This is a genomic window from Alkalihalobacillus bogoriensis ATCC BAA-922 (genome assembly GCF_000621445.1).
GTDB lineage: Bacteria > Bacillota > Bacilli > Bacillales > Bacillaceae_F > Bacillus_AO > Bacillus_AO bogoriense.
The window spans coordinates 57,672-115,342 of sequence record NZ_JHYI01000012.1; the positions used below are offsets into that span (position 1 = coordinate 57,672).

Below are 57,671 nucleotides of genomic sequence, written 5' to 3' on the forward strand. Positions count from 1 at the left end.
CGCCACTTCAATAATAACAGCTAAGTTCCGCCCAGGTCGAACAGGAACCGTTATTTTCGGAACATCTACATCAATAATTTTCATCGTTTCTTCTTCTAACCCTAGTCGATCATATGCTTTTGTTTGGTCCCATAGCTCTAGATTGATCACAAGAACAATACGTTTAAATGGACGAATTGAACCTGCACCAAATAAGGTCATGACATTAATAATCCCTAACCCACGAATTTCTAGTAAATGTTGGATGAGTTCAGGTGAGCGACCAATTAACGTATCTTCATGTTCTTGACGAATTTCAACAGAATCATCGGCCACTAAACGATGTCCACGACGAACTAAGTCTAGTGCGGTTTCACTTTTCCCAACTCCACTTGACCCTGTAATTAAAACACCAATTCCGTAAATATCAACGAGAACACCATGAACTGCTGTCATTGGGGCAAGCTGACTTTCCAAAAAGTTTGTCAACTGCGAGCTGAGACGTGTTGTCGATGCAGGTGATCGTAAAATCGGAACACCATTTTCTTCAGACGCTTCCACTAATTCTTTCGGCACTTCTAACCCACGTGAAATAATAATACCTGGCGTATCATATGTACATAAATTTTTCATGCGGTCTAATTTTTCATGAGTATTTAGCTGTTCAAAAAATGTTAATTCTGTTCGACCAAGAAGCTGCAATCGCTTTGCAGGGTAATACGTAAAAAAACCTGCCATTTCTATTCCTGGACGTGATATATCACTTGTTGTAATCGGACGGTATACTCCTTCTTCTCCGCTAATTAATTCTAAGTTGAACTTTTCTATTAATTCATTTGCTGTTACTTTTGCCATTGAATAAACCTCCATTCATTCGTATGTTTTATTATACCTGTTTGTCCATTAAAAGAAAAAACGAATCTTCATTCGAACTCATTATAACAAATTCCACCTATAATCAATAATTAAGAAAAACGCTGAGCGTCTTTTCTTTCAGGCGAAGTGCGTATCCCTGCCCGCTTTTAACAGTGAACCCCAAGTGCTCTTCTTGGGGTGAAACGCGCAGGTGCGCAGCCTTCGCTCTTCTTGAAATAGCTTTCAAAGCTTCACTGCTATACCAAAATTTTTATACTCTCTTATCTTTTAACAAAAAAACGAGTGAGGAAACCCACCTCACTCAGTCCTTATTTGTTTCCTGCAAATCTGAAAGCATGCACTACTCCATGTCCCCCTTTATCATACTCAAAATAGATTTATCTTCCACAAGTTTCACAGAACACATTGGTGGTGTCATCAGTTCCCCACCGTCCATTAAATCAAAATCTTTTACTACAACAAAAGGCATCTTTTCCTTTCTATTAGACACTTCTCTCCGATTCTCTACTCGTTTTGTCCAATAGAACCCTATAACACACAATTCAAACGCACTCCATTAAAGAAAAACCCGGGAGCTTCTTTTCTAGAAAGCTTTCAAAGCTTCATTGTTATACCATAATTTACAAACTACCTTATATGTTAATACAAAAACCCCACAAGTCAGCTTTCCACTTGTAGGGTCATGTATACATACGTCCTAGGTTATCGTTTCACCATCGGCTCGACGATTATTTTTTGAATGAGCGCATTTAAAATGGAAATAATCACTGCCGCTAGTATCGCCATTCCAAATCCACTGATGACAAACGCATCGCCCATTACCCATGCTGTTAACGAAAGAGTAATCGCATTTATCACAAATAAAAACAACCCTAGTGTTAAAAACGTCACCGGCAATGTAAGGATGATAAGAAGTGGTCTCACAACAGCATTAAATATCGACAGCAACACACTAGCGATAATCGCTGCCATGACACCTGATAAATAAAAATTATCAAAGAAGCCAGCCACTACAATTAACACAACGGTATTTACTAGTAAATGAACAAACCAACTCATAGGAAATCAAATCCTTTACGTTACGATTAACGATGTTTCACCGTAATTGAACCTGTATTCGTTTCTCCAAATAATTTCACGCCGAATGGCTGTTGTTTATTAGACGTAAATCCTAAAGTCTTTTGGACAAAATCTTTCTTTTCTTCGGTAATTTCTAGTCTAGCTAAATCACAAGAAAAACCACCGACATTTGTTTTTAGCTTCCCCTCGATTCTTGCCTCTTCCGGAAGCATTATTGTCACTGTTCCTGTAGTCGCTTTCGCTTCGACATAACATGCTTTTTCTACTTTATCGAGGTTATAAAACACTGCCCCGTTGACCGTTTCAATATCGATATCTGTTACCGTTCCATCAACATCAATTCCACCATTGACTGTTTTCACTTCGGCTTTATCTGCTGATACAAATTTAATATCAATCGGGCCACTTACTGTTTCCGCAAACAACCGTTCACACTTTGTGTTAGAGAGTTTAATGCTTCCATTCACTACTTTTGTTTCAACCGAAGTGGCTTTTGTATCAGTCACTTTTAAGTGACCATTAAAGGAGTATAACTTAAACGTTTCATATTGTTTTTTCGGGACATAACATGTCGCTTGTAGTTTTATATTTTTTACTTTCGTATAAAAACGAAGTGTTGAACCTTCTGGATCAAAAACAGCTTCACGCAACAATATCGTTCTTGCTTCCTCTGTATCGAGGGCTTTATACACTTTTGCCTGACATTCAATTCGAACATCATTTTCTTCCCATGGAACAATCGTAATCGAACCATTTTCTACAGAAAAGTCTAGTGAATGTGCTTGTAAGCTTTTATGGTGAAAAATGTGGCTTACTTCAACGTACGTACCAAAATTAAAGTCCAAGTCAAAGTCTTTAATTTTTTGAATGGCACTTTCAATAAAACTCGTAAACAAACTCGTTCCTGACGATTGACGATACGATGTTTTTTGCTTATGAAATTCATCACTATCCCAATCTACTCTCGTTGATAATTCTCCTTTTGTCATCTTTGGCTCATCTTGTTGTGGCTGTGGCTCTGATTTTTCTTCTCCCAATGCCTGCAGTAACTTTACGCCTTCTTCCGCCGTGATTTTACCGTCTTCGACCATTTTTAAAATCATTTTTTTTCATCCATGCCACTCTCTCCCTTTCGGAACATTAAATCAATCATTAATGTATACGTGGTTATACAAAGAAAGTTACAAAAAATTTAGCCTTTTATTGTTTCTTTTTGTTGAATTTTTTCTTTCATTCTTCTTTGGTCGCGCTCTAATATCGGCGATAAATATTTTCCAGTGTACGAACCTTCCACTTTCGCGACTTCTTCCGGTGTTCCTTCGGCTACAATCATTCCACCTTTGTCGCCACCTTCTGGACCTAAGTCAACAATATGGTCGACGGTTTTAATGACATCTAAATTATGTTCAATGACAAGCACCGTATCCCCATTCTCGACGAGTCGTTGCAACACGATTAATAAACGAGCAATATCATCGACATGAAGCCCTGTCGTAGCTCATCTAATATATACAATGTTTTTCCAGTTGAGCGTTTATGAAGTTGAGAAGCTAACTTCACCCGTTGTGCTTCTCCACCTGAAAGTGTTGTTGCAGGCTGGCCTAATGTAATATACCCTAAACCGACATCCACTAACGTTTGAATTTTCCGTTGGATTTTTGGAATGTTGGCGAAAAACTCTAACCCTTCTTCAACCGTCATTGCAAGAACATCAGCAATTGTTTTTCCTTTATACGTAATATCTAACGTTTCTCGATTATATCGTTTTCCATGGCATACCTCACAAGGGACATACACATCAGGTAAAAAGTGCATTTCAATTTTAATAATGCCATCACCACGGCATGCTTCACAACGTCCACCTTTGACATTAAAGCTAAAGCGTCCCTTTTTATACCCACGAACTTTCGCTTCGTTTGTCATTGCAAAAACATCGCGAATATCATCAAACACACCTGTATAAGTAGCTGGGTTAGAGCGCGGTGTGCGCCCGATTGGAGATTGGTCAATATCGATCACTTTATCGACCTGTTCAATCCCTTCCATCTTCTTGTGTGCACCTGGCTTATCTTTACTTCTGTACAATTTTTGCGCTAGTGATTTATATAATATTTCATTGATTAATGTACTTTTACCCGACCCTGATACACCAGTAATCGCAACAAATAAACCGAGCGGAATCGACACAGACGTATTTTTTAAATTGTTTTCGGTCGCCCCTTTAATCGTAAGAAACCTATCGGATGATTGTCGTCGTTCCACTGGAAGAGGAATGAATTTTTCACCTGACAAATATTTCCCTGTTAATGAATTCGGATTTTTCATAATTTCCTCTGGTGTTCCTTGAGCGGTAATCATCCCCCCATGAACACCTGCACCTGGACCAATATCGATAATATAATCGGCTGCCAACATTGTATCCTCATCATGCTCGACAACGATAAGTGTATTTCCGATATCGCGCATATGCTTTAACGTCTCAATTAGTCTGTCATTATCACGCTGGTGAAGACCAATGGATGGTTCATCTAAAATGTACAAAACCCCCATTAACGATGACCCTATTTGAGTCGCTAAACGAATCCGTTGCGCTTCTCCTCCAGACAATGTACCTGCCGCTCGATTTAAGTTTAAATAATCAAGACCGACATTAATTAAAAAGCCGAGACGGTCATTAATTTCTTTTAATATCATACGGGCAATCGCGGCTTCTTTTGGTGTTAGCTCTAACCCTTCAAAAAACTGAAGCGCTTCTTTTATGGAAAATGCCGTTACTTCACCTAGATGCTTTCCGGCGATAAAGACAGCCAAGCTTTCTTTTTTCAATCGGTACCCTTTACATGTCGGACACGCCTTTTGGATCATATACATTTCCATTTGTTCTCGAATATAATCAGAGCTTGTTTCATGATAACGTCGTGCTACATTTGGAATGACACCCTCAAACTGAACGAGGTTTTCTCGAATTTGTCCAAACTCATTTTCATAACGGAAATATATACGGTCTGTTCCACTTCCAAATAACACTTTTTCAAGTAACTGGTTTGGAAGTTGTTCAACTGGGACATCCATATCAATACTGTAATGTTCACATACTGCTTCTAAAAGCTGTGGGTAATATTGAGAACTTGTCGGTTCCCAAGGAGCAATCGCATTCTCTCGCAAAGTTTTCGAGCGATCTGGCAAAACAAGATCAAGATCAACTTCTAATTTTGAACCGAGACCATCACAAGTTGGACATGCACCAAATGGGCTATTAAATGAAAACATCCGTGGTTCAAGCTCAGGAATCGAAAAGCCACATTGTGCACAAGCATGATGCTGGCTAAACAAAAGCTCTTCTTCACCTATAACATCAACGATGACACGGCCATCAGATAAAGAAAGTGCCGTTTCTAATGAATCGGTAATGCGTGTTTGAACTCCTTCTTTAATGACAACTCGGTCAACAACTACTTCAATATTATGCTTTTTATTTTTATCAAGAGAAATCTCTTCGGCTACTTCCCGAATTTCACCATCAACACGGATACGAACAAACCCTTGCTTTTTTAAATCTTCGAGAACCTTCACATGTTCACCTTTACGGCCCGATATGACAGGAGCTAAAATTTGCATTTTTGTACGTTCTGGATATTCTAATATCCGGTCGACCATTTGTTGAACGGTTTGTGATGAAATTTCAACCCCGTGTTTTGGACAAACAGGGCGTCCGATTCTGGCATATAAAAGCCGAAGATAATCATATATTTCTGTCACTGTACCGACTGTAGAACGTGGATTACGACTTGTTGTTTTTTGGTCAATTGAAATTGCAGGTGACAAACCTTCAATCGCATCAACATCTGGCTTGTCCATTTGCCCTAAAAACTGTCGAGCATATGCAGATAACGACTCTACGTATCGTCGTTGCCCTTCTGCATAAATCGTATCAAACGCAAGGGATGATTTACCTGACCCCGATAAGCCCGTTAGGACAACAAGCTTGTCTCGAGGAATTTTCACATCAATGTTTTTTAAATTATGGGACCTCGCTCCCTTAACGACAATGTTTTCTATCGCCATCTATTATCATCCTTCCGCTTTTAACTCTAACACTAAGTCACGAAGCTCAGCAGCCCGTTCAAAATTCAGCTCACGAGCGGCGTCTTTCATTTCTTTTTCAAGACGTTCAATTAAAGCAACACGCTCTTTTTTGCTTAACTTTGTTTGAGTTGGTGCTTTGTATTCCTCTTCTGCTTCCGCCGCATATGTCGCCTGAACAACATCTGGAATTCGTTTTTGAATCGTTTTTGGTACAATTCCGTGTTTTTCATTATATTGTTTTTGTGTCGTACGGCGACGTTCTGTCTCATCCATCGCGATTTGCATCGATTTTGTTATTTTATCACCATACATTATGACATGACCTTTCTCATTTCTCGCCGCTCGACCAATCGTTTGAATTAAGGAACGTTCTGACCGTAAAAAACCTTCTTTATCGGCATCTAAAATCGCGACAAGCGAAACTTCTGGAATGTCCAATCCTTCTCGTAACAGGTTAATCCCAACAAGAACATCAAATGTGCCTAAACGCAGCTGACGAATAATGTCTAGCCGTTCTAACGTTTTTATTTCTGAATGCATATAACGAACTTTGATCCCAATTTCCTTTAGATAATCCGTTAAGTCTTCAGACATTTTTTTCGTTAATGTCGTCACTAACACTCGTTCATTTTTCTTCGTACGCTCATTAATTTCGGCAATTAAATCATCAATTTGACCTTCACTTGGTCGTACATCAATTGTAGGATCGATTAATCCAGTTGGTCGAATAATTTGCTCAACGACTTCAGGTGTTTGCTCTAATTCAAGCGGACCTGGAGTTGCTGAGACATAAACGATTTGATTTATCTTTTCTTCAAATTCTTCATATTTTAATGGACGATTGTCTAAAGCAGAAGGCAAACGAAACCCGTGATCAACAAGTACTTGTTTTCTCGCTCTATCCCCATTGTACATTCCACGGATTTGTGGCAATGTCACATGAGATTCATCAACAACAATTAAGAAGTCATCAGGAAAAAAGTCAACTAACGTATATGGTGTTGCCCCTTCTTCTCGCAATGTTAAATGACGTGAATAGTTTTCAATTCCTGAACAAAATCCCATTTCTCGCATCATTTCTAAATCATATTTTGTTCGTTGCTCTAATCGCTGTGCTTCAAGTAATTTTCCTTTTTCGTTTAATATTTTTAATTGTTCTTCTAATTCTTTTTCAATCGCTTCAATCGCTTTTCGAAGTTTTTCTTCACGAGTAACGAAGTGGGAAGCAGGGAAAATCGCGACATGATTTCGTTCGCCCTTTATTTCTCCAGTTAGAGCATCCACTTCTGTGATTCGGTCAATTTCATCGCCAAAAAACTCGACTCGAATACATTGCTCGTCTCGTGAAACCGGGAAAATTTCAACAACATCGCCACGGACTCGAAATGTTCCCCTTGTAAAATTAATATCATTGCGATCATATTGTATATCTACTAGATTTCGGAGTAGTTCATTACGTTCTTTTTCCATTCCTGTTCGAAGTGAAACGACGAGTTCCCCGTATTCTTCCGGCGAACCTAAACCGTAAATACAAGAGACACTTGCGACAATAATGACATCTTTTCGTTCAAATAACGAACTCGTAGCAGAGTGACGTAATTTATCAATTTCATCATTAATACTCGCATCTTTTTCTATATACGTATCTGTATGTGGAACATATGCCTCTGGCTGATAATAATCATAATAACTAACAAAATATTCAACGGCATTGTTTGGAAAAAACTCTTTGAATTCACTATACAGCTGTCCCGCTAATGTCTTGTTATGGGCAATAATTAAAGTCGGTTTATTCACTTCTTTAATGACGTTTGAAATTGTGAATGTTTTTCCTGTTCCAGTTGCCCCTAGTAACGTTTGGTATTTTTTATTCTCTTTTATCCCTTGAACCAATTTTGAAATCGCTGCAGGTTGATCTCCTTGTGGTTCATAAGAAGAAACGAGGTTAAAGTCCAAATTCCATCACTCCTCGAAAAAGATTGAATCGTCATATTCTTCCATAATCAGTATTCTCATTATACCACAGGAACTATGAATTCCAAACATTTTTACGAACGTATATTCTCTTTTTTATAGTTAATTTCCATAATTTGGTTATTTATTGTCGTGCAGCTTAAGGTGTTATTGATAAGAAATAAAATAAAGCGAAAAAAGAGGGAGAGGGAGAAGAAAATAAAAAAACACTTGAATTCAAGCGTTTCCTTTATGGTTACATTCCAGGTTTTTTTCTCAATAATTTTTTTGCAGCCATCCAGCCGAAATAAAGAGACAAACAGGCAAGCGCAATGACAAAAAACGTTTGTTCATGAATACGAACTGCCACAAACATAATCATAAAGGTGACAATGAACGCCCCTATCAAACTAAAGGCTACTCTCGTAACTAAAACCATTATAATAAACGGAAGTACTAGTGCTACTATTACATCCACCATATTTTCACGTTCTCCTTCCGTTTTTATCCTAATAAAATTGATAAATCGAAAATTATTATAACAAATAAATCTCGTTTTCTAAAGGAAAACACATTTTTCCTTTTCCAATTCTTACGGTATACTGCATATAATTGTTCAATTAACTAAAAAAGTAGGGAGATACATGCAACATTCAACTATAGATCGGATCAATCCAAGAAACGAAACAGAGGTTAGTGGCCTATTATTAGAGCATTTTGCTCGTTATTATTTTTCAACACCTTATATTCATGGAGGGCGAGTATTAGATTTCGGCTGTGGAAGTGGGTATGGTAGTCAAATGATTGCGAAAATATTAAAAAAGGAAATCGAAGAAGTTGTTGCCATTGATATTGACTTGCCTTCGATTACAGAAGCGAAAGCCTATTATTATCATCCTTTAATTACTTTTTTACAGGAAGATTGTCTTAATAAGCAACTTCCCACAACGATTGGAAAGTTTAAAACCATATTATCGTTTCAAACGGTTGAATATATTCTAGATAAGACTGATAAGACGATATTTATGGAAAATGTTTATGAATTATTACAACCCGGGGGAACTCTTATTTTATCAACTTTACTTAAAACAAACGAAACAAAGGTGCTAGAAGCTTCCCCTATTCGACCTCTTAGACAACAACAGTTCATAGAGCTGTTTACTACTTTTTCACAAGTTGAATTTTATTATCAACGCGGGGTCACGATTGAAAAACACCGAGACAATACGCATTACCCGGTTGGAGTTGCTGTTTGTAGAAAATCACTATAGTCCAGGTAGCAATGACGAAGGGCATCGGACATTTATTCTGCTATTTGTATGAAAAATAAAGTATTTGAAATGCTTTCGGACACCTGTTTCGCTAATGACCACTACTTCGGCCATTTCGCTTCAAAAAAAGGGGAAAAGCGGAACAGGTGTCCATAAAGAATGAGAAAATGGAGAAAAAAAAAGGAATAACTGAACAGGTGTCCGCTAACTCCCTCTCCCTCTCTAAGCTGTAAAAAAAGAACCATAGATTACCTATGGTTCCTTAATTAGACGATAGAATCTTGAATTTCTTTCTCCTCTTTTACGAACATCACACCAATTTGATAATGTTCGCCATCGTAAATCGCTGTATTAGCAAAACGAACTTCGTTATTTTCATCTTTCACTTCTAATTTACAATAGGCAGGATTTCTTTGTAATCCTTCATAAAACTCCGAAGGGCTATTCACAGGGATACCATTAACTTTTACAATAGTCTCCCCAATTTTTAAACCTATTTTTTCAGCAGATGAGCCTGGAATCACAGCTACTATAACTACTCCTCTTTCACGAAGAGTAAAATAACTTACAGCATGTTCTTCTTTTTGTTTCAACAGTTGATAAAGAATTTCTCGACCAACAAGCGCGACAATCGTGGCGATGACAACAAGCGGGGTGTAGAAAAAGCTAGCAGTGGCTAATGCTAACACTAGCAAGCTTAACCCGATGACTCTTAATCCATATATTTTTATTTTATGATAAGGAATACCAGAGCGAATAAGGGCTGAAAACCCGATGAAAAACGGCAGGACCATAACTCCATATCCTCCGCCTTCAACTGGCGAAAGTATCGGCCAATAAAGAAAATCAGGAACCGACCCATTCGGTACGAGTACAACTAGTGGTACAAACCATAACCGTCTAGTTAAATGTGTTCCAATCCATTTGCCACGTTGTCCAATTTCTATTCGTGGAGAAGAATGTTGATACCCACGGTAACGAATAAGAAAGCCTTCTGCTAATAATAGCAAGGCAAACAAAATTGTAACATTAACAATCCACATGGATGCCGTATCTTCATTCACGAAGGGCAAAGACCATCCAAATGTTTCAATTGCTAGCAAAGTTAAAATAGACCCGGCTAAAATATAAGCTGGCGAGAGAAAGCGGACGATTGTTGTTGCCATAAAAAAAACATAAGCAAGTCCGATGATGACAATCGTTTGAACTGATAATGTTACCCCTACCCCTATAAGAAAGATAGACACACAGACACCTGCTACTATACCTGAGGCGAGTGGCTTACGTAAATCATCGATAAAATCATAGATTCGGGTATGAAAGTCACGTCGTTCTCGCTTCACTCGGCGAATTCCCATGAGAATAGCAAAAAGAAGACCGAGGTAAAACAACGGATGTATAAAAAAAACACCAAGCGCTTTTAGTGCTATAAGTATGGTTTCGATCATGACTCTCTCTTCCTTCCATCTAAACCTTCATTTGTATAAGAAAAACGCGGGAGCGTCTTTTCGTTTCAAGCTTTCAAAACTTCATTGCTATACCCAAATTTTTATGCTTTCTATCAGTAAAAAAAAGAAGTACATGAATAGTATATCACTATCCGATGTACTTCGACATGGTGAAGTTGTAATCCTGCTCTTTTTTAGTTTCCATTTACAATTAATTCAAGTGCAGTTTGCAACTGCACATCATTTTTCTCATCACGAATCATTTCAATGACTTGTTCTTGAATAGCAGAAGCAGTGTCTGCATCAATTACACCTGTTGACGGTAAATTATGACGTTCTTGGAATGCAGAAACAGCATTTGTTGTTTGTTCTCCGAAATATCCATCCGTTCGACCAGGTTCAAACCCTAACCCTTTTAACATCATTTGTGCATTTCGGATTTGCTCATTTAACATGTCAAATTCCAAATCTTCTTCAACCGTAATCGGTGGTAAATAGAAATAGTCTGGCTGTCTAACTTCTACTGTCGGGTCAATACCAACTTCGTTAATAAAGTTTCCGTCTGATGTTAACCATTTATACAAGGACAGCTTTATTTCACTTCCATCACCTAGTTTAATTGCCGATTGTACGGTTCCTTTTCCAAACGTCGTTTCCCCAACAAGGTCATAATTGCCGGCTTCTTTTAATGCACCTGCTAAAATTTCGGAAGCGGAAGCACTTCCTCCATCAATTAATCCGACGATCGGGTATTCTTTTCGTTCTTGTAAAGATGATAAATAACGGACACGTTCTCCTTCACGATTTTCGATTTGGACGATCGGTAATCGCTCAGGAATAATCAGTTTGCCTATTTCTTCGACAACATCCAAATATCCCCCTGGATTACCCCGTACATCAATAACAAGTCCGTCAATACCTTGTTCTTCAAATGCTTTTAATTCCTTTTCAAAATGCTCAGCTGTATCTTTTGAAAAGGAGGTGATTTCTAAAACACCAATCGTTTGACCTTTATGTTCAATAGTATTCGGTCTCACTGTTTCAATTGGGATTTCATCTCGTTCAATGTCAAGTGTAATCATTTGAGACACACCTGGTCTTTCAATTGTTAATTTTACAACCGTCCCTTTTTCACCGCGGATTTTTAATACTGCATCATACAATGATAATCCTTCAATTGATTCTCCATCGATTTCAACAATCCGATCATTTGGTTGGAGACCCGATCGCTCTGCTGGCGAATCTCGAAATGGAGCTACAATTGTGACATGCCCATTATTCATACTTACTTCCGCACCGATTCCGGAAAAATGGGAATCAAGTGATTCTTCAAATTGCGCTGCTGTTTCAGGGTCCATATAAACAGAGTACGGATCCTCTAACGTGCCTAACATCCCTTCAATCGCACCTTCTAAAAGGGTCTGATTATCGACACCTTCCACATACTGTTCACTTATGAGCTCAAACGCCTTTTTGAATTTTTCAGATGCTTGTTCATCTAATTCAGCGGGCAGTTCGATCGGGAACGTTCCGGCATTATCTGCTACAGCATTGTTTGGCATGGTCTCTTCCCCATTTACAAAAGACATGCCAACATACATGCCACTGGCGCCAATAAGAAATGAAAGAATTGTAGCGAATAAAGTTGTTTTTACTTTTTTCATGAATACCCACCTCTTCTTTGCAGGAAGAGGCACTACATCAACGATGCAATGCCTCCTACAACCATGTATTGTAGTATATGAGGAGCCTGTACTGAATATGAGCTTTCTTTCACAATCAGGCTTTCTTTCATTTTCATATATCTTTAATCTACTATAAAACATTCCTATAATTCAAGCGGGAACTGTTACCGATTTGAACTTTTCCTGCATCCGATTACGATTTCTTTGCCATGGGCTAACATAAGAAAAACGCGAGAACGTCTTTTCAAGCGAAGTGCGGAGTGCTGCTCGCTTTTGACAGTGAACCCCAAGTGCTCTTCTTGGGGTGAAACGCGCAGGTGCGTAGCCTTCGTTCTTCTAGAAGAAGCCTCCAAAGCTTCGTTGCTTGACCAAAATTTTTATACTCCCTCATTTGTCTGATTTTTGCGGTCAGAGCAGCCGTTATTTGTGAACATGATACGGGTTTCCGTTTTTTAGCGGCCACAGGAGCCCTTATTTACGCAAAAGCCACTCTATTCCTAGCAATATATTATGATTAACTGCTCCTGAGTCCACCAACGTTCCAAAACACTAGTAATGTTCACAGATAACGGTTTTCATGGCCGCTTACTTACGATAAAAAACAAAATCGCTAACCCGATAAACCCGACCCAAGTGTTGAATAATTCACTTGGTGTTAAAAAAAGCTAAACCTCCACTTATGTTAGAGGTTTAGCTTTCGTTACAAATTGCAACGCCTGTTCATCGGCGACAATCGTAACATTCGGATGTTTTCTTAATACGGAAGCAGGAAAGCTTTCTTGAATATCGCCTTTCATCAACTGTTCAAACGCCTTAGCCTTTTCGTTGCCTGAGATTAAAAGGACGACCTTGTCGCTTTGCATAATCGTCTCAATTCCTGCCGTAATCGCTTGAGTAGGAACATCATCTACATGTGGAAAATATCTTGCATTTGCTTTTCTCGTTGACTCTGCTAAGTCGACAACATGTGTACGGGAGTGAAACGATGTACCTGGTTCATTAAAACCGATATGACCGTTTTTGCCAATTCCTAATATTTGCAAATCAATTCCGCCGGACGATTCAATAAGCTGCTCATATCGATTGCATTCTGCTTGTAAATCTCTTGCCACACCATTTGGAATATGACAATGGTCTAGTTCGATATCGATATTTGAGAAAAATAATTTGTTCATATAATAATGGTAACTATTTTCGTTTGATGATGCCAACCCGACATATTCATCTAAATTAAATGTAGTTGCTTCAGCAAAGGAGACGATTCCTTTTTGATACGCTTGAATGAGTTTGTCATACGTCCCTTTCGGTGTCCCACCTGTTGCTAATCCTAATACACTATTTGGTTTTCGCTTGAGCTGTTCAATTACGATTTGAGTAACAGCTTCACTCATCGCTACATAATCTTTCGTTTCTACAATGTTCATTGTACCGTCTCCTTTTCATAAGCGAGTTGACCACGGCAATAGGTGAACATCACATTGAAGTCATCATCAACTACAACAAAATCGGCATCTTTCCCAATGGATAAACTTCCTTTACGGTCATAGACATTCAATTCTTTTGCCGGATTAACAGAAGTCACTTGAATCACCTCTTGCATCGAACAACCAGTATATCGTTGGAAATGACGAGCTCCTTCATTTAACTTTAATATACTTCCTGCTAACGTATTATCCTCTAACGTTGCCCGGTCATGTAACACAGTTACTTGCTGACCACCTAAGTCATATTGTCCATTTTGTAAACATTTCGCTCGAATCGAGTCTGTAATTAAAACTATGCGGTCAGCTCCCTTTTGCCGATACGCTAATTCAATCATTTCCGGACAAATATGAATTCCATCTGCAATCATTTCAACATGCAGCTCATCCAGAAGTAATGCACCCCCTACAACACCTGGCTCACGATGATGCATACCCGTCATTCCATTAAACAAATGTGTGACATGTGAGGCACCTTTTTTAACCGCAGCTACAACATCATGATATGTTCCATTTGAATGACCAATCGAGACAACAATATCATGAGCAACTAAATAGTCAATCAACTCGTCAGCTCCATTGACTTCAGGAGCTAATGTAACAAGCTTAATCTGTTGACCTGACGCCTCATTCCATTTTTGAAACATTGCAACATCTGGTTCTATAATATACTCAGATGGTTGCGCCCCTGCTTTATGAACATTTATAAATGGCCCTTCTAAATGAACACCTATCACTTCAGCATAAATAGACTCAGTTATCGATTGGTATTCCTTAACAGCTGTTAATGCGGCTGTTATATTTTCATTCGATTGAGTCATCGTTGTCGCTAAAAATGATGTTGTCCCTTCTTCAGGCAATCTTTTTGCAATCGTTTCAATCGCTTCCACTGTTCCATCCATCGTATCTGCACCAGCTGCTCCATGAATATGAACATCAATCATACCGGGAATGATGTGATACGCTTTTGGCACTTGAACTTCTTCTATGCTTTGCTCATCCTCATTAAGAGTTTGAACAGTACCCATTTCAATAATTTTTCCATTTGCCACTTTCATATATCCTTCTTCTATTGTTCTGTCTTCACCATGAATAGTACAACCTTTGATGATAAATGACTTCTGTTGCATCATACATGATTCCTCCATTCCCTTTCCTCTTAAATAACTAGCTGTCTATACCTATCTATTTTTCTTTTAGCCTTGCTTTATATTTGTTATCCATTCTTTGTTAATAAAGGTATTCTCTCTCTATACTTCATAATTAATGTATCATTATGGTTATTTTCATCATCAACATTACCACTCATAAACACAGGGGGGACTTTACCCGCTTCTCCTAACAGATCGATGACATCGGTTAAAATATTATTAACTATAAACGAGCAGAAAATTGTCGATACTGGCGCGTAAGGCACAGCAACATTTTGATGGCTCATGACCGCATCCCCAATCGGTACATGATTGTCTAATACAAGATCAACATGTTCACTTAAATGCTTTTTACTTTTATGTCTTGATGGTAATGAGCGATAGGCAGTTGAAGTTAAACCAATCACAAAGCAGCCTTTCTCTTTTGCTGTCATCGCAACATCAATGGGAACCGCATTTCGGCCTGAATTCGAAACAACGAGCATAATATCTTGGTCATTGATTTGTTCATCATTGACGATTTTGCTTCCTAAACCCTCTTGCTTCTCTAACATCGAAGAACGAACCGCTCCTTCATGAAGCATTAGCTTTTCTACTAAAATCGGATTTATCGTTGCTAACCCACCGGCACGGTAAAACATTTCTTCTGCGATCATATGCGAGTGACCACATCCAAACACATGAAGAACACCGCCATTTTCAATGGATTCCGTTATTTTCAAGGCCGCTTGTTTCATTGGTAACGCTTCTAGCTTTTTTATTTGCTCCATGCCATCCATTACTTTTTGAAAATAATTTTGCATGCTTATGTCACACCTCTCTAATCTATTCACAGGGCGAAAAATAAATATAGTTGTCTATACTTTACTCTATAAAAATGAAAGTAATAATGGTACGATAGAAATAGCCAATTTAGCGAAAGGAGTACGCTGATGATTGATAAAAATTCACCATTACCTATATATTATCAGTTAGAAAACAAAATTCGTGAAATGATTGATTCCGAAGAACTAAAGCCAGGAGATACACTCCCTTCGGAAAGAGACCTTTCAGAAAAATACGATATTAGTCGAATGACCGTTCGCCACGCCATTAACAATCTTGTTCATGAAGGCTACTTGTACCGCCAAAAAGGAAAAGGAACTTTTGTTTCCCAAAAGAAATTTGAACAAAACCTTCACGGGCTTACAAGTTTTACGGAAGATATGAAACTACGTGGCTTAAAGCCCGGAAATAAACTGTTGAATTTTAATACGATAGCTGCAAATGAACATGTGGCAAAAAAACTCGCCATTTCCCCAGGTGACCTTGTTTATAAAATCCAACGCGTCCGTCTTGCCGACGATAACCCGATCGCCATTGAAACAAATTATATTTCTACTGACTTGCTTCCTGATTTAACAACAGAAACAATGGCAACAATTTTAAGTGGTTCATTGTATGACTATGCAGAATCAAAATTAAATTTAAAAATTGAAAATGCCCAACAAATAATTGAAGCTTCGGTCGCTAACGATTTCGAAATCGAACATCTTCATCTTGAGGACGGAGATCCGATTTTATTAATTGAACGAAATTCGCAACTTTCAAATGGAACGCCATTTGAATTTGTAAAATCCGCCTATCGTGCAGACCAATATAAATTTATCATTGATATTAAACGAAATAAATAAAACCCACTTAGGAAGCAACGCAAACCGTAGCTTCCTTTTTGTTATCCTTTCACCGCACCTGCTGTTGCGCCTTTTTCAAACGTACTTTGCGCAAATAAGTAGGCAATGATGACCGGAATAACGGTAATGGCAATAGAAGCTGTCATTAAGCCATAATCAGTACCATATTGAGAACTGATGTGTGCTAACAACACTACGATTGGACGAACGTTTGAATGTTCCACTAATACGAGTGAAGCAAACAAATCATTATACGACCATAAAAAAACGAAAATCCCACATGTCGCAAACACAGGTCTTGAAATCGGAACAAAAATCTTGGTAAACATTTTCCAACGTGAGCACCCATCCATCACAGCAGCTTCTTCTAACTCTTTCGGAATTGTCGCCATATATCCTGCCACAACTAATATTGTGAACGGTAAAAATCCAGCCGTATGAGGAATAATTAGACCCCAGTACGTATTCACTAAGTCAAGTTTGATAATCATGCGATAAACAGGAACAATCGTCGCAAACGCTGGAATTAACAAGCTCATCACGAGAACAGTTTGAATTAGACCACGAAAGCGAAATTTCATTCTCGCGATAACAAACGCGGCCATTCCCCCAAATAATAAAACAAAAAACACAACAGAACCTGACATAATAAAACTGTTCAAATAACTTCGTCCAATATCAATCGTATTAAAGGCATTCACGTAATTTTCTAGTGTTGGGTCGGTCGGAAAAGAAAACGAAGAATTAACAATATCTCGTGACGGCTTCAATGAATTTAACAAAACCCATACTAATGGAAAAATTGTTGTGATGGCCCATAACGATAAACAAATATATACAAACATCCTTCCAAACTTTGATTGCGTCACATATTGCTGTTGAAGTTTTTCCCATACCGTTAGTTGATTGGTTTTAATTTCAGCCACGATTCTCACCTCTTTCCTTAATACGTAACTTCATCTTTTTTCAATAATTTATTTGTTAAAAATGCGAGGAGTAGCCCAAGCATGACTATAAGCACAGCCAATGTAGCACCATATCCAATTGCCGAATCTGTAAACGCTTTTTGATACATGTATGTTCCTAACACTTCAGACGAACGAGCTGGTCCACCTTTTGTAATAATATACACTAACTCAAACACTTTAAGAGCACCTGTAATCGCCAAAATCATACATGTTTTAATATCGCCCCATATAAGGGGAATTGTGATTTTTAATGTCCGTTGAATCCCAGTAATTCCTTCTAGTTTAGCCGCTTCATAAAAATCATCAGGTATTTTTGCGATCGCTGTAAGCAAAATGACAAAATAAAACCCTACATATTGCCAAACAGTTGGAATGGCCACCATAATAAGAGACGATTGTTCTGTTAGCCATAACACACGCTCAAAACCTAAACTCGTTAACATCGCATTTAATAATCCATTGTTGTAATTATAAATCAAAGTGAAAAGCAACCCGATAGCGGCACCTGAAATAACAACCGGGAAGAAAAAACTCGTCCGGTAAAAACGACTACCGAAACGAATCGAATCAACCATAACAGCTAATATTAATCCAAGTCCCACTTGAAAAACTACCGCATACAACATAATTTCTAATGTATTCAACGTCGCGATTCGAACAACTTCATCATTGTACATCCGAATATAGTTATCAATTCCAATAAAAGTAGAATTAAAAAATCCATCTGTTTTATAAAAACTTTGTCTTATATTTTCAAAGAAAGGATAATATAAAAAAACCGAGGTTATAAGGAGAGCTGGAAATAAAAACAATGGAATGATGAGTTTATCACTTTTCATAGTAAGCTCCTTTCCCTTCATATTTGATAAATAAAAGGGGCTTTGCCGCTAAAAAGTGCGGCAAAGCGACCGTATTGTCTTGCTCATTTTTACTTATTCTAGCGCTGCAGCTTCTTCCACTACTTTTTCACCCGTTTTATTTCCATTCACAATTTGAGCCACATTCGTTCTCATATGTGTAAATGCTTCTGGAGTAATACGAGAATCAATTGGCATCGTTAAAGACGTAGCGTTTGCTACTAACTGGTGACCCGCTAATAGTTTCGGGTGAATATCACTTACCGTTCCTGCTGCTGGTACTCCACCATTTGCTTCAGCAACTTCAATAACCGATTGTTCAGACGTTAAATGCTTTAATAACGCAATTGCTGTTTCTGCCTTGGCTGTATCTTCCATAGCATTTGTGCTTAAGTAATATCCAGAAGAAAATCCTCCTACTAAATCACCATATGTTGCATCGTTCCCGAATACAGGGAAAGGAAGAACCGTTACATTTTCACGAACATCTTCTTCAATTCCACCCCAAGCCCAAGAACCTTCAACCATCATTGCTGCTTGTTCTTGTTGGAATAAATTTTGTGCCATTGGTAAATCAATCGTTCCTGCATCAACAGGGAATGCTCCCATTTCAGCATGTTTGCCAATCATGTCTAACCCTTCTGCCCAAGATGGATCATTATCCGCTAACACTTTTGAATATCCTGGCTCACCACCAGCAGCTAAAATATAATGTTCTACTAAGTAATAAGACTCTTCATATGAACCTGCAAGAGGGACAATGTCTGTGTCTGCAAAACCTTGAATAGCAGCTTCAAAATGATCCCAAGTTGTCGGTAATTCTAAACCTTGTTCTTCAAATAATTTTTCATTAACAAACAAAGCTTCATAAAAACCTGTTAAAGGAATCGCATAAATATTTCCGTCTCCAGTTTTCATTTGTTCTAAAGCCGCTTCACTAAACGACCCTTTCCAAGCTGAATCTTCTTCTAGCAAACTATTAAGTGGTGCAACTAAGCCAGCATCAATAATTGGTTGAGCGTCAACACCTGTGAAATAAAAAGTGATATCTGGAGCGTTGTTCGATGTAAAGTCTGTATTTACTTTCGTACGGAACTCATCTCCAGCTGTCATCGATTCATTTACAATGGTGACATGTGGATTTTCTGCTTCAAACGCATCCAATTGCGCTTGTAATACATCAGTAGCTGGGTCTGTTCCCCCAAACATCGTAACGATTCGAAGCTGTACTGGATCTTTTGTAGCTTCTTTTTGCTCTTCCGTTTTTTCTGAGTCATTTGGTGTTTCCTCATCAGTATTTGTCGACTCTCCTCCACAAGCAGCTAAGAACAGAAGCAATGCCATTGACATAAGTAACAATACTACCTTTAACCCTTTTTTCTTCATTATTATCCCCCTTATCATGTCATACCTATCTCGAACTTGTCATGTTGTCTATACCAATATTATAATAGATGTAGACCTTCGTCAATACGTTTTTTGGAAAATTTATCTTATGTCATAAAAACAATGTAAGCTAATATAACAATATTTGAAAACGCTTTACTTTTTTTGAAAGGATAGCCTTACCTTTTTTTATAGTGGTATGGACATATAGAGAAAAGTCCAAGTGTGAATGTAAAAAACACCCCAAGTCGTAAATGACTTAGGGTGTTTTAAATAAGTGTTAGTTCAAATAGTTTGCTGGATTGACCGCACTGCTTGCACCACGGTATCCACCAGGATGAACTTCAAAATGCAAATGAGGACCTGTTGCTGTTCCTGTTGCTCCCATAGTTCCAATTTGTTGTCCGCGACTAACAGAATCACCGGATGACACATGGATGCTATTTAAATGAGCATATAACGTCGTTACTGATTTCCCGTTTACAACGTGAGAGATCATAACTGTGTTACCAAAGCTTCTACGATACTCAGCGACAATGACCGTACCTGCTTCTGCTGCTACAATCGGCGTACCTGTACTATTCGCAATGTCCATTCCCGCATGTAAACGTTGGCCACCATATACTGGATGAGTTCTCATCCCAAATGGTGAAGAGACTCGTCCACTTGCAGGACGTTGGAATGTCCCACTTGTAGCTGCGGGTGTTTCTCCAGTAGAACCATTATTATTGTTTGAACCACCGTTCCCACTACCACTACCACTACCACGGCTTGACAATTCTTGTTGTTGGCGTTGGCGCTCTAGTTCTGCTTGTCGTTCACGCTCTTGCCATGCAGCTAACTCTTTTTTTGCAGCTTGTTCTTGTAAGCGAAGAATTTCATCCATGCCTTCTAGTTCACCTAAATCAGCGTGTAAATCTTCTCCAAGAACAATCAATTGATTCATTTTTTTATCTTTTTCTTTTTTCTGTGCTTCTAGCTTTTCCATTAACTCTTCAAGTTGTAGAAGTTTTTCTTCTAGTTTAGCAAGCTGCTCTTCTACTAATGCTTTTGTTTCTTCTAATTGTAATTGGTCAGCAATATGAGCATCTAGAATGTTACGGTCTTGTTGAGCAATCATGGATAATGCACTAACACGATCTAAGAAGTCTCCGAAACTTTTCGAGCCTAAAATAACTTCGAGATAACTAATAGACCCTCCATTTTGGTACATCGAACGAGCACGCTCTTTTAATAGCTCGTCCCGCTCTGCAATCCGCTCTTCTAGTATTTTAATTTCTTCTTCTAATTGTTTAATATGTTCAGAAACTTCTTCAATTTCTTCATTTTTTTCTTCGATTTTTTCATTTGTATCCGCTACTTCATGGTCGAGCTTTTCAATTTCAGCTCGTACTTGTTGTTGTTCTTCTTCCACTTTTGCTAGTTCTGCTTCTTTTTGGGCAGCTTCTTTTTTCGTTTCTTCTCGTTCACTTTGAATATCCTGAATTTGCTTTTGAAGTTCACTATTGGCAAATGCGATTTGATATCCTGATGTCGGTAAAATCGTTCCTACTGCTACAGCTCCAGCTACAACAACAAGTGACAGTTTGCGCCTCATTTAAAAATCCTCCTCTTGTTACACCTTCAAAAATTTTCTAACACTCATCAAACTTCCCCAAACACCTATAAATGCACCAATGACTAGTAATAGTGCCCCAACTTGGTAAACCATTGGAAATACTGGTACTAGCTCGAAAAACATAATTTCTATTCTTTCACTAAAGTTTTCATAAATATAAGAATACCCTATTGCTATAATAATGATCGGGATTAGTGCTCCAATGGTTCCTAGCAATAATCCTTCTATAAAAAACGGCCATCTTATAAAACCGTTTGTTGCCCCAACTAGTTTCATAATTTGAATTTCTCGTTTTCTAGCAACAATCGTTAACTTTATCGTGTTTGCAATTAAAAACATCGCAGTAAACATCATGGCTATCACAAGAATTAAACCAATATTTCGGACTAAATCTGTTACCGCAAATAGACGGTCAACAACGTCTTTACCATAATTTATCGATTCAACATGAGGTAATTCAGTAATTTTATTGGCAACAGCTTCCGTTAATTGAGGTGTCGTTGCACGTACAACAAAAGCATCATTAAAAGGGTTTTCTCCTCGTAACCCTTCAAATACTTCGCCCATGTCATCCATACTTTCAATAAACTGTTCGAGACCTTCTTCTCGAGATACGTACTCAACACTGTCAACATGTTCGAGTTGCTCTAGTAAACTTTGTAATTCTTCTTGTTGCTCTTCATTTGCGGTTAAATCAACATGAACCCGAATTTCTACATCATCCTCTACTAAAGAAGCAATGTGGTTCATGTTCATAATTAATAGTAGAAAAACCCCTACAATTAGCAGTAAAATCGACACTGCACTTATGGATGCAAATGTCATCCATCCGTTTCGAATTAAATTTTTTGCTCCTTCTTTCCCATGTCGCTTGAGGGTTCTAAATTTCATAACCATAGTTCCCCCTCACTTCATCACGTACAACTCGTCCGTCTTCAATCGCAATGACTCGTCTTCGAATCGTGTTTACAATTTCTTTGTTGTGAGTCGCCATTAAAACCGTTGTGCCTCGATTGTTTATTTCTTCTAAGGTGTCCATAATTTCCCAAGATGTGTCTGGGTCAAGGTTTCCTGTAGGCTCGTCCGCAATTAAAACTGCTGGATTGTTTACAATAGCTCGAGCAATCGCCACTCGCTGTTGCTCTCCTCCTGATAGTTCACCAGGTAAAAACCGAGCTTTGTTTTTTAGTTTAACAATATCTAAAACAGCCATTACTCTTTTCTTAATGACAGCAGGGCTTTCTTCTATTACTTCTAATGCAAATGCTACATTTTCAAAAACAGTTAACTGGTGTAGTAATTTAAAATCCTGGAACACAACCCCAATTTGCCTACGTAAATATGGGATTTGCTTTTCTTTTAACGTTGTTAAGTCTGTCCCATTTATATGAATTTTCCCTTTTGTAGGTTTTTCTTCACGATACATCATTTTTATAAAAGTTGATTTCCCTGCTCCACTGGGACCAACTACATAAACAAACTCACCTTTCCCAATGGATATGTCGATTCCATTAATCGCCTTCATTCCATTCGGATATGTTTTCCAAACATCTTTCATGTCTATCACAGTATCACTTCCTATTTCCAGACATTTGCAAACAACAACAAAATGTTTACCTGTTTTATTATCGGGTATATGACCTATATAGTTTAGATTTAATTCAACATGACGAATGCAAATGTTGAGGATTCTTTGATGAACCGACAAAAGTGGCTAACGAAGTTTGTCGTACCTTGCACTTTTATTATTATAACATCATTAAATTTACAATGGCGTTGAATTTTATTACAATTTCATTTCAATTTCTGCAAATAATCCGTTCTTTTTTCACAATTCGTTGCATATAGATGTCGAAAGGGCTAATGCATTAAGGTTTCCCCTGTTTTTACAGTTTATATATAATCCAAAAAACCTACAGGAATTTTCCCGTAGGTTTCTTTTTTAGGTAAATGATACTATTGGTCAGCAATCCATGCCGCTAAGTTTTCTGCTTCTGGACCAGAGATTAACCCTTTTGGCATTGTACCTTGTCCGTGTTCAATAATGTAAAGAATTTCTTCCGCTGTGTATTTTCCGCCTGTTAACCCCGGCGTTGATCCTTGTCCTTCAAGGTTCCCACCATGACAGGAAATACAACCGCTAGCACGGTAATCTTCTTCTGCTTTTGCAGCATCATATGTAAGATCACCTGTTGTTTCGCCAGCTGGTGCTTCTGTTTCCGCTGGTGTTTCTTCAGCTGGAGCTGCATCATTTCCGGTACCACAGCCAGCTAGCATTAAAAATGAAACTCCAATGACAGCTAGAATTCTTTTTCGCATCGTCCTATCCCCTTTTCGCTTGGAATAATTTTCTTTTGCTATTATACAATAGCTACTGAATTTTGAAACCCTCACCAAGTACCTCTGTGGCATTTGCAACAATGACAAACGCCTTTGGATCAGCTGTTTTCACTACTTGTTTCAATTTTGTGACTTCGCGTTGGTGAACGACACACATAAGCACTGGTCGTTCTTCATCTGTGTAGCCACCATAGCCTGACAGCTTTGTCACACCGCGATCAATGTCAGTTAAAATCGAACGCTTTACAGTGTCTTGTTGATCTGAGATGATGAGAGCTATCTTTGAATAGCCTACCCCCATTTGTACTAAATCAATCGTTTTTCCTGTAACAAAAAGGGCAATTAATGCATACAGTGCCAATTCAATGGAGAAAACAAACGCAGACGTTAAAACGATCATTCCATCAATAATAAATACACAAGCTCCTAACGAAATGCCGGTATATTTATGAACAATTTGCGCGGCTAAATCTGTCCCACCTGTACTTCCATTCGCGCGAAACGCTAACCCAAGCCCTATACCAACTCCAATTCCACCAAACAAAGCACCAAGTAATGGATCCGATGTAGCTGGTTCAATATGACGCGTTAAAAATACAACAAATGGAATAAAAGCCGTTCCGACAAGTGTTTTCATTCCATATTTCATGCCACCAAGTAGCAGCATCCCTAATATAAACAACGGTATATTAAACGCCCACTGTGTAAAGGCCGGTTCAATTCCAAACACATCATACACAATCGTACTTATCCCACTAACCCCACCTGATGCAATCCGGTTCGGTAATAAAAACAAATTAAACGCGACTGCCACAAAAGCAGAACCAAGTAAAATGTAAGAATAGTCCATTGCCGTTTGAAGCCAAGGCTGAACTGGCTTTGCTTTTCTCTTTGTCATCATCATTACACACACTCTTTCCGTTTTTTTTTGGGGTGTCTGACACCCCAAAAAGACATTTTCCACCAATCGTCCTCTCCAGACGGACACTTTTCTACTTTATCATAAATAACCTAAAAGTTTCCCTTTTAGGTTACATAAATTTAAATATAATATTACAAATTTACAAAAGCACTTCACACTTTCTGTGTGTGCAAACGATTGTTTTAGTTTCTAAAATTTTAAAAGCAAAGTTTCGAATAACATAAAATTATTCATAGAGGTTTAATTCATTTAAAAGACGGTCTAGCTCCATACTAACTTTTAACGTCCTTGGGTGTGTGAAACCTAATTCCATTCCGCACATAATCATTTCTTTTCTTTTTTCTTCTATTATAATAAGAAGATTCTCTTCTTCTTTATAGTCATCCATGATGTACTTACCTTTATACTCAATACTTTTGATTATTAGGTCTACGTAACTAACTGACATATCTCCACCCCTATTTTGCAATAATGGAACAAGGTGAATTTTTTAAGCACTCTCGATCCAAAACTTTATATCTATTACTTTTATAGTTAATTTTCCATTTTTATTTAATTATAGGTAAATTATATCAATGGAAATGAAAATTTCAACTAATATCTATAAATGTTCACAATGAAATTTTCATTTATTACTTATTATGTACTATATATTCTTTTTATAGTATAATTTACCTAGAAGTGATGCTTTTATATAGGGAGAATGACATGGAAAAACAAGTGGCTATCGGCAGAAAAATTCGAAGATTAAGAAAACAAAAAGGGCTTACCTTAGGTGAATTAGCTGAAGGAATTTGTTCCATCGGTAAAATGAGTAATATTGAAAATGAGCTATCCACTGTAAGCGATGAGGATTTAAATAAAATATGCGAAAAATTAAGCTTACCTTTTGGATATTTTCACGATCCAAATATTAGTGAAAAAGTCGCAGAGCTTGATTATTTACAATATAGACTATTAAGTTTGTTACAGCTAAATCAAAAAAAAGATTGTAAAGATGAGTTACGCACCTTTTTCCTTAAAATTGAGGAGTATGGAGTCCAAAGTAAACTTATTGAGTACGATTATCTTTGTGGACTTTACCAAATAAAAGAAAAAAATTGTGGGCTAGCCAAAGAAGATTTCTTAAAAGTAGTTCAAGAATATGAATTAAATGAGATGAATGTACAAACAAAACTTAAATCGTGTAATGCACTTGCATTTATTTACTTTACAGAAAAACAAATGGAACAATGTGTGAAAATTTTAGAAAAAGGAATTGTATTATCGGAAAGCTTAAAAAAATCGGTTATAACTGAACGAGAGATATTATCGTATAATTTGGCTATCGTTTATTTATACATTGGGATTAACCATCGCTCACTGCAATCTTTACATAAAATTAAATCAGACTATATTACAGAGCAAGAAAAAACATATTTAAAGTTGCTTGCTCGTTTTATGGGGACCGATGAAAATAACTCCATCCAACGTGAGTTACTTCAACTCCAAAGTGTCGTGGCAAATGACACCCCCCAATGTATAATGAAAACATGGGCTCTGATGATTTATAGTGTCATGAAAGTAAATCCAACACCACAATTTAGAGAAAAGATTACTGATAGCTTCAAAAAAGATGTAGCAATTTTAAGTACAATGTATGACCATGCAAAAGAAGTCTTAGCATTATTTCATTTTGCATTATATATATCCATTGATTCCAAACAAGAAGCAGCGTTACACGAGCTCTTGTTACAACAATCAATGAATTTACTAAAGTATGTAAAAGATGAAAACATCATTCAAGCTCGAAATTTATATTTACGAAGCTTAGTTGAATTACGTCAACATAATAATAAAACGAAGGCACTATCTCTGTTGTACGACGCATTAAACATGATTCAACATACCGATGAAGTATTAGTTGCTGAAATTATTTATGAAATTACTCAACTCAATGGAACTAGCAGTATAGAAGCAACCGCCCTTGCCAAATATCATCAACACCTTCAACCACAATTCAAGTTTTTACACTTTTATGACTTACTTCTGCCACCGTTGAAGTATTAGGGGTGACTGACACCTCAAAAAGACATTGTCCACCTGAAACGGACACACCTAGCACATAAAAAAGCCCCCTCGAGGGCTTTTTTATTATTCGATTAATTGGCGGAGGAATGCTTTATTGTGTTTTGATGAAATCGTCGGTAGTAATGCTTCTGCTTGTACCCAACCTTCATTGAAGTACACTTCAATGAAATGTTTCATGTCAGCATCATACGAAATCGGTTCAAGTACTGCTTCCCAGTTTTTATGAACATCATAGTTTCCTTTATATTCTTTCACTATATCGATAATCTCGTTTTTATCGGTCCCAGCATATAATTCGAATGCAAGAACATCCCCGACATAATAACTCAAATCATCTTTATCTCTATAATGAAACCATTTTCTCGCCTCTTCCATTTCTCCTAACTGAAATAGTGCTTTGGCAAACCGGTTTACTTCATACATGTCGATACTTTCATTTCTGTTTTTCATGAGTTCCTCATATTTGTGAAACCATTGTATATAGTCTTCAACCTTCCCTTCTCTTCGGAGATGAGCAAGTACATTCATGAATACGTTTGGTTCTTCCGTGGCTAGTGCCAACTCTTTTAATGCTGTCCCATACATTTCACTCTCCACATTCCCTTCAACAACATATGGTGTGAGCATTGTTTGCATCGCCAACGCGTAAACATTACGATTGTCAGCTTCATAATCATCTTTATACAACTCATAAGCTTCTTTTAACTTTCCTTTCAAAAACAGTTCATCTGCTTTTGTTTTTTCTAGCTCAAATGAAAATGTTGGTAAATTCCCCATCGTTTCTTTTGATAAGCGATAACCATGACTACTTGAAAGGTGACTCCCATTATCTTTGTAAGCTTCCACTGACCAAGATAACTCGACATCACTGTTCAAGAATCTCTTATAAAAATCCAAATCAGGATAAGAATTATCATCCTCTACCGTTATTGAAGTAAAAAACATTTCCCTCCATTCCTCTATTCCAATAATTAAGTTATTCGCTTCCACATCACCATAATAAAAGCTCATGCCTACACCATCAAAATTCACACCAAAGTAAATTTTATAATAATCCGCTCCTTCAACGGGTTCCCATTTAAAATTCAAATCCTCTTTATCAAGAGCTTCCCCGTTAACAGGAGAAAACAAGTCAATTAATTTGGTGAATTCTATCGCTACCTCTGTTTCCTCACCTGTCTCAACAGTGATAACTTCCTCTTGTAAATTAAGCAAACTGTAGCCATCGATATGATATTGTTCCAATCCAAAACCGAATCGATAGGAACCAGCAGCAACATTTTCTAATACAAACTCTCCACTATCATCTGTAACTGCATGCTGATCAAGAAAAGGGGTCGATTGGTGATAAGTCGTCCTTCCAGCTCCATGCAAATAAACATACACACCTTGCAACGGAGTCCCGTCCTCTCTTTTGATACTACCATTAATCATTCCTTTTTCACCTTGAACAGTTGTACCCATGTCTGCAAGTATCTTTTTCCAATCCATTACATTCGAATGAACCCAATCATCTGCTTCCACTTCATCCTGCACCCCATACTCTTGTCTTTGTTCCTTTTCCCCTTTTACCCAGCTAGCAATGAGCTCCTCTGCCTCTTCCAATTCTCCTTCTTGCGCTAGTGTGCGAATCATATAATTCATCCATTGCCAAGAAGGTTGATAACGATAGTCTTCATGGCTCATCCGTTCTTTTTCATATTCCTGAATCGCTAACAATTCATCTTTTGCTTTTTTATACTCTCCTTGTTTTATATAAACTTCCGGAAGTTTTAAAACCCATGGTTCACTATAAACATCATATCCACCTGGGAATAACTCTTCATTTTTTTGTTTAACAAACGAAATGGCTGCATCTGCTCCTTTTTTGTCATATATTAGCGAAGCAAATTTATCTAATGCGATTTCATAATTCCAATTGTTCGTTGGCGAGCTATTATCAAGGTAATAGAGCAAAAGTCGCTCACTCTCTTCATCGTTAATTTTTAACCCTGGACTACTGGATGAAATCACCATTGTAGGACCCATATAAAATTCATGTTCAAAATCAGACATCGATGCTAACACAAACTTTTCAATTAACCTTATCTTTCGAGATGTTGAATTCGCATTGTCAATTAGCTCCACTATGGCGTTAGTAGCATTCGGTTCTCCATTGGCAACCATCCGTTCGACTTTGTATTCTTTTAAACTTGGAACTACGATGAACAAAACAATCAAACTTATGAGAAAAAAACTAATGATGCCATATAAAAGATGTTTCCGTTTCATTCGAACTTTCATTCCTCTTCCCCCTCAACCAGAACATACATTCATGTACTTTTGTCCCAGGAAATATTTATTCAGAATTATTTGATTTCTTTTGTTTTTCCTTTAACATTTCACTCCAGTATGTACTTTCATACTGTTCGACTAACTGGCCTTTTTCCTCATATGTGAATAGATTAGCAAGTGGAAACACGAGTAATACACATGCCATAGATACAGCAACTGTAAATGGGACAAGGGGAATCGTGATTTCTTTTTCTAGCCAATTCTTGTATTTCTCAAATTTTGTTTTTGGGTGGGTCGACTGAATGACTTGTTCGGGTTTTGAAAACTCAAATCGTTTTAATTCATCGTCTAATCTTTTTTTTACGTCTTTTTGCTCATTGTTCATCTCGCATCCCCTCCAATCTTTCTTTTAGAAGCTTTCTTCCACGGGCTAAATGACTCTTTACCGTATTTTCGTTTGCTTGTAATAAAGAACTAATTTCTTTAATACTATACTCAGCAAAATAATACAAACTAATCACTTCACGATACCGATAATCTAACGCTAAAATATGGCTTGCTAACTCTTCATTTGCTTCTACCGATAATACAACCGTTTCGACATCCTCACTCGCAGCCCATTGCACTTCATCCTCAGCTTTTGATTTCAAAAAGATATGGCGGAAACTCCAACGGTTTTGGCGCTTGCGACATAAATTCATCGTAATTGATATTAACCAGCTTTTTAGCTTTTGGGCATCTTGTAAACTATGTATTTTTGTATACGCGGTAATAAATAAATCTTGAATAACATCATCTGCTTCATATCGATCTTTTAAAAGCAAATATGCAAGTCGATAACATTCATTGCTATAGATGGCCATCAATTCTCGCAATGCCGCTTCTTCTTTTTGTTTTAAGCGCTCGACCAATTCCTCCATTTTCACACTCCCGTTTTGTGCCCTATATAAGAGACCTCGCTCACCAAAGAACGGTTGCAAGATTTTTAATAAAAAATCTTTCGGACATACGTTCCGCTATGTGACGATATTTTAGATGTTTACTCCTTATTTTACAAGAATAGCGGAACAGATGTCCGCAACAAATCCAAATACTCGATAAAACAGCACATTAACGGAACACATGTCCGATAAATAGAACGCCAACAAAACACACCATACAGCACAAAAAAAGAAGCGACATCCTCTACTAAAGAATGTCGCTTCTTTTTATTTCATCATCGAACGAAGATACGCATCAATGAACGGGTCTAAATCACCATCCATGACGCCGTTTGTGTTTCCAATTTCATAGTTAGTTCGGTGGTCCTTCACCATACTATACGGATGGAACACATAAGATCGAATTTGACTTCCCCAGCCAATTTCTTTTTGTTCGCCACGAATTTCAGCTAATTCAGCTTGTTGCGCTTCAATTCGTTGCTGATACAATTTCGCCATTAACATTTTCATTGCTTGTTCGCGGTTTTTAATTTGGGAACGTTCACTTTGACATGTAACAACGGTATTTGTAGGAACATGGGTAATACGCACCGCAGAATCGGTCGTATTAATATGCTGACCGCCCGCTCCACTTGCACGGTACGTATCAATTTTTAATTCATCTGGTGTAACATCGATTTCCACATCATCGTCGAGCTCCGGCATTACTTCACAAGAGACAAACGATGTATGTCGCCGACCTGAAGAGTCGAACGGAGAAATTCGCACTAACCGATGGACGCCTTTTTCCGCTTTTAAATAACCATAGGCATTATGCCCTTTAATGAGCAATGTCACACTTTTGACACCTGCTTCATCACCAGGTAAATAATCAAGCGTTTCAACTTTATACCCTTTTTGCTCTGCCCATCTTGTATACATGCGCAGCAGCATTGATGCCCAATCTTGTGACTCTGTTCCACCTGCACCTGGGTGTAATTCTAATATCGCATTATTTTTATCATAAGGTTCACTTAACAGCATTTGTAATTCATATTCGTTTAACTCTTTTCCAAGCTGTTTCACACCTGCTTCAAGTTCAGTGAATAAACTTTCATCATCTTCTTCTTTAACGAGTTCATATGTCACTTCAATATCGTCATATGTTTCTTGCATCTCTTTATACGTATTGACCATTTCTTTTAGTCCATTTGTTTCATTGATGACTTTTTGCGCTTCATCTTGGTCATTCCAAAAGTCAGGGTCGCTCATTTTTTCTTCGAGCTCGGCAATCCGTTCCTCTTTGTTTTCTAAGTCAAAGAGACCCCCTAAAGTCCGCTAATCGCTTAGCCATCATTGTTAACTCTTGCTTGATTACTACTAAATCCATATTGTCACCTCGACGTTTATTTCCACACAGTATTTAGCGGATAAACAGGCAGACGGAATCTCCATCTGCCTTTCTTCATTTACTGTTATTGCCCACAACATTGCTTATATTTCTTCCCGCTTCCACACGGACAAGGGTCATTACGTCCCGCTGTTGCTTGAACGCGAATTGGTTGACGTTTCTTTTTCGGTTGACCTGCAGATGGACTTTGATGAACAGCTTTGCCTTCTGCTACCTCTTTACGTTCTAAGTTTTGCTCGACTTGAGCTTTCATAATGTACATCGACACTTCATCTTCAATGGATTCAATCATCGATTCAAACATTTCAAAGCCTTCAAACTTATATTCACGTAATGGGTCATTTTGTCCATACGCACGTAAATGAATTCCTTGGCGCAATTGATCCATCTGGTCAATATGATTCATCCACTTACGGTCAACGGTACGAAGCATAATAACTTTTTCAAACTCACGCATATGTTCAGGCGTAAATTGCTCTTCTTTTTTATTATAGTGCTCTTGCACTTTTTCAAAAATAACGTCAATCATTTCTTCTGGGTCAAGACCTTTTAATTCTTTCTCCGTTAACTCATCTTCATTTAGTAATGTTGATTTTAAATGAGTCACTAATCCCGCGATATCCCAATCCTCAGGCACTTCTGCTTGTGGTGTATGCAAGTTGACGTGACGAGTGATGGACGATTTAATCATCGCTTCTACAATCGTGCGTAAGTTTTCAGATGCTAGCACTTCCTCACGTTGTTTATAAATGATTTCACGTTGCTCTCTCATAACATCATCATATTGAAGGATTTGCTTACGTGCATCAAAGTTGTTTCCTTCCACACGTTTTTGCGCAGTTTCAACTGCACGCGACACTAGCTTACTTTCAATCGGTTGGTCTTCTTCCATACCAAGTCGTTCCATCATCGCTCTCATATTATCCGAACCGAAACGGCGCATTAATTCATCTTCCATCGATAAATAAAATTGCGATGAACCTGGGTCCCCTTGACGACCAGAACGACCACGCAACTGATTATCAATACGACGACTTTCATGACGCTCTGTGCCTAGGACATGTAACCCACCAAGTTCAATCACACCTTCACCTAGTTTAATATCTGTACCACGACCAGCCATATTTGTTGCAATCGTTACGGAACCACGATGACCGGCTTTTTCAATAATTTCTGCTTCACGCTCATGGTTTTTCGCATTTAAAACATGATGAGGCACTTTGCGCTTCTTCAACAACTCAGAAACAAGTTCAGACGTTTCTACACTCACTGTACCAACTAAAACCGGTTGTCCTTTTTTATTCAACTCTTCAATTTCATTCACAACCGCATTAAACTTCGCCTTCATCGTTTTGAAAATTAAATCCGGACGGTCATCACGAGCAATCGGTTTATTTGTCGGAACCGACATAACATCCATTCCATAAATGTTGCGGAATTCTTCTTCCTCTGTTTTTGCTGTCCCTGTCATCCCCGCGATTTTATGGTACATACGGAAATAGTTTTGGAATGTAATCGAAGCAAGTGTCATGCTTTCACGTTGAATTTGCATTCCTTCCTTCGCTTCAATTGCTTGGTGGAGCCCATCACTATAGCGACGACCTTTCATTAAACGACCTGTAAATTGGTCGACAATAACAATTTCCCCGTCTTCCACAACATAGTCAGCATCGCGATGCATCGCCACATGGGCTTTTAATGCTTGCGTAATATGATGGTTTAACGACACATATTTTTGGTCATATAAATTATCAATATTAAAGCCACGTTCTGCTTTATTAACACCTTCTTCGGTTAATTGCACGTTCTTTGTTTTCTCATCGTACGTGTAATCTTCTTCTTTTTTCAACATACGAACAAACGCATTTGCCTGTTGATATAATTGTGTCGAACGCTCAACAGAACCCGAGATGATTAATGGCGTTCTCGCTTCATCAATTAAAATCGAGTCCACCTCATCAATAACAGCAAAATGCAATGAACGTTGAACCATTTGATGCTTGTACAACACCATGTTGTCACGCAAATAGTCAAATCCGAACTCATTATTTGTTCCGTACGTAATATCCGCACTATATGCTTCTTTCTTTTCTTCTTTTGATAGCTCATTTAAGTTCAAGCCAACCGTTAACCCAAGAAACTTATAGAGTTCACCCATAATTTCACAGTCACGACGAGCAAGATATTCATTGACTGTTACAACGTGAACTCCTTTTCCTGTTAATGCGTTTAAATACACAGGCATTGTCGCAACGAGTGTTTTCCCTTCCCCTGTTTTCATCTCGGCGATATTTCCATGATGCAAAACAATCGCTCCAAGAATTTGCACAGGGTATGGGGTCATTTTCAACACACGAGTAGAGCCTTCACGAACAACCGCAAATGCTTCTGGTAATAGTTTATCGAGTTTTTCACCATTGGCGATACGCTCTTTAAATTCCGCTGTCTTTTGACGAAGTCCATCATCCGAAAGTTTCTTCATGTCATCAGCGTATGACTCAACTTGTTCAACTGTTTTTTGATATTTCTTTAATTGCTTTTGACTCGGATCCCCAATTACTTTTTTTAATAATCCAATCATGCAGCCCTCGTCCTCTCTATTTTTACATTCATCGAAAACTTAGCTTAACCTTTCAATCGGTTTACATTGAACGCACCATAGTTCCCGTCAGAAACTTTACCCCTAATTTTAACAGTTTGAGCGCTCTGTTACAAGAAGCGGAATTCATAGTCCATAATAATCGAAAATCCAACAAGATTTCTCACAATTCAGGCATTTTTTAGGAGAATATATTCTCCTTTTTTCGATAGTTTATGATAAAATAAAGCCAATTCAATCATTATCCTACAAAAGGAGTTGAGCTTTGTGTCAAATATACGGAGTTTATTATCACAAGAGCTTCACACCAATCCATCATTGTATGTAAAGATTTCGGAAATTTCAGGATTTACACAAGAAAAAATCAATTCCTTCCTAACAAATGAAACTGTCTTTTTAGACTTTGGAAAGTTAATAGACGTTATAGATACTTTTTTCCCAGAACAGGCTGACGATCTCATTAACCAATACATAAGAGCATTAAATGTAAACCATCCCACAGCTCAACAAGTACTCGAATATGTGTTTATTAATCGATTGGATTATAGTTTCCCTTTTCTCTATCGAATGATGGGGGCTAGTAATGAGGAAAATCAAAACTTTGCCTCTATTTACAAATTCCATTATGAAAATTACGCAAAACCATTCAAATATGACTTTCATGAAACAAAAAGTTCCCCTACGTTACACGCGTTTAAAACGATTATGGAGACCTATTCGTTATACAAACAAGATGAAGTCCCTACACTCATTCGAAAAAAAGAATATGTAGAATATACAATTAACAGTTTCGTGGAAGATGAATTTATTCGGAACTATTACCTCCTCCACCATTACCGCGTGTTAATGGGGATTATGCTTGACCAAAACGAAATTCAAGAATGCCGAAGAATGGCCAATGAAATCCTCCATTTTCAGAAAAGAGTAAGTTTGAATTTTGCAAATAACGCTTATCATTGTCTAGGTATTTCGTATTTATTCGAGGATTATGACAAAGGCATTTATTATTTAAAGAAAACACAAGACTTATACCGAAAGATGCCCCATTTTCCTGATAGTGATATTCATAGCTCCATTAACCTTCACCAAATTTTATGGAGGCGTGAACCAGAAGAATTACGTCCGACTAGTAAAAAGACAGAAGACAAGCACGATATCGTCCTATACTATATATCCAAAAACGAATTTATTGCTGCAGAAGAGATTATGTGTAATATAGAAGAATCGACATTATCCCAACGTGATAGCGCCTTTCACTTTTATTATAAAGGTATCCTAGAAGATAACTCCGACCATCTTTACAAATCAATTATGCTATTTAAACAAATCGGAAATAAGTTTTATATTCAATTACCTATTAATGAATTAAAGAAAAAAGGAATGAACCCGATTTTACTAGACACTCTTTTAATCAATTAATAATGTCCGATCTCTCAATATAAGGAGTTGTGCAGTGTGTCAAATTTACAGAACCTGTTGTCCAAACAGCTTCAAGCAAATCCTTCTTTGTATTTAAAAATATCGGAAATATCCGGTCTCACGAAAGAAGAGCTTGACGCCTTTCTTTTCGATAAAACGATATTTTTAGACTTCGGGAAAGTACTAGATATTGTGGACTATGTTTGCCATGATAATTCGGCTGAAATCATTAAACAATATATCGAAGCGTTAGATGTAAACCACCCCACAGCTCAACAAGTACTGGAATATTTGTTTATTAATCGATTCGATTATTGTAATTCATTTTTAGAGCGTATGCTTAAAGCTAACAATCAAGAGAATAAGTATTTTGCGACTGTATATAAGCAGCATTATCAAGATTTAGGACAATTATTTCAATATGATTTACACGAGATTGCTAGTTCTCCTACACTTCACGCCTTTAAAACGATTATGGAATTATATTCTTTGTTTCGACATGACCAAATCCCAACAATTATTAGAAAAAAAGATTATGTAGAATATACGATTAATCATTTTGTCCAAGATGAATTCATTCGAAACTATTATTTATTACATCACTATCGAATTCTAATGGCCATTCTACTAGATCAAAATGTAATAAATGAGTGTAGAAGAATGGCAAATGAAATATTACATTTAAAAAGTCGAGTCGGCCCAAACTTTTCAATAAATGCAAATCATGTATTAGGCATTTCCTTCTTATTTGAGGACTATGATAAAGGACTAGATTACTTATATAAAACAAGAGAATTATATAGAAATCGACCAAAAAAGGGTCACGATGGGGATATCCACAGTTCGATTAATCTTCATCAAATTTTATGGAATCGTGAACCAGAAGACTTGCGACCAACTAGTAAAAAAGCGTCAGATATGCACGATATCGTTCATTACTATATATCTAAAAATGAATTTGTTGCAGCTAATGGGATCCTATCTAATATAGAAGAATCGGAATTATCGCAACGTGATAGCGCGTTTCACTTTTATTACAAAGGTATACTAGAAGACAATTCCGACCATCTCTACAAATCAATTATGCTATTTAAGCAAATCGGAAATAAGTTTTATATTCAATTACCCATTAATGAATTAAAGAAAAAAGGAATGAACCCGATTTTACTAGATACTCTTTTAATTAATTAGTAATGTCTTATTTCACTTAATAAGGAGTTGAGTAGTGTGTCAAATATTCGCAAACTGTTGTCCAAACAGCTTCAAGCAAATCCTTCTTTGTATTTAAAAATATCGGAAATATCCGGTCTCACCAAAGAAGAACTGGACGCCTTTCTTTTCGATAAAACTATATTTTTAGACTTTGGCAAGATACTAGACATTGTTTACTATGTTTGTCCTGAAAATTCGGCTGAAATCATTAAACAATATATAAATACATTAGATGTGAATCATCCTACTGCCCAACAAGTATTAGAATATGTGTTCATAAATCGAGTTGATTATTGTTATTCATTTTTAAATCGCATGATAGAAGCCACGAATGCAGAAAATAGTTATTTTGCGACTGTGTACAAGCAGCACTATAAAAATCCAGGGCAGATGTTTCAATATGATTTACAGGATATCGCTAAATCTCCTACACTTCACGCTTTTAAATCGATTATGGAATTATATGCTTTATATAAAAATGATGAATTTGCAACGATCATTCGAAAAAAAGATTATGTGGAATATACGATAAATAACTTTGTAGAAGATGAATTTATTCGAGGGTACTATTTACTGCATTTTAACCGATTATTTATGGTTATATCTTTATTCAAATATGAAATAAGTGAATGTCGCAGAATGATAAAAGAAATATTACAGTTACAAAATCGAGTACACGGACTATTATTAACAAGCGCTTATCATACTTTAGGGATGTCTTACTTGTTTGAAGACTATGATAAAGGTCTCCTATACTTATATAAAACAAGGGAAATGTACAGAAATCGACCAGCAACAGGTGGTGATGGAGATATTCATAGCTCCATTAATCTTCACCAAATTATATGGGGAAAAGAACCAGAAGATTTGCGGTTTAACAGTAAGATAAATGCGGATATCCATGATATTGTTCACTACTATATTATGAAAGATGATTTTGAAAAAGCTCGTCAAGTATTTTTAACCGTAAATGAAGCAGAGATCAGTCCAAGAGATAATGCTTTCCAGTTTTTTTATAAAGGAATTCTTGAAGATAACACCGATCATTTCTACAAATCAATCATGCTTTTCAAACAAGTTGGCAACAAGCTTCACCTTCAATTACCATTAAATGAACTCAAAAAAAGGGGATTGAATCCACTATTACTTGATACGCTTTTGATTAATTAATAGTACTTCATTATTAACTATAAGGAGTTGAGCAGTGTGCCAAACTTACGCTACCTGTTGTCTAAAGAACTTCAAGCAAACCCTTCTTTATATATAAAAATTTCGGAAATATCTGGTCTCACGAAAGAAGAACTAGACGAATTTCTTTTTGATAAAACGATATTTTTGGATTTCGGAAAACTACTAGACATTATTAATGTTATTTCCCCTGATAATTCAGATGAGATTATCAAGCAATATATCGAAACATTAGATGTGAATCACCCTACTGCTCAACAAGTACTTGAGTATGTGTGTATTAATCGGTTTGATTACTGTTATTCATTTTTAGAACGTATGCTTGAAGCTACGAATGAAGAGAATAGGTATTTTGCAACTGTTTACAAGCAGCACTATCCAAATCTAAGTCAATGGTTTCAATATGATTTAAACGAAATCGCTAGTTCACCAATACTTCATGCCTTTAAAACGATTATGGAGTTATATTCATTGTATGCACATGACCAAATCCCAACAGCCCTTAGAAAAAAAGATTATGTTGAATATACGATTAATAATTTTGTTCAAGATGAATTTATTCGAAAGTACTATTTAGTTCATTATTATCGAGTACTCATGATTATTTTGTTAAATCAAAATGAGATTAGTGAATGTAGGAGAATGGCTAACGAAATATTGCGTTTAAAGGACCGAATTGGCTACAATTTCTTAAAAAACACATATCATGTATTAGGCATGTCCTACTTATTTGAGGATTATGATAAAGGACTCCACTATTTGTATCAAACCAGAGAGTTGTATAAGATTCATCCTTTTTCTTATGATGGAGACCTCCATAGCTCGATTAACCTCCATCAGATTTTATGGGGAAAAGAACCTGAAGATTTAAGGTTTAATAGTGAAAAGAATTTAGATATCCACGATATAGTTCACTACTATATTATGAAAAAGGATAATAAAAAAGCCCGTCAAACACTTTTAAAGGTTAATGAAGATGAGATTAAGGAACGGGATAATGCTTTTCACTTTTTATACAAAGGAATTCTTGAAGATAACACAGACCATTTCTATAAATCTATCATGCTTTTTAAACAAATTGGTGACAAACTCCACCTTCAATTGCCATTAAACGAACTGAAAAAAAGGGGGTTTAACCCTCTATTGTTAGATACACTTTTAATTAATTGAAAGTTTCTCATTATTAACTATAGGGAGTTGAGCAGTGTGCCAAACGTACGTTACCTGTTGTCTAAAGAGCTTCAAGCAAACCCTTCTTTATATATAAAAATTTCGGAAATATCTGGTCTCACGAAAGAAGAACTAGACGAATTTCTTTTTGATAAAACGATATTTTTAGATTTTGGGGAATTACTAAACATTATGAACGGTGTTTGCCCTGAAAATTCGGCTGAGAGCATCAAACAATATATCGAAACATTAGATGTTAACCATCCCACTGCTCAACAAGTCCTGGAATATGTGTTTATTAATCGATTCGATTATTGTTATTCATTTTTAGAACGTATGCTTGAAGCTACGAATGAAGAGAATAGGTATTTTGCGACTGTTTACAAGCAGCATTATAAAGATTTAGGGCAATTGTTTCAATACGATTTACAGGAGATTGCTTGTTCTCCTACACTTCACGCTTTTAAAACGATTATGGAATTATATGCCTTGTATAGAAATGATGAAATACCAACAATAGTTAGAAAAAAAGAGTATGTCGAATATACAATTAAGAACTTTGTGCGAGATGATTTTATTCGAAACTACTACTTATTACACTATTATCGAGTACTTATGGTTATTTCTTTACAGCGTTATGAAATTAGTGAGTCTCGAAGGATGGCAAATGAAATATTGCATTTAAAAGACCGGATTGGACAAAACTTTTTAATCAATGCTTATCATGTTTTAGGTATGTCCTACTTATACGAGGACTATGATCAAGGTCTTTACTATTTGTATAAAACTAGAGAGATGTATATAAATCGACCAGCAACAGGTCGTGATGGAGATATTCACAGCTCAATTAACCTTCATCAAATTTTATGGGGAAAAGAGCCTGAAGATCTGAGGTTTTCTAGTAAGAAGCATGCAGATGTCCATGATATCGTTCATTACTATATTATGAAAAATGATTTTGAAAAAGCCCGACAAACATTGTTACAAGTTAATGAAGCTGAAATTAGTCCAAGAGATAATGCTTTTCATTTTTTATACAAAGGAATTCTTGAAGATAGTACAGACCATTTTTATAAATCTATCATGCTTTTTAAACAAATTGGTGACAAACTCCACTGCCAATTACCAATAAATGAACTTAAGAAAAAAGGATTAAACTCACTACTACTTGATACGCTTTTAGTTAATTAAAAACAACTGCTCATTTTACTATGTACACCATTATTTGGAGGGATTTTAATGTCAAAACTGCGAATGCTATTGTACCACCTTGTCCAAGACAATGAATCCATTTCTGAAAGAATTATAAATACCACAAAACTCCCTAAAAGTAACATTAACAGCTTTATAGTAGACCATTCCGTTTTTTTAGATTTTGGAAAGGTTTTACTAATCATTGATGACCTATTTGAGGAAAATTCTGAGTCGTTACTTGAAGACTATATTATGAATTTAGACGTAAATCACCAAACTGCCCAGCAAATAGTAGAGTTTTGTTTTATGAATTTCACACCTTATCGCTACGACTTTTTATTTAAAATGTGTGAGGCTACGAACATCGATAATAAAGAATTTGCTCAAATCTATCGAAATCATTATGATAACCCTAACAAAAAAATTGATCCCTTTAATATAACGGATGGCAATTATAATACACCTACCCTCCATGCCTTTAAAATACTAATGGAGGCCTATGCACAGTATAGCATGGACATGATCCCAACACTGATTACGAAAAAAGACTTTTTAGAATATACAATTAATGAGTTTGTATCGGATCCCTTTATACGAGATTATTATTTAGTGCGCTTTTATCGCATTCTTATGATTATTATGCTCGACCAAAACGAAGTGCAAGAATGTCGTAGAATGGCCAACGAGATTTTAAATTTATCATTAACACTTAGTCCAGCTTTTAAAATTCAAGCTATACATGCGATAGGAATGTCTTATTTATATGAAAACTATGAACTAGGACTAGACTATTTATATAAGGCTAAAAAACTATATACAAGTTCATCCATTAGCTCAGATGGTGATATTCATAGTTCCATTAATCTTCATCAAATTTATTGGGGAAAAGAGCCAGAAGACTTAAAATTTCATAGTCAAAAAAACTCAGATATTCTTGATGTTATTTATTATCATATGTTGATAAATGATGTTAACGAAGCGAAAAAAACTATGAAACAGGTGAATGAAAATACACTTTCTCAAAGGGATTCTGCATTTTATTTCTATGTAAAAGGAATGTTAGAAGATGATATGAATTACCTCTATAAGTCAATTATGCAATTTAAACAAATAGGAGATAAATTTTATGTCCAATTACCTATAAAAGTTCTCGAAAAAAAAGGGTTTAATCCTCTATTAATCGAAACTATTTTAATACGCTAAATTCATCGCTTACCAATTGCGTTTATATGAGCTATCGCGACAAATTTCATGTAAATATCTTTGTAGAATTTTGTATAAAAATGCAGAAAAAAATCGAAAAATAATCTTTCACGTAAGACAAATCTTTCGTTATAATAAACATAACGGGTTTTATAAAAAAGTTGTCTTTTTCATTGGAAGATTGTCGTTTTCTACTTTACTGTAAAAGGAGTTGACAATTGAATGCTAGACCTAAAGACAATGATTAAACAAGAAATAAATAAAGACCCTTCTTTATTTACAGAACTTGTAAATGTAGCAGAGGTTTCTAGCAATGAATTAGACGCTTATATAAACAAAAATAACTCTTCCTTACTTTTCGGTGAAATCGCAAATATAATAGAATACCTTTTCCCCGAAAAAGATATTGAAATTCTTGAAGAGTATAGCAAAAGGATTGATGTTAATAAATACGACGCTCGCCAGGCACTTGAGTATTTATTTATTAATATGTTACCTTCCCGATTTGATTATCTCAATAAACTAAAAACTTCTTCAGACGAAGAAAATAGAGAGTTTGCGAAAATTTATGAATTACATTATGAAAATAAAAATTCACTCTTAAAATATATTCATTTAAATGACTTACATTTTAATTCACAAACACTATATGCTTTTAAATGTATCAGTGAAATGTACCAGCACTATCATGAACATAAAATTGAAATGTTATTAAGTATGAAAGAATACGTTGAGTTTACTATTAATGAATATGTTCATGATAAATTTTTAAAAAAATACTATTTCCTTCGTTTTTATAGTGCCCTTTCCCTAACTATGCTATTTCAAAACAATGTAACTGAATGTCGGAGAATGGCTAATCAAGTAATTGATATCAAAGTCAGAAAAAGTTTAAAACACAAAGCCACGATGTTGCAAACAATTGGTATGTCTTATCTTTTTGAAGATTACAAAAATGGAATTTCTTATCTATATAAAGCAAAGGAACTCTACGATGAAATTGCCGATGGAAATAACGGTGTAATTCACAGTTCAATAAACTTACATCAAATTCATTGGGGGGAAGAACCAGATGATTTAAAGTGGGAAAGTGAGGAACCTTTCGACAAACACGATATTATTTACTACTTTGTAAAAAACAATAAAATTAATGAAGCTAAACAACTTATCGAGAGCATTGATGAAACAAGACTTTCAGAACGAGATCTCGCCTTCCACTTTTTTAGTAAAGGTTTAGTCGATCGAAATTTAGATTATATGTACAAATCTATTCTCCAGTTTAAAAAAGTTGGTAATTTGTTTTATATACGTCTTCCATTGAATGAGTTAAGAAAACAAGGTGTAAACGATTTATTAATAAAAACAATCTTAACTTAATTACTTGAAAGGAGGTGAAAAAAATGAAAAAAGTGAGTTTGGCTTTAATTGCATTTGTTGCACTAACTTTTTCTGTCGTAGCCTCACCTGCATTTGCTAGTGACGTTGAGCCTTTAAAAGGTGGTAAAAGCATTATCGAAGTAAGAGGTGATGTACAACCACTAGGGAAAGGTGGTGGAATCATCACAGTGAAAGGAGGAACCGTAACCCCTCTAGGTGGTGGACATCCTGATATTCAGTAGTTTATAGTCTTCCATTTAATACTTGAATTCGTGAAACCGATCAAAACCCTTGTCGCTTTTACTAATTCACCCAAGAAAATACATAAAAAAGAGAGTGTAGCCAAGCTACACTCTCTTTCCTTGGTATCACTCCGGCTCAATTAGCCCGTAACGTCCATCTTTTCGTTTGTACACGACATTTGTTTCACCGTTTATCGCATTTGAGAATACGAAGAAATTATGACCTAACATGTCCATTTGAAGAACCGCTTCTTCTGTATCCATTGGCTTTAATGTGAAACGTTTTGTACGCACGATTTCAATATCATCGTCGTCTTCCTGTGGTTCTTGCGGAAGGTCATTTCGGAACATATATTTAACCCCGCCTGATTGACGGAACTTTCGATTAACCTTTGTTTTGTGCTTACGGATTTGTCGTTCTAGTTTTTCAACCACTAAATCAATCGCAGCATACATATCTGTATGCGTTTCCTCTGCACGTAATAACAATTGTGACATCGGGATAGTAATTTCAATAATTTGTTGGTTGTTAAAGACTTGCATGCTTACATGAACATCTGAAATGGTACCTGCTTCAAAATACTTTTCTAACTTGGCTACCTTCTTTTCCACATAGCTGCGCAATGCAGGAGTTACTTCTAAGTTTTCACCACGAATGTTAAAGTTCATAGTAAAACAGCTCCTTTCCGTATGTATATAGTATTCGATATTTGCTAGCCCAATTCCTTTTTTCTACACCTTCTTTTTCGTCAAACCTATGACAAAGTTGTGAAATATGTCGAATTGTCGGGCGATTTCCACGTATTATCTTCTCTCATTAAAAAATATTTGATTCATTTGAAGATAATAATATTATTTTACCCTTCTGAACCGCTTTTCAATCATCTAGATTTCTTCATTCTATCTATTAAACTATTTATTTAACATTTTTTTGTATTTTTATATTTACATAGTACTATTGTTCTATTATTATTTAAATTATGTAAAACTCTATGAAAACCTAAAAAATCTAACAAGACAGTCAGTAGAGTGTCGTTAAAGGAGAAACGAGTATGAAACGTATTGTAGCTTTGTTCCTTTCTATTGCATTAGTTTACCCGCATTCTATACATGCTCAAAACTTGGAACAACAAAGTGAAGCAGTGGAAGTTCTTCCAGAAGAAACAGCGGAAGACATCATCGAAGAAGTAGAGCCTGTAACAGAGGAAATCCCTACAGAAGAACCTGTTCCAGTTGCTCCATCTCAAGCAGAAGTACCCCCTGTTGAAGTAGAAGAAGTTCTTTCCATTGAAGAGTGGTTAGCTTTTGCGGCAGCACAAACAACGGCCACGAAGCGACTTTTAGAATTCAGCAAAGGTTATCTTCATTATGAAGATGTGCGATTTGTTACTGGGATTAATGAAAATGCCCGAACTCTATTAAACTCTGCTAGAAGTCAACATAATAAAGGAAATTTTGATGTTGCGATTGGGCGATATCAGACGATACTTGATTCACCTGCTTTAGATGAAAACATTAGTAAAGAAGCTACCATTCGAATAAAATATGCAAATCTCCAAATCATTCCGACAGCGAAGAATGTTAATGATTATGCAGCAAAGCAAAACACATCATTAAAGCGTTTGACTCATTTCCAAGAAGGATTGTTTTTATATCCAAAAGACAAAAGATTTGAAACAGGAATAAACAAAAGTGCAAAAACATTACTTTCTACAGCTAGAAAACAGCATATTGATGGGAAATTCACTACTGCTGTCAATCGATTTGAGACGATCTTACTAAGCGAAACTGTCTTACATCCTCATGTTTTATTTGAAGCACAATATCGTCTACAATTTGCAAAAGACCAAAAACAAATCCCAACGGCAAATAAACTCGTTGAGGATGCGAAAAAACAAAGTTCTTCATCTAAACGGTTAGAGCATTATTCTAACGGCCATATTCTCTATCCGAATGATAAGCGATTTAGATCGGGGATTAATGAAAGTGCCAGAACATTATTATCGTGGGCTAGCAAACAACATCAACAAGGGAAATATAACACAGCCAAAAACCGCTATAACCTAATACTTGATTCGCCTGTGTTAAGCGCAAAAATCAAACGAGAAACCGAAGCTCGACTTGTTTACGCCAAAGCGAAAAAGAAAGTGCCTACAGCGAATTCATTAAATAATGCAGCAAATAAATTGTCATCGAATTCAGCAAAATTAGATAAATTCGTTGAAGCTCATATTTTATATCCAAAGGATAAACGCTTTAAAGATGGAATCGAAAAAAGTGCTCGTGGTTTATTAAATTGGTCGATTGCTAGACATAAAGCTGGTGAGTTTGACCGTGCCATTAAACAATACGATAAAATCATTAATACGCTTTTTGTTCCTAAATCAATTAAAGACCAAGCTCGCACAAATAAAGCATTAGCTGAAAAAGGAACTCGAATTGCTGATGTGAAAAAAATTGTTAATGCAAAAGTCCAAAATTACACGTACACCCAAATGGAAAAAGATATGAAGCAACTTGAGTCGATGTATCCGGAAATTATTCAAACGAAAATCATCGGGACTTCTGTTGATGGACGCAATATTTATGCCATTAAACTCGGACGTGGGAAAACAGAAGTATTAATTAACGGTTCCAACCATGCACGTGAACATATGACAACGAATGTCATTATGAAACAAATTGATGAATACGCCTTTGCGTATACGAAAGGAAATCAGTTTGGTGGATTTAATGTAAAACAAGTGCTTGACCGTACAAGCATTTGGTATGTGCCAATGGTAAATCCTGATGGCGTTACATTAGTTCAACAAGGACCGAATGCTCTTAGAAGCAATAAACTAGCCCAACAAGCTATTCAAATTAACAGTGGAAGCCGAAACTTTGCTCCTTGGAAAGCAAATGTACGTGGCGTTGATTTAAATCGTCAATTCCCGCATTTCTGGACTACTATTACAAACAATCCTGGAAAGCCTAGTCCAAGTATGTACAAAGGAACAAAACCATTGACTGAGCCAGAAGCAATTACGATGCGTGATTTTGTCGAAAGTAATAAGCATTTAAAAACAGTCATCGATTACCATTCTTCTGGAGAAGTGATTTTCGTGCGAAACCCTACACAGTTAACAACAACACTTTCGCGTAAAACAGGGTATTCGATTATCGATGTAACGAAAAGTACAAGTGGTGGTGGCTTTGCAAGCTGGTTTAACGTCTATCACAAAAAGCCAGGGATTACACTTGAAATCTCTCCGTATGTTGGAGACCGTCCTGTCCCTGTTGGAAATTGGGACCGTGTGTGGAGACAAAATGATTCGGTTGGATTAATTGTCGCAAATGAAGCCTATCAAAACAGAAATAAACGATAATAAAGAAAAACGCAAGAACGTCTTTTCTTTCAAGTGAAGTGCTGAGCCTTCGCTCTTCTAGAATAAGCTTTCAAAACTTCACTGCTATATCAAAATTTTTATGCTTCTTTGGAAAAAGCCCCTCCTTCTCATTAATGAGAGGGAGGGGCTTTTCTTGCTTAAACGCACCGGACATATATTCCGCTATTTCATGAAAAACACGTCTTTTTTTTATGCTAGCGGAACCAATGTCCGATAGCATGGGAGAAAAGCCGTTTTTTATTGAAATAACGGAACAGATGTCCGTAAGAGGATGCTCAACCAAATATATTTAAACCCATCCTAGTACACTAGGATGGGTATCTATTTTTTGTTTTTATCGTTGTATTGAAGCTTGATTCATTTCCGCGCTGTAGGGATGCGAATTAAAGCTTAGTCACGTTCGCAGCTTGAGGGCCACGTGCACCTTCAACGATTTCGAACTCTACAACTTGTCCTTCGTCAAGTGTTTTGAATCCTTCAGATTCGATTGCAGAGTAATGTACGAATACATCGTCACCGTCTTCACGTTCGATGAATCCGAAACCTTTTTCAGCGTTAAACCATTTAACTTTTCCTTGCATGCTTTCACAATCCCTTCATTATTAAATCCTTGTGGAGCTCCACAATTTAAATATATCAGTTCTAAAAATGCTAGTCAATTTATTTCATAACCCTTATCTCGACAAGGTTTGCAAGCAAAATAGACATTTTTTTATCCGCTTACATCCCTTCGAAATGTAAATACTTTTTTGACATTTGACTAACATCTAGAATGATACATGTTATACTATACCCACTTTTGTAAAATTTATTTCCCTTTCCGAAGAAAAAAATACAATCCACTTTTTTCTTTCATTTTTTTGGAAATCTCATACATTTATGAGCCTTTTCTCCCTGTTCGATTTTGCTATTCTGTGTTAAAGTGGGGACTTGAGAAAAGTCTAGGAGGGACAATGTTGAAAAAACTAAAACTACTTATTGCAAGCCTTGCTATTGTTGCATTAGCAGCTTGTAACCAAGCACCTGCAGACAGCGATGTTGAGGACAATGAAACACCAGAAGCTGTTGAGAAAAATGGGGAACCTGAAATTGACGAGGAGTCTGCTCAATCAAATGCAGATGCTGATGAAATTTTAACAAAATCATTAGAAGCAATGAATGACGTTGAAAGCTTCTCAATGGTCATGGATAGTGTTCAAGAAATGAATATTCCTGGAGAAGGTACTGTTGAAACGAAAATGACGATGGAAAGTGATATCGGACATGAACCAACAAGACTATTCCAAAAGCTTTCTATGGAAGTTCCTGGTGAATCTTTCGGTGCAATGGAAACAGAAACATACTTCACTGAAGATGGGATGTTTATTAAAGATGGCTCGATGGATCAGTGGATTAAATATCCTGACTCATATACAGAAGACATGCTAAGCTTTGCGCAACTGCAATCTGATAATACACAACAGCTTGAAATGCTTAAACAATTTTCAGAGGAAATAACAGTAGCTGAAGATGATACACATTATATTTTAACGATTAAAGGTGAAGGTGATAGCCTTAAAGAAATGGCTGTTGAAATGATGGCTATGCTTGGTGATGATATTACTGGTGGCATGACTGAAATCTTTGATTTAATGGAAATCAGTGTGTTTGATTATGAACTTTACATTGATAAAGAAACATACTATCAAACTAGATTCACATCTACTGTTGAAATGAGCTTAACTTTCGAGGGCGAAACAATGGTAACTAAACAAACAATGGACAGCACAATTTCTAACTTTAACAATGTTGGTGAGATTACAGTTCCACAGGACGTAATTGATTCCGCTGAAGAGTTTAGTTTTGACGATTTCGGTGACTTTAGCGATTTAGAAGACTTCGATTTAGAAGACCTTGAAGACCTTGAAATTGAAGAAGACGAGTAATGGACACAATAGGATAAAAGGAATGAGCCTTCTCTAGTGAGAAGGCTCATTTTAGTTCGGCAGTCGAAAGGGGTGTCAGTCACCCCCTGACTTATACCCCGCGCTTATCGAAGAAAACTCCGTCAACGGTAGGTCCATCGTATGGGTTGTCGTATTTTTTTCCTTGTTGTTGTTTCATTTTTAAATTTGAAATATCTAAACCGATCTTATCTTTAGAATCTGCAAGCATTGTTGCTATTTTAGCATTCATTTTTACAATCTCTTCTGCTAATGTTTTCTCACTCGCTGTCAAGGTTTGAGCGGACTTTTGATATTGCATAATCACTCGTTCGCGAGCATCTAAAGCTTTAAATATCTCACTAATAAATTGATCACGCTCGTCTTCCCCCTCTGGTAAAGGGGTTTGAACTAAATCAAACAATTCTTTACTTGTTAGATAAAGCTCTTTTACAGAAGACACTAGGCTTGTCCTCCAGAACCATGGCGTTGTTGTCTATCTATCTGAATCACTTGTTTCCAAGTATCACGAAATTCAGTCACGAATTGCTCAGCCTCGTTTAAGGCTTGGACATCATTTTTAATATTCGCATCAACTAAGCGACTTAGTACAAAATCATAGATTCTCATCATATTTTTACCTAAGTCACTGTTCGTTTCTAACGTCACCATTAGCTCTCGAATAATATCTTGTGCTTTTTTAATATTAATATTACGCATTTCGATATCGTTATTTTCAATCCCTGTTTTACCTTGCTTAATGAACTTTAAACAACCGTTGTAAAGCATTAAAGTTAACTCACCCGGTGAAGCTGTATTTAATGTATTTTGCTTATATGCTGCTGCTTGAAGATTAGAAATTGCCAACTAGTAACACCCTTTCTTTTTTTGTTATCCTTGGTTACCGAATAATTGAGCAAAAATCATATCTGCTTGTTGGTTAGACCTCATCATTGCAGATTCCATGGCACTAAATTGTTTCCAATAGCGATCTTCCACTTGTTTCATTCTTCTTTCAAGGTTATCTATCCTCGAATCAAGATTATTAATATTTCGACCAATTGTAAATTGGTGATTTGCTGCTAAACCTCGACTTCCCCCTGCTCTTTGTGCAATAGAGTTAACCGACGCATCTAACGTATCTCTCATTCTTCGAACAATTCCTTGTCCTCCAAAACCATCACCGTTAGCTGTAAATATATTGAAGACTCCTTCTACATCATCCTCAATTGCCTTACGCAACTTTTCTTCGTTTATAATTAACTTTCCACCTGCCATGTAATCGGGTGAAGTCGTGATTCCAATTTGCGATAAGTGCGTAAAAGAACCTGTTGGTGAACTTACAGGTGAATTCACAGCAGACCGTAGTCGATCCATTGATCCCGCTATTAACGTATCATTCCTTAATAAACCGCTCCTTGCTCTTTCTTCCCACTTTTCAATTTCTTTTTCAGACATCGCTTCTTTTTGCTCGTCTGTTAATGGTTGGAAAGAACGGTGGCGATCTTCTCTCAACAGGCCGTTTGTCTTTTCTATTAATTCATTATATTTATTCACAAAATCTGTAATTGTCTCCATAACTTTATCCGTATTTGTGTTTACAGATATTGTCACAGGTGATGGATTATTTGCTGCGAGAAACTCTTCTCGTAATGTAAATGTGACGCCACTTAGCGTAAAAGTATTTGAAGTCCTCTCCGTCTCTAATCCATTAATAATAAATGTTGCATTTTGCGCACCTTGACTTCCTCTACTATCCAAGCCTAGTGTTTGAGTAAAGAAACTTCCCTCAAAGCTCATCTCTGTTCTATCACCCGTGTTGTTAAACACCCCTTGGGATTTACGGTTCGCTGCAACACTATCCGTATGTTCATCATAAAACATACTAATCCCAACACTAGAATTATTCATTGTACTCATAACCGTGCTTAACGATGTTCTTCCATCAAATACAAATTTATCTTGTACAGGACCATTAGCTGTATGAGTAGTAACTCCAGCTGTCACAAATTTTTGTTGATAATTTGCAGTGACAGGCTGTGTTTGCGCGGAACTAAATGAAACTGCTCCTGTTTCCACATTCACAAAAACTGTATTTTCATTTAATTCTGTTAGACTCGTCACGATTTTAAATTCGCCGTTAGCTGTAAATTCTTTTCCATTAGCTGTTATTGTTAATGACTGTAAATCAATGGAGCCATGGGCAAGTTGAAAATTTTGTTGTGGCGATGAACTGCTTGCAGGCAATGTTTGCAGATTATTTTCTCTAAAATACGTCACTTGAATGTCTGCATTCGCTCTTTGACCTTGACCAAAACGGAGTGTGCCCGTTGAATAATCAATCCCAACTTCATTTTCTCCTATAACTCTTCCCGCTTGTTCAGTTACATCCACTACATTAAATACTTTCCCATCCACTTTTACAATCATATCATTCGTGTAATCTTGTTTAATATTTTGTGCTTTTTGTGAATCTAATTGAAAGTTGACTTGCCCAGCTGTAGCTCTAAACGATTGTCTTTCAATGACTCCATTTTTCCAATCAATTCCTGAAGCAAACTTATCTGATTGCGACATTAAGCTTCTAGTTGTATCTACTTTTGCACCTGTAGTTATTTCTGAACTACTCGACGTTGAAGCTGCCCTTGCCAGTTTGGAAACTTCAGTAATTTGATATGAAACATTACCCGCACTTGGTGCAGCGGTAGCTGTAATTCTTGAATCATTCGAACTTACTGCCGTCTTTGCTTGTAGGTTCGACCTCGTTAATAACATATTATCGACAATATTGTTTCGAAGCTCACTAAAATTTCGATTCACATCTCGGTATGAATCCATTTGCCATTGTAGCACTTGTTTTTGTTGCATCATTTTATCAATGGGCATTCGACGTACTCTCATCATATCTCTTACCATTGATTCTATATCCATCCCTGATGCTAATCCTGACATCCTCATTGTGATTCACCTCAATTTTCCCATCAAAAAGATTCTACTTTTAATATCGACATAATCTATAAGATTTTAATAGAAAAACAAAAAAGTAGACAAAAGTCTACTTTCCAATTTCTATACTTTTTTATCGACAAGTAAACCCGCGTGTTCTAACATGGAAGATACCATATCAAGAAACTTCTCTGGCGGGATTTCACGTATAACATCGTCCGTATTCCGATCAACCACTTGGACATACAATCGATCTAATTTTTCATGGACATTAAATTTTAAACCAACTGAATGTGGTTCTAGCATTTTATTTAACCCATCAACTTGAGCTTCAATTACTTTATTGCTTTTCTCTTCTTTCTTCGTTCCCTTGTCCATACTCTGTTGAATCACACTACTTGCATTTTTTTGAGCTTCTAAGTTTGCATTTTGGTTAAAATCTAACCTGCTAGTTTTTTTCTCAATTGAATGTCCACCTGACAACGATTGTATATCCATCCTAATGTCTCCTTCAGAACGTATTTTATTTATTATATCGTCACTTTTTACCAAATTGTTTATATTAACTATGGTAAATATAAAAAATATTTTCGTCAGAAACTAACATTACTAATTGTTATTTTTATTATTTATTTCTTTTTTGGAAAGTAAAGCTTCAGCTATTAAAAAATCATAATCATCATCTATATCAATGGAATGCTCTTTTGACATAATTATTGCACTGCAACTATGTTTATAAATATTTTCCACAGAAAATAAGTAATCAGTTTTCACGATATATAAAGCTCCATTTATCCGATAATAAGTAGGTAAACCTTGTCTATTGGAATTAAGTATACTTTCATCCAAAAAATTTGCCATCGAATAATCCTCAGGAAGTGTATTACACCAGAGTGGTGAATGCTCAACTTCACACACAGAAACAACTGCTTTTACATTTTTACGCTTCATCATTTGAAAGCCCTTTACAATATCATTAGAATCTCGTAATGGTGAAGTTGGCTGAAGCAAGGCAACAGTACTGAACTCTTTTCCTAATTCCTTATATTCTTTAATGACCTCTTTCACCACATCCCATGATGAGGCTGTATCTGAAGACAATTCTTCTCTTCTAAAGAAAGGGACGTTGGCTCCCCATTTTTTTGCAATATTCGCATACTCTATTGAATCAGTTGATACGATAATTTCGTCAAATATGTCCGATTTTCTAGCCGCTTCTACGGTATAAGATAATAAGGGTTTTCCATTTAGTAATTTTATGTTTTTATCTTTTAACCCCTTTGAACCACTTCTAGCTGGGATAATTGCCAAACGACTCAACTAGTTCACCCCATATCATAAAACTGTTTCTTTAGTTCCAGCTTGTCATTTAAAAGAAAATCCTTTAAAATATCGACTATTTGTTCAGAACTATTTCCATCTCCATATGGATTTTTGGAATTTCTCGCCCGTTTTTTAAACGAATCTGATAAAGCACGTTTAATTGCTTTTTTAATTTCACATGAAATGGGTTTACAATTAATTACACTTTCTGCTTGAATACGCCCTTTTTGTCGGTCTCCAATATTGATTGTCGGTATCCCAAAGCTTGGAGCTTCAACTAAACCACTTGAAGAATTTCCTATAACAAATGAAGCATATTGTAAAGCACTTAAATATTTGGTCATTCCTAAAGATGTAAAAGCTGTAGCATGGGAGTTTTCTTTCACATATTCATCTATCATTTGATTTATAATTCGTCCGTCAGTATCAGCATTTGCCTTAGTAAAAATAAAATTCATATGTTGATATGTATGTATGACATCAAGTAGTTGTTTACATTGAATTTGTGAACTGTTTTTTTCAAGAGTCACTGGATGAAATGTTACTACAGCAAAAGCTTTCTCTAAGTTAAAGTTAATCGATTTTGCTAAATCGTGTTTGTCCATCAACGGTTGCTGTACAACATTTTCTATCCCTAAAGCACCCACACAAAACACTCTACTTGGATGTTCACCTAGTTGTATCACTCTTTTTTTGTACTGTTCAGTGGAGGTGAAATGCAAAAAACTCAACTTCGTTATTGCATGGCGTATAGATTCATCAATCGCTCCCTCGGTTGTTTCTCCACCATATAAGTGAGCAATTGGGATTCTTTGATTCATCGCAACGGTACTAACAGCTAGTGTCTCATAGCGGTCTCCGAGCACTATAAGTAGGTCTGGGATTATCCTCTCAAAATAATCTGCAAAACTTATCATAGCTAGGCCCATTGACTTTGAAATTGATGTTGGTGTGTCTGCACTAAGGAGAATTTCTATTTTTTCATCAATCTTATATCCGTCATTTTCAATTTCTTTGTAGGTTAAACCAAACTCGGGTGACAAATGCGCTCCCGTTACAACTATTCGAACTTCTAAGGCCGGATCTTTAATTAGCTTTTTTATGAGCGGTTTTAATAAACCATACTCTGCTCTTGTAGCTGTTACAATACTGATTCGTTTCATACTTCAATCAGCTCATCTTCTTCAAAGTCTCTAATTGCTTTTTGACCAATAACATCAAACCATTTCATTGGACTAATCCCATCCCCTGGTCTCTTTACTGTTAAATTATCTGGTGTTAATACTTCCCCCGCTATTATTTTACGATTGGCTACAATACTCTTGCGTGCTACAACCATATTTTTCAGCTCGGATGCTACCGGTTGTTTATCAGGTTTACCTATCGCTAACTCAATATTTCGGATCGCACTCACCATTTCCTTAAGCTCACTCGGTTCTAAACTCGCCTTATGATCAGGCCCTTCCATATTTTTATCGAGCGTGAAGTGCTTCTCAATAACAGTTGCTCCTAATCCCACTGCAGCAATAGGTACTTCAATACCTTTTGTATGATCAGAATACCCGACTTCCACTTCAAACTCTTGTTTAATGGTATCCATCGCAGCTAAATTAACATCCTCAAACGGGGTCGGATACTCTGTTGTACAATGGAGTATCGTGATATCCATTACTCCTTCTCCCCTAAGGACGTGTACAGCATCACGAATGTCTGAAATCGTACTCATTCCAGTTGAAAGAATAATTTTTTGTGCAACCTTAGCAACCTTAAGTAAGTATGGGAGGTTTGTAATTTCACCTGATGGGATTTTCCACCGATTTATTTTTAAAGAGTGTAAAAAGTCGATACTATCGAAATCGAAAGCAGTTGAAAGAAACTCGATTCCCTTTGTATTACAATACGCATGAAGGTCTTTAAAATCAGAAAAAGAAAGCTCTAACTTTTTTACCATTTCTAGTTGACTTTCTGAGTGTCCAGTTGTTTCCTTTTGGTAATCGGCTTTCATTGCATATTTTGATACAACCTTTTCTGAGACAAATGTTTGAAATTTTATTGCATCGACCCCTGTTTTAGCCGCCTCATCAACTAGTCTTTTAGCTATATTTAAATCTCCATTATGATTAACTCCTGCCTCTGCAATAATATAAACCTTTTTACTCATTTGAAACTCCTTATTCATTCATTTAATTTTCTTTGCGGGTATACCGACTACAGTACTATAAGCTTCTACATCTTTGACGACAACAGCCCCTGCTCCTATCGTTGACCCCTCATCAACCTTTAACTGTTGCAATATTTTTGCTCCGGTCCCAATTAAACAACCATCTTTAATCACAATGTCTCCGGAGACAGCGACTAACGGATTAATTACATTAAAATTACCAATGACTGTATCATGCCCAACAGTCGTATTTAAATTAATTAAATTGAAGTTACCAAGAGTAATATTACAGGTTAACGTCGCACCAGCAGTTATCACATTCCCATAACCTAATATAACCGTATTTTCATTATACTGTGCTCTGGGATGGATTATATTGGGATACACAATATTTTCAAGACCTTTAATTTTGTTATAAATATTAATTTTTGCGTTTGGATTACCTATTGGAATGACAACACCTAAAGTTGCAAAAGAATTGGAGAAAGCTTCAAATTGATTATCATCTGTTATTACCTTATGTCCACTAATGACTTCATTACCGACTTTCCCTTCTGTGTCTTCCACAAATCCTAAAAAATGAAATACCGGAACATTGTTGCATCGGTTAATATCTTCTATGATGGAGTAGACCTCTTTGGAAATACCACCACTTCCAAAGATAACAACTGGTAAACCACGCCAGTCCATATACTCACCCTCTCTCTTCTAATATTTTCCTCATCTTATCCATTTCATCTAATTGACCCATATCAAGCCAAGCATTTTCACTAATTGGATACACTCCAATTCTTTCACCAGCTTCTCTGTATTTCTCAATAATATCAGGAAAGCCTAATGATTGATTTTCTTCAAGTTCTTCAATAATTGTTGGTTCAACAACATACATTCCCGTATTCGTGAAGAAGGAGAATTCTGGCTTTTCCTTCATTTCTTCAATAACACCTGATTTACTTATTTCAACAATTCCATATGGAATCTTCACTTTTTTTAATGAACACACCATTGTAATTAAATTTTGTTTTCTTTTATGGTACTCATATATTTTCCCATAGTTTTCATCGACTAAAATATCACAATTCGTTAAGAAGAAAGTGGAGTTTATTTTTCCTTTAAGTAAACTTAGTCCTCCTCCAGTACCTAACGGTTTATCCTCATCAATATACTGAACATTGTAGTCCTTTTGTATTTCATTAAAGTATGCTTTAATCATATTCTTTTTATGGTTGACAACTAGATAAAAATCACTGTTCCCAAACTCATGGAACTTATTAATTATGTGTTCTGCAATCGGAATTTCACCAATTGGAATTAATGGTTTGGGAAGTATTTTTGTATATGGATATAATCTTGTCCCTAATCCACCTGCCATCATTACAATCGGAACTTGCAATTGTTTTTTGTCCTCAATCTTTTCGTCATTCCATAAAAATACGGAAACTATATCTTTATTTTCATTAAGGATTGGTAAAGCTTCGATCGCATGTTTATGCATATATTCTTTTGAATTTACACTGTCTTTTTCATACAAAAATATTGGATTGTAGTTGGCAATATCTTTAACCTTTGCTTCTAATTTTCCTTTTTTTAAAATCCACCTTCTAATATCACCATCAGTAATCGCAGCAACAAATTGACCTTCTCTAATAACAAAGAGAACTTTTTTTGCCACTTTATCTAATAAAGCCATTGCTTCTAACATTGTTGCATCTTCTTGTATTAAAAAATCTTTGACATCCATTTATTTCACCTCACAGACCATCATTGATATTATACTCCTGATGCTTTTAAACAATTGATCACATGTTGAACATCCTCTTTGCTTAAGTTTGAACTACAAGGAATATTCACAACATGTCTCAAATAAGTCTTAGCTTTCTCAATGCGATAGGTTTGATTCATGTAATAAGGTTTTTGGTAACTAATTAAATCCCAAATAGGTCTAAGCTGAATCTTCCTTTCGCCCAAGTGTTTAATTAAATCATCTCTATTTAACGGGTACGGATTATCCACAAATAAAGCATAAAACCAATAATTACTTCTAATATTTTTCCTGAATTCCAAAAGTGAGAGACCATCTACTGCATCAAGCTCTCGTTTATAAAACAAATAGTTTATTTTTTTTGTTTCGATAAAATCTTCTAATTGCTCTAATTGCGCTAGACCCATCGCCGCTTGAAGATTGGTCATTCTGTAGTTATAGCCAACTTCATCATGAGTATAATAAATTTCATCACTTTTCGCTTGTGTTGTTAGGTGCTTTGCTCTTTTAAGAAATTGTTCATCATTGGAAACAATCATCCCGCCGCCACCAGTTGTAATGATTTTATTTCCATTAAAAGAATACACCCCGGCTGTTCCAATTGTCCCGGCATATTTCCCCTTTAATGTTCCTTCCGTATAAAACGTTCCTAAAGCTTCTGTAGCGTCCTCTATAATCTTTAAATAAAACTGATCTGCTATTTCCACTAATTTTTCCATATCACACATATTTCCAAAAACGTGCACAGCGACTACCGCTTTGATTTGTTTCTTCGTTTTTTTATTGATAAGCTTGTCCTCTACTACTTCGCATTCTTCTAAGCAGAATGTACGTAGCTTTTCTACATCTAAACAAAGTGAATCATCACAATCGAGAAATATAGGTTCAGCACCTAAATATCTTACTGGGTTTACTGCTGCAACAAATGTCATAGTAGGCACAATGACCTCATCCCCCATGCTTATTCCACATACTTGTAGGGCAACATGTAAACCCGCTGTCCCATTCTGACATGATACAGCACCTTTTACTTTCACATAACTAGCAATATTTTGTTCAAATTCGTCGACAAAACGCCCACCAGTCGAAACCCATTCTGTTTCTATTGCCTCCGT

The 57,671-nt window shown here is 36.4% G+C and carries 50 protein-coding genes and 1 pseudogene (2 of these 51 cut by a window edge); 13 read left to right on the top strand and 38 right to left on the bottom strand.

Features of this window, described 5'->3' with window-relative positions; translation table 11 throughout:
* From hprK to T323_RS0105225, 7 genes and pseudogenes are all read right to left on the bottom strand, one after another.
* A protein-coding gene (gene hprK / locus T323_RS0105195; protein WP_026672319.1) for an HPr(Ser) kinase/phosphatase crosses the window boundary here: on the bottom strand, positions 1 to 834 show its 5' portion. 99 nt of this gene lie to the left of the window's left edge; the window shows 834 of its 933 coding nt (coding positions 1-834); its start codon is at positions 832 to 834; the stop codon falls past the left edge of the window.
* 361 nt (positions 835 to 1,195) lie between these two features.
* Positions 1,196 to 1,324: a hypothetical protein gene (locus tag T323_RS29525; RefSeq protein ID WP_281175717.1), complete on the bottom strand. Its 129-nt coding sequence runs from the start codon at positions 1,322 to 1,324 to the stop codon at positions 1,196 to 1,198.
* Between the two features lie 233 nt (positions 1,325 to 1,557).
* The gene (locus T323_RS0105205; RefSeq protein ID WP_026672321.1) at positions 1,558 to 1,914 is read right to left on the bottom strand and encodes a phage holin family protein; all 357 of its coding nucleotides are present in this window, start codon (positions 1,912 to 1,914) and stop codon (positions 1,558 to 1,560) included.
* A gap of 26 nt (positions 1,915 to 1,940) precedes the next feature.
* A complete protein-coding gene (locus tag T323_RS0105210; protein ID WP_026672322.1) occupies positions 1,941 to 3,038 on the bottom strand; it encodes a DUF4097 family beta strand repeat-containing protein in 1,098 nt (365 codons plus the stop codon).
* 89 nt (positions 3,039 to 3,127) lie between these two features.
* Positions 3,128 to 6,000: pseudogene (uvrA, locus tag T323_RS26035) on the bottom strand (excinuclease ABC subunit UvrA).
* A gap of 6 nt (positions 6,001 to 6,006) precedes the next feature.
* Positions 6,007 to 7,977, bottom strand: coding sequence for an excinuclease ABC subunit UvrB (gene uvrB, locus T323_RS0105220; protein WP_026672323.1), 1,971 nt, complete (start codon positions 7,975 to 7,977; stop codon positions 6,007 to 6,009).
* 253 nt (positions 7,978 to 8,230) lie between these two features.
* The gene (locus tag T323_RS0105225) at positions 8,231 to 8,455 is read right to left on the bottom strand and encodes a DUF2198 family protein (protein WP_026672324.1); all 225 of its coding nucleotides are present in this window, start codon (positions 8,453 to 8,455) and stop codon (positions 8,231 to 8,233) included.
* Between the two features lie 163 nt (positions 8,456 to 8,618).
* Here T323_RS0105225 and T323_RS0105230 point away from each other — a divergent pair, with 163 nt between their 5' ends.
* The gene (locus tag T323_RS0105230) at positions 8,619 to 9,245 is read left to right on the top strand and encodes a class I SAM-dependent methyltransferase (protein ID WP_026672325.1); all 627 of its coding nucleotides are present in this window, start codon (positions 8,619 to 8,621) and stop codon (positions 9,243 to 9,245) included.
* 266 nt (positions 9,246 to 9,511) lie between these two features.
* Here the strand turns inward: T323_RS0105230 and T323_RS0105235 are convergent, their stop codons facing one another.
* The 5 genes from T323_RS0105235 to T323_RS0105255 form a co-directional block, all read right to left on the bottom strand.
* Positions 9,512 to 10,693 carry a PDZ domain-containing protein gene (locus tag T323_RS0105235; protein ID WP_026672326.1) on the bottom strand — a complete coding sequence of 394 codons (1,182 nt, stop codon included), beginning with the start codon at positions 10,691 to 10,693 and terminating at the stop codon, positions 9,512 to 9,514.
* A 194-nt stretch (positions 10,694 to 10,887) separates the two neighbouring features.
* Entirely contained in the window at positions 10,888 to 12,357 is a 1,470-nt protein-coding gene (locus T323_RS0105240; protein ID WP_026672327.1) for a S41 family peptidase, read from the bottom strand.
* A 698-nt stretch (positions 12,358 to 13,055) separates the two neighbouring features.
* Entirely contained in the window at positions 13,056 to 13,802 is a 747-nt protein-coding gene (nagB, locus tag T323_RS0105245) for a glucosamine-6-phosphate deaminase (protein WP_026672328.1), read from the bottom strand.
* Positions 13,799 to 14,992, bottom strand: coding sequence for an N-acetylglucosamine-6-phosphate deacetylase (gene nagA / locus T323_RS0105250; protein WP_026672329.1), 1,194 nt, complete (start codon positions 14,990 to 14,992; stop codon positions 13,799 to 13,801). Before nagA ends, nagB begins: the two co-directional genes overlap by 4 nt.
* Before the next feature lie 83 nt (positions 14,993 to 15,075).
* Positions 15,076 to 15,813 carry an SIS domain-containing protein gene (locus tag T323_RS0105255; RefSeq protein ID WP_051556384.1) on the bottom strand — a complete coding sequence of 246 codons (738 nt, stop codon included), beginning with the start codon at positions 15,811 to 15,813 and terminating at the stop codon, positions 15,076 to 15,078.
* A 129-nt stretch (positions 15,814 to 15,942) separates the two neighbouring features.
* On the opposite strand from T323_RS0105255, the gene T323_RS0105260 reads away from it, so the two are divergent.
* Positions 15,943 to 16,683: a GntR family transcriptional regulator gene (locus T323_RS0105260; RefSeq protein WP_026672331.1), complete on the top strand. Its 741-nt coding sequence runs from the start codon at positions 15,943 to 15,945 to the stop codon at positions 16,681 to 16,683.
* 41 nt (positions 16,684 to 16,724) lie between these two features.
* On the opposite strand, the gene T323_RS0105265 is transcribed toward T323_RS0105260, so the two are convergent.
* From T323_RS0105265 to T323_RS26040, 9 genes are all read right to left on the bottom strand, one after another.
* Positions 16,725 to 17,609: a carbohydrate ABC transporter permease gene (locus T323_RS0105265; RefSeq protein ID WP_026672332.1), complete on the bottom strand. Its 885-nt coding sequence runs from the start codon at positions 17,607 to 17,609 to the stop codon at positions 16,725 to 16,727.
* 17 nt (positions 17,610 to 17,626) lie between these two features.
* Positions 17,627 to 18,490 carry a carbohydrate ABC transporter permease gene (locus T323_RS0105270; RefSeq protein ID WP_026672333.1) on the bottom strand — a complete coding sequence of 288 codons (864 nt, stop codon included), beginning with the start codon at positions 18,488 to 18,490 and terminating at the stop codon, positions 17,627 to 17,629.
* A 93-nt stretch (positions 18,491 to 18,583) separates the two neighbouring features.
* Positions 18,584 to 19,894, bottom strand: a complete 1,311-nt coding sequence (locus T323_RS0105275) for an ABC transporter substrate-binding protein (protein WP_026672334.1) — start codon at positions 19,892 to 19,894, stop codon at positions 18,584 to 18,586.
* A gap of 280 nt (positions 19,895 to 20,174) precedes the next feature.
* Entirely contained in the window at positions 20,175 to 21,491 is a 1,317-nt protein-coding gene (locus tag T323_RS0105280) for a peptidoglycan DD-metalloendopeptidase family protein (RefSeq protein ID WP_026672335.1), read from the bottom strand.
* An 18-nt stretch (positions 21,492 to 21,509) separates the two neighbouring features.
* A complete protein-coding gene (ftsX, locus tag T323_RS0105285) occupies positions 21,510 to 22,403 on the bottom strand; it encodes a permease-like cell division protein FtsX (protein WP_026672336.1) in 894 nt (297 codons plus the stop codon).
* Positions 22,393 to 23,079, bottom strand: coding sequence for a cell division ATP-binding protein FtsE (gene ftsE / locus T323_RS0105290; protein ID WP_026672337.1), 687 nt, complete (start codon positions 23,077 to 23,079; stop codon positions 22,393 to 22,395). The genes ftsX and ftsE overlap by 11 nt, the downstream gene beginning before the upstream one ends.
* A 389-nt stretch (positions 23,080 to 23,468) precedes the next feature.
* A complete protein-coding gene (locus T323_RS0105295) occupies positions 23,469 to 23,831 on the bottom strand; it encodes a c-type cytochrome (protein WP_026672338.1) in 363 nt (120 codons plus the stop codon).
* A 52-nt stretch (positions 23,832 to 23,883) separates the two neighbouring features.
* A complete protein-coding gene (locus T323_RS0105300; protein ID WP_026672339.1) occupies positions 23,884 to 24,750 on the bottom strand; it encodes a YitT family protein in 867 nt (288 codons plus the stop codon).
* 250 nt (positions 24,751 to 25,000) lie between these two features.
* On the bottom strand, positions 25,001 to 25,222 hold the full coding sequence (locus T323_RS26040) for an aspartyl-phosphate phosphatase Spo0E family protein (protein WP_035177816.1): 222 nt from the start codon (positions 25,220 to 25,222) through the stop codon (positions 25,001 to 25,003).
* 260 nt (positions 25,223 to 25,482) lie between these two features.
* Here T323_RS26040 and T323_RS0105310 point away from each other — a divergent pair, with 260 nt between their 5' ends.
* Positions 25,483 to 26,823 (top strand): helix-turn-helix domain-containing protein, encoded by a 1,341-nt coding sequence (locus T323_RS0105310; protein ID WP_026672340.1) that lies wholly within the window; start codon positions 25,483 to 25,485, stop codon positions 26,821 to 26,823.
* A gap of 84 nt (positions 26,824 to 26,907) precedes the next feature.
* Here the strand turns inward: T323_RS0105310 and T323_RS0105315 are convergent, their stop codons facing one another.
* The 5 genes from T323_RS0105315 to secA all read right to left on the bottom strand — a co-directional run bounded on the left by T323_RS0105315 (position 26,908) and on the right by secA (position 34,030).
* Entirely contained in the window at positions 26,908 to 29,127 is a 2,220-nt protein-coding gene (locus T323_RS0105315) for an MSCRAMM family protein (protein ID WP_026672341.1), read from the bottom strand.
* A gap of 55 nt (positions 29,128 to 29,182) precedes the next feature.
* Positions 29,183 to 29,503 carry a hypothetical protein gene (locus T323_RS0105320; protein WP_026672342.1) on the bottom strand — a complete coding sequence of 107 codons (321 nt, stop codon included), beginning with the start codon at positions 29,501 to 29,503 and terminating at the stop codon, positions 29,183 to 29,185.
* Positions 29,493 to 30,038, bottom strand: coding sequence for an RNA polymerase sigma factor (locus T323_RS0105325; RefSeq protein ID WP_035177819.1), 546 nt, complete (start codon positions 30,036 to 30,038; stop codon positions 29,493 to 29,495). Before T323_RS0105325 ends, T323_RS0105320 begins: the two co-directional genes overlap by 11 nt.
* Positions 30,039 to 30,326: 288 nt before the next feature.
* Positions 30,327 to 31,428, bottom strand: a protein-coding gene (gene prfB, locus T323_RS0105330) for a peptide chain release factor 2 (RefSeq protein ID WP_156942398.1) whose coding sequence is annotated in 2 segments (ribosomal slippage) — positions 30,327 to 31,355 and positions 31,357 to 31,428 — 1,101 coding nt in all. Because the reading frame shifts where the segments join, the coding sequence is not laid out codon by codon here.
* An 85-nt stretch (positions 31,429 to 31,513) separates the two neighbouring features.
* Complete coding sequence (secA, locus tag T323_RS0105335) at positions 31,514 to 34,030, bottom strand: preprotein translocase subunit SecA (RefSeq protein ID WP_026672345.1); 2,517 nt, start codon at positions 34,028 to 34,030, stop codon at positions 31,514 to 31,516.
* 285 nt (positions 34,031 to 34,315) lie between these two features.
* Between secA and T323_RS0105340 the strand changes: the two genes are divergently transcribed.
* From T323_RS0105340 to T323_RS0105375, 8 genes are all read left to right on the top strand, one after another.
* Positions 34,316 to 35,467, top strand: a complete 1,152-nt coding sequence (locus T323_RS0105340) for an AimR family lysis-lysogeny pheromone receptor (protein ID WP_026672346.1) — start codon at positions 34,316 to 34,318, stop codon at positions 35,465 to 35,467.
* A gap of 36 nt (positions 35,468 to 35,503) precedes the next feature.
* On the top strand, positions 35,504 to 36,658 hold the full coding sequence (locus T323_RS0105345; protein ID WP_026672347.1) for an AimR family lysis-lysogeny pheromone receptor: 1,155 nt from the start codon (positions 35,504 to 35,506) through the stop codon (positions 36,656 to 36,658).
* A 36-nt stretch (positions 36,659 to 36,694) separates the two neighbouring features.
* Positions 36,695 to 37,849 (top strand): AimR family lysis-lysogeny pheromone receptor, encoded by a 1,155-nt coding sequence (locus tag T323_RS0105350; RefSeq protein ID WP_026672348.1) that lies wholly within the window; start codon positions 36,695 to 36,697, stop codon positions 37,847 to 37,849.
* Between the two features lie 36 nt (positions 37,850 to 37,885).
* Positions 37,886 to 39,037, top strand: a complete 1,152-nt coding sequence (locus T323_RS0105355; protein ID WP_026672349.1) for an AimR family lysis-lysogeny pheromone receptor — start codon at positions 37,886 to 37,888, stop codon at positions 39,035 to 39,037.
* A gap of 36 nt (positions 39,038 to 39,073) precedes the next feature.
* Positions 39,074 to 40,228, top strand: coding sequence for an AimR family lysis-lysogeny pheromone receptor (locus tag T323_RS0105360; protein ID WP_026672350.1), 1,155 nt, complete (start codon positions 39,074 to 39,076; stop codon positions 40,226 to 40,228).
* 48 nt (positions 40,229 to 40,276) lie between these two features.
* Positions 40,277 to 41,434 (top strand): AimR family lysis-lysogeny pheromone receptor, encoded by a 1,158-nt coding sequence (locus tag T323_RS0105365; protein ID WP_026672351.1) that lies wholly within the window; start codon positions 40,277 to 40,279, stop codon positions 41,432 to 41,434.
* Between the two features lie 222 nt (positions 41,435 to 41,656).
* Positions 41,657 to 42,811 carry an AimR family lysis-lysogeny pheromone receptor gene (locus tag T323_RS0105370; RefSeq protein WP_026672352.1) on the top strand — a complete coding sequence of 385 codons (1,155 nt, stop codon included), beginning with the start codon at positions 41,657 to 41,659 and terminating at the stop codon, positions 42,809 to 42,811.
* A 23-nt stretch (positions 42,812 to 42,834) separates the two neighbouring features.
* Positions 42,835 to 43,053: a DUF4179 domain-containing protein gene (locus T323_RS0105375; RefSeq protein WP_026672353.1), complete on the top strand. Its 219-nt coding sequence runs from the start codon at positions 42,835 to 42,837 to the stop codon at positions 43,051 to 43,053.
* A gap of 126 nt (positions 43,054 to 43,179) precedes the next feature.
* Here the strand turns inward: T323_RS0105375 and hpf are convergent, their stop codons facing one another.
* Positions 43,180 to 43,722: a ribosome hibernation-promoting factor, HPF/YfiA family gene (hpf, locus tag T323_RS0105380; RefSeq protein ID WP_026672354.1), complete on the bottom strand. Its 543-nt coding sequence runs from the start codon at positions 43,720 to 43,722 to the stop codon at positions 43,180 to 43,182.
* Positions 43,723 to 44,105: 383 nt separating this feature from the next.
* Between hpf and T323_RS27815 the strand changes: the two genes are divergently transcribed.
* Entirely contained in the window at positions 44,106 to 46,421 is a 2,316-nt protein-coding gene (locus T323_RS27815) for a M14 family zinc carboxypeptidase (RefSeq protein ID WP_051556385.1), read from the top strand.
* A 404-nt stretch (positions 46,422 to 46,825) separates the two neighbouring features.
* Here the strand turns inward: T323_RS27815 and T323_RS0105395 are convergent, their stop codons facing one another.
* Entirely contained in the window at positions 46,826 to 47,023 is a 198-nt protein-coding gene (locus T323_RS0105395; RefSeq protein ID WP_026672356.1) for a cold shock domain-containing protein, read from the bottom strand.
* A gap of 375 nt (positions 47,024 to 47,398) precedes the next feature.
* On the opposite strand from T323_RS0105395, the gene T323_RS0105400 reads away from it, so the two are divergent.
* A complete protein-coding gene (locus T323_RS0105400; protein ID WP_026672357.1) occupies positions 47,399 to 48,367 on the top strand; it encodes a DUF6612 family protein in 969 nt (322 codons plus the stop codon).
* A gap of 91 nt (positions 48,368 to 48,458) precedes the next feature.
* On the opposite strand, the gene fliT is transcribed toward T323_RS0105400, so the two are convergent.
* The 10 genes from fliT to T323_RS0105450 form a co-directional block, all read right to left on the bottom strand.
* Entirely contained in the window at positions 48,459 to 48,827 is a 369-nt protein-coding gene (fliT, locus tag T323_RS0105405; RefSeq protein ID WP_026672358.1) for a flagellar protein FliT, read from the bottom strand.
* Entirely contained in the window at positions 48,827 to 49,231 is a 405-nt protein-coding gene (gene fliS / locus T323_RS0105410) for a flagellar export chaperone FliS (protein ID WP_026672359.1), read from the bottom strand. The genes fliT and fliS overlap by 1 nt, the downstream gene beginning before the upstream one ends.
* A gap of 24 nt (positions 49,232 to 49,255) precedes the next feature.
* Positions 49,256 to 51,322, bottom strand: coding sequence for a flagellar filament capping protein FliD (fliD, locus tag T323_RS0105415; protein ID WP_051556386.1), 2,067 nt, complete (start codon positions 51,320 to 51,322; stop codon positions 49,256 to 49,258).
* 111 nt (positions 51,323 to 51,433) lie between these two features.
* The gene (locus tag T323_RS0105420) at positions 51,434 to 51,808 is read right to left on the bottom strand and encodes a flagellar protein FlaG (RefSeq protein WP_026672361.1); all 375 of its coding nucleotides are present in this window, start codon (positions 51,806 to 51,808) and stop codon (positions 51,434 to 51,436) included.
* A gap of 111 nt (positions 51,809 to 51,919) precedes the next feature.
* Positions 51,920 to 52,630, bottom strand: coding sequence for an acylneuraminate cytidylyltransferase family protein (locus T323_RS0105425; protein ID WP_026672362.1), 711 nt, complete (start codon positions 52,628 to 52,630; stop codon positions 51,920 to 51,922).
* Between the two features lie 5 nt (positions 52,631 to 52,635).
* Positions 52,636 to 53,796 (bottom strand): UDP-N-acetylglucosamine 2-epimerase, encoded by a 1,161-nt coding sequence (neuC, locus tag T323_RS0105430; protein WP_026672363.1) that lies wholly within the window; start codon positions 53,794 to 53,796, stop codon positions 52,636 to 52,638.
* Positions 53,793 to 54,794, bottom strand: a complete 1,002-nt coding sequence (gene neuB, locus T323_RS0105435; RefSeq protein ID WP_026672364.1) for an N-acetylneuraminate synthase — start codon at positions 54,792 to 54,794, stop codon at positions 53,793 to 53,795. Before neuB ends, neuC begins: the two co-directional genes overlap by 4 nt.
* An 18-nt stretch (positions 54,795 to 54,812) precedes the next feature.
* Positions 54,813 to 55,484: a NeuD/PglB/VioB family sugar acetyltransferase gene (locus T323_RS0105440; protein ID WP_026672365.1), complete on the bottom strand. Its 672-nt coding sequence runs from the start codon at positions 55,482 to 55,484 to the stop codon at positions 54,813 to 54,815.
* A gap of 4 nt (positions 55,485 to 55,488) precedes the next feature.
* Positions 55,489 to 56,535, bottom strand: coding sequence for a sugar phosphate nucleotidyltransferase (locus T323_RS0105445; protein ID WP_026672366.1), 1,047 nt, complete (start codon positions 56,533 to 56,535; stop codon positions 55,489 to 55,491).
* Between the two features lie 29 nt (positions 56,536 to 56,564).
* Positions 56,565 to 57,671: the 3' portion of a LegC family aminotransferase gene (locus T323_RS0105450; RefSeq protein WP_026672367.1), read on the bottom strand. It continues 63 nt past the right edge of the window; the window shows 1,107 of its 1,170 coding nt (coding positions 64-1,170); the start codon falls outside the window, past its right edge; the stop codon is at positions 56,565 to 56,567.

Coding starts and splice junctions, on each gene's coding strand:
- T323_RS0105255 (WP_051556384.1), bottom strand. CDS start 15,813: ATGCAAAATTATTTTCAAAAAGTAATGGATGGCATGGAGCAAATAAAA.
- T323_RS0105275 (WP_026672334.1), bottom strand. CDS start 19,894: ATGAAGAAAAAAGGGTTAAAGGTAGTATTGTTACTTATGTCAATGGCA.
- T323_RS29525 (WP_281175717.1), bottom strand. CDS start 1,324: ATGCCTTTTGTTGTAGTAAAAGATTTTGATTTAATGGACGGTGGGGAA.
- hpf (WP_026672354.1), bottom strand. CDS start 43,722: ATGAACTTTAACATTCGTGGTGAAAACTTAGAAGTAACTCCTGCATTG.
- T323_RS0105240 (WP_026672327.1), bottom strand. CDS start 12,357: ATGAAAAAAGTAAAAACAACTTTATTCGCTACAATTCTTTCATTTCTT.
- T323_RS0105325 (WP_035177819.1), bottom strand. CDS start 30,038: ATGGAGGAATTGGTCGAGCGCTTAAAACAAAAAGAAGAAGCGGCATTG.
- T323_RS0105315 (WP_026672341.1), bottom strand. CDS start 29,127: ATGAAAGTTCGAATGAAACGGAAACATCTTTTATATGGCATCATTAGT.
- nagA (WP_026672329.1), bottom strand. CDS start 14,992: ATGATGCAACAGAAGTCATTTATCATCAAAGGTTGTACTATTCATGGT.
- T323_RS0105310 (WP_026672340.1), top strand. CDS start 25,483: ATGGAAAAACAAGTGGCTATCGGCAGAAAAATTCGAAGATTAAGAAAA.
- T323_RS0105300 (WP_026672339.1), bottom strand. CDS start 24,750: ATGACAAAGAGAAAAGCAAAGCCAGTTCAGCCTTGGCTTCAAACGGCA.
- T323_RS0105420 (WP_026672361.1), bottom strand. CDS start 51,808: ATGGATATACAATCGTTGTCAGGTGGACATTCAATTGAGAAAAAAACT.
- T323_RS0105225 (WP_026672324.1), bottom strand. CDS start 8,455: ATGGTGGATGTAATAGTAGCACTAGTACTTCCGTTTATTATAATGGTT.
- T323_RS0105280 (WP_026672335.1), bottom strand. CDS start 21,491: ATGAGGCGCAAACTGTCACTTGTTGTTGTAGCTGGAGCTGTAGCAGTA.
- T323_RS0105440 (WP_026672365.1), bottom strand. CDS start 55,484: ATGGACTGGCGTGGTTTACCAGTTGTTATCTTTGGAAGTGGTGGTATT.
- T323_RS0105445 (WP_026672366.1), bottom strand. CDS start 56,535: ATGGATGTCAAAGATTTTTTAATACAAGAAGATGCAACAATGTTAGAA.
- T323_RS0105395 (WP_026672356.1), bottom strand. CDS start 47,023: ATGCAAGGAAAAGTTAAATGGTTTAACGCTGAAAAAGGTTTCGGATTC.
- T323_RS0105365 (WP_026672351.1), top strand. CDS start 40,277: ATGTCAAAACTGCGAATGCTATTGTACCACCTTGTCCAAGACAATGAA.
- T323_RS0105375 (WP_026672353.1), top strand. CDS start 42,835: ATGAAAAAAGTGAGTTTGGCTTTAATTGCATTTGTTGCACTAACTTTT.
- T323_RS27815 (WP_051556385.1), top strand. CDS start 44,106: ATGAAACGTATTGTAGCTTTGTTCCTTTCTATTGCATTAGTTTACCCG.
- nagB (WP_026672328.1), bottom strand. CDS start 13,802: ATGAACATTGTAGAAACGAAAGATTATGTAGCGATGAGTGAAGCTGTT.
- T323_RS0105260 (WP_026672331.1), top strand. CDS start 15,943: ATGATTGATAAAAATTCACCATTACCTATATATTATCAGTTAGAAAAC.
- T323_RS0105370 (WP_026672352.1), top strand. CDS start 41,657: ATGCTAGACCTAAAGACAATGATTAAACAAGAAATAAATAAAGACCCT.
- fliD (WP_051556386.1), bottom strand. CDS start 51,322: ATGAGGATGTCAGGATTAGCATCAGGGATGGATATAGAATCAATGGTA.
- T323_RS0105235 (WP_026672326.1), bottom strand. CDS start 10,693: ATGATCGAAACCATACTTATAGCACTAAAAGCGCTTGGTGTTTTTTTT.
- T323_RS0105270 (WP_026672333.1), bottom strand. CDS start 18,490: ATGAAAAGTGATAAACTCATCATTCCATTGTTTTTATTTCCAGCTCTC.
- T323_RS0105210 (WP_026672322.1), bottom strand. CDS start 3,038: ATGATTTTAAAAATGGTCGAAGACGGTAAAATCACGGCGGAAGAAGGC.
- neuB (WP_026672364.1), bottom strand. CDS start 54,794: ATGAGTAAAAAGGTTTATATTATTGCAGAGGCAGGAGTTAATCATAAT.
- T323_RS0105320 (WP_026672342.1), bottom strand. CDS start 29,503: ATGAACAATGAGCAAAAAGACGTAAAAAAAAGATTAGACGATGAATTA.
- T323_RS0105230 (WP_026672325.1), top strand. CDS start 8,619: ATGCAACATTCAACTATAGATCGGATCAATCCAAGAAACGAAACAGAG.
- neuC (WP_026672363.1), bottom strand. CDS start 53,796: ATGAAACGAATCAGTATTGTAACAGCTACAAGAGCAGAGTATGGTTTA.
- T323_RS26040 (WP_035177816.1), bottom strand. CDS start 25,222: ATGTCAGTTAGTTACGTAGACCTAATAATCAAAAGTATTGAGTATAAA.
- T323_RS0105295 (WP_026672338.1), bottom strand. CDS start 23,831: ATGCGAAAAAGAATTCTAGCTGTCATTGGAGTTTCATTTTTAATGCTA.
- T323_RS0105205 (WP_026672321.1), bottom strand. CDS start 1,914: ATGAGTTGGTTTGTTCATTTACTAGTAAATACCGTTGTGTTAATTGTA.
- ftsX (WP_026672336.1), bottom strand. CDS start 22,403: ATGAAATTTAGAACCCTCAAGCGACATGGGAAAGAAGGAGCAAAAAAT.
- secA (WP_026672345.1), bottom strand. CDS start 34,030: ATGATTGGATTATTAAAAAAAGTAATTGGGGATCCGAGTCAAAAGCAA.